This window comes from Sphaerisporangium aureirubrum (genome assembly GCF_042658925.1).
In the GTDB taxonomy this organism is placed as follows: Bacteria; Actinomycetota; Actinomycetes; order Streptosporangiales; family Streptosporangiaceae; genus Sphaerisporangium; species Sphaerisporangium aureirubrum.
The window spans coordinates 57,672-115,342 of sequence record NZ_JBHSRF010000018.1 but is presented as its reverse complement, the minus strand read 5'-3'; the positions used below and the strand labels follow the sequence as shown (position 1 = coordinate 115,342).

General features: G+C 75.1%; 46 protein-coding genes (2 of these 46 cut by a window edge). 25 read left to right on the top strand and 21 right to left on the bottom strand.

Features of this window, described 5'->3' with window-relative positions:
* Positions 1–2,111: the 3' portion of a helix-turn-helix transcriptional regulator gene (locus ACFP1K_RS15695; protein ID WP_380753017.1), read on the top strand. Its footprint begins 682 nt before the window's first position; only the last 2,111 of its 2,793 coding nucleotides appear in the window; its start codon lies off the left edge, out of view; the stop codon is at positions 2,109–2,111.
* A gap of 59 nt (positions 2,112–2,170) precedes the next feature.
* Here ACFP1K_RS15695 and ACFP1K_RS15690 read toward each other — a convergent pair whose 3' ends face one another.
* A complete protein-coding gene (locus tag ACFP1K_RS15690) occupies positions 2,171–2,845 on the bottom strand; it encodes a YoaK family protein (protein WP_380753014.1) in 675 nt (224 codons plus the stop codon).
* A gap of 562 nt (positions 2,846–3,407) precedes the next feature.
* The gene (locus tag ACFP1K_RS15685) at positions 3,408–7,004 is read right to left on the bottom strand and encodes an AAA family ATPase (RefSeq protein ID WP_380753011.1); all 3,597 of its coding nucleotides are present in this window, start codon (positions 7,002–7,004) and stop codon (positions 3,408–3,410) included.
* 117 nt (positions 7,005–7,121) lie between these two features.
* Between ACFP1K_RS15685 and ACFP1K_RS15680 the strand changes: the two genes are divergently transcribed.
* From ACFP1K_RS15680 to ACFP1K_RS15640, 9 genes are all read left to right on the top strand, one after another.
* Positions 7,122–8,171, top strand: coding sequence for a GTPase family protein (locus tag ACFP1K_RS15680; protein WP_380753008.1), 1,050 nt, complete (start codon positions 7,122–7,124; stop codon positions 8,169–8,171).
* Between the two features lie 53 nt (positions 8,172–8,224).
* Entirely contained in the window at positions 8,225–8,434 is a 210-nt protein-coding gene (locus ACFP1K_RS15675; protein WP_380753005.1) for a hypothetical protein, read from the top strand.
* Positions 8,435–8,602: 168 nt separating this feature from the next.
* Positions 8,603–9,799 carry a hypothetical protein gene (locus ACFP1K_RS15670; protein WP_380753002.1) on the top strand — a complete coding sequence of 399 codons (1,197 nt, stop codon included), beginning with the start codon at positions 8,603–8,605 and terminating at the stop codon, positions 9,797–9,799.
* Positions 9,800–9,854: 55 nt separating this feature from the next.
* Positions 9,855–12,536 (top strand): tetratricopeptide repeat protein, encoded by a 2,682-nt coding sequence (locus ACFP1K_RS15665; protein WP_380752999.1) that lies wholly within the window; start codon positions 9,855–9,857, stop codon positions 12,534–12,536.
* Complete coding sequence (locus tag ACFP1K_RS15660) at positions 12,533–13,534, top strand: PP2C family protein-serine/threonine phosphatase (protein ID WP_380752996.1); 1,002 nt, start codon at positions 12,533–12,535, stop codon at positions 13,532–13,534. The genes ACFP1K_RS15665 and ACFP1K_RS15660 overlap by 4 nt, the downstream gene beginning before the upstream one ends.
* Complete coding sequence (locus tag ACFP1K_RS15655; RefSeq protein ID WP_380752993.1) at positions 13,527–14,816, top strand: VWA domain-containing protein; 1,290 nt, start codon at positions 13,527–13,529, stop codon at positions 14,814–14,816. The genes ACFP1K_RS15660 and ACFP1K_RS15655 overlap by 8 nt, the downstream gene beginning before the upstream one ends.
* A 2-nt stretch (positions 14,817–14,818) precedes the next feature.
* Positions 14,819–15,604: an FHA domain-containing protein gene (locus ACFP1K_RS15650; RefSeq protein WP_380752990.1), complete on the top strand. Its 786-nt coding sequence runs from the start codon at positions 14,819–14,821 to the stop codon at positions 15,602–15,604.
* A gap of 105 nt (positions 15,605–15,709) precedes the next feature.
* On the top strand, positions 15,710–17,119 hold the full coding sequence (locus ACFP1K_RS15645) for a hypothetical protein (protein WP_380752987.1): 1,410 nt from the start codon (positions 15,710–15,712) through the stop codon (positions 17,117–17,119).
* Positions 17,120–17,132: 13 nt separating this feature from the next.
* Complete coding sequence (locus ACFP1K_RS15640) at positions 17,133–17,957, top strand: glutamate ABC transporter substrate-binding protein (protein ID WP_380752984.1); 825 nt, start codon at positions 17,133–17,135, stop codon at positions 17,955–17,957.
* A 71-nt stretch (positions 17,958–18,028) separates the two neighbouring features.
* Here ACFP1K_RS15640 and ACFP1K_RS15635 read toward each other — a convergent pair whose 3' ends face one another.
* A complete protein-coding gene (locus ACFP1K_RS15635; protein ID WP_380753058.1) occupies positions 18,029–18,460 on the bottom strand; it encodes an Lrp/AsnC family transcriptional regulator in 432 nt (143 codons plus the stop codon).
* Between the two features lie 157 nt (positions 18,461–18,617).
* Positions 18,618–19,265 carry a cupin domain-containing protein gene (locus tag ACFP1K_RS15630; protein ID WP_380752981.1) on the bottom strand — a complete coding sequence of 216 codons (648 nt, stop codon included), beginning with the start codon at positions 19,263–19,265 and terminating at the stop codon, positions 18,618–18,620.
* Positions 19,266–19,496: 231 nt separating this feature from the next.
* On the opposite strand from ACFP1K_RS15630, the gene ACFP1K_RS15625 reads away from it, so the two are divergent.
* From ACFP1K_RS15625 to ACFP1K_RS15610, 4 genes are read left to right on the top strand one after another with little or no spacing between them, the layout of a single operon-like run.
* On the top strand, positions 19,497–20,000 hold the full coding sequence (locus ACFP1K_RS15625; RefSeq protein WP_380753055.1) for a (2Fe-2S)-binding protein: 504 nt from the start codon (positions 19,497–19,499) through the stop codon (positions 19,998–20,000).
* Entirely contained in the window at positions 19,997–21,004 is a 1,008-nt protein-coding gene (locus ACFP1K_RS15620; RefSeq protein WP_380752978.1) for an FAD binding domain-containing protein, read from the top strand. The genes ACFP1K_RS15625 and ACFP1K_RS15620 overlap by 4 nt, the downstream gene beginning before the upstream one ends.
* Positions 21,001–23,091, top strand: a complete 2,091-nt coding sequence (locus ACFP1K_RS15615; protein ID WP_380752975.1) for a xanthine dehydrogenase family protein molybdopterin-binding subunit — start codon at positions 21,001–21,003, stop codon at positions 23,089–23,091. Before ACFP1K_RS15620 ends, ACFP1K_RS15615 begins: the two co-directional genes overlap by 4 nt.
* 9 nt (positions 23,092–23,100) lie before the next feature.
* Complete coding sequence (locus ACFP1K_RS15610) at positions 23,101–25,059, top strand: FUSC family protein (protein WP_380752972.1); 1,959 nt, start codon at positions 23,101–23,103, stop codon at positions 25,057–25,059.
* 7 nt (positions 25,060–25,066) lie between these two features.
* On the opposite strand, the gene ACFP1K_RS15605 is transcribed toward ACFP1K_RS15610, so the two are convergent.
* The gene (locus tag ACFP1K_RS15605) at positions 25,067–27,226 is read right to left on the bottom strand and encodes a hypothetical protein (RefSeq protein ID WP_380752967.1); all 2,160 of its coding nucleotides are present in this window, start codon (positions 27,224–27,226) and stop codon (positions 25,067–25,069) included.
* 347 nt (positions 27,227–27,573) lie between these two features.
* On the bottom strand, positions 27,574–28,980 hold the full coding sequence (locus ACFP1K_RS15600; protein WP_380752962.1) for a macro domain-containing protein: 1,407 nt from the start codon (positions 28,978–28,980) through the stop codon (positions 27,574–27,576).
* Positions 28,981–29,510: 530 nt separating this feature from the next.
* Here ACFP1K_RS15600 and ACFP1K_RS15595 point away from each other — a divergent pair.
* Both ACFP1K_RS15595 and ACFP1K_RS15590 read left to right on the top strand, forming a co-directional pair.
* Positions 29,511–30,221, top strand: a complete 711-nt coding sequence (locus ACFP1K_RS15595; RefSeq protein ID WP_380752954.1) for a TauD/TfdA family dioxygenase — start codon at positions 29,511–29,513, stop codon at positions 30,219–30,221.
* A complete protein-coding gene (locus ACFP1K_RS15590; protein ID WP_380752951.1) occupies positions 30,218–31,642 on the top strand; it encodes a hypothetical protein in 1,425 nt (474 codons plus the stop codon). The genes ACFP1K_RS15595 and ACFP1K_RS15590 overlap by 4 nt, the downstream gene beginning before the upstream one ends.
* Positions 31,643–31,671: 29 nt before the next feature.
* On the opposite strand, the gene ACFP1K_RS15585 is transcribed toward ACFP1K_RS15590, so the two are convergent.
* Positions 31,672–33,933 carry a hypothetical protein gene (locus ACFP1K_RS15585; RefSeq protein WP_380752948.1) on the bottom strand — a complete coding sequence of 754 codons (2,262 nt, stop codon included), beginning with the start codon at positions 33,931–33,933 and terminating at the stop codon, positions 31,672–31,674.
* 300 nt (positions 33,934–34,233) lie between these two features.
* On the opposite strand from ACFP1K_RS15585, the gene ACFP1K_RS15580 reads away from it, so the two are divergent.
* Positions 34,234–34,917 (top strand): RES family NAD+ phosphorylase, encoded by a 684-nt coding sequence (locus ACFP1K_RS15580; RefSeq protein ID WP_380752945.1) that lies wholly within the window; start codon positions 34,234–34,236, stop codon positions 34,915–34,917.
* Here ACFP1K_RS15580 and egtD read toward each other — a convergent pair.
* The 4 genes from egtD to ACFP1K_RS15560 form a co-directional block, all read right to left on the bottom strand.
* The gene (gene egtD / locus ACFP1K_RS15575) at positions 34,914–35,945 is read right to left on the bottom strand and encodes an L-histidine N(alpha)-methyltransferase (RefSeq protein WP_380753052.1); all 1,032 of its coding nucleotides are present in this window, start codon (positions 35,943–35,945) and stop codon (positions 34,914–34,916) included. The two genes, ACFP1K_RS15580 and egtD, sit on opposite strands and share 4 nt — an antisense overlap.
* 93 nt (positions 35,946–36,038) lie before the next feature.
* Positions 36,039–36,743, bottom strand: a complete 705-nt coding sequence (gene egtC, locus ACFP1K_RS15570) for an ergothioneine biosynthesis protein EgtC (protein ID WP_380752942.1) — start codon at positions 36,741–36,743, stop codon at positions 36,039–36,041.
* Positions 36,744–38,285, bottom strand: coding sequence for an ergothioneine biosynthesis protein EgtB (gene egtB, locus ACFP1K_RS15565; protein WP_380752939.1), 1,542 nt, complete (start codon positions 38,283–38,285; stop codon positions 36,744–36,746). It lies immediately after the preceding gene.
* A complete protein-coding gene (locus tag ACFP1K_RS15560; RefSeq protein WP_380752936.1) occupies positions 38,282–39,511 on the bottom strand; it encodes a glutamate-cysteine ligase family protein in 1,230 nt (409 codons plus the stop codon). Before ACFP1K_RS15560 ends, egtB begins: the two co-directional genes overlap by 4 nt.
* 582 nt (positions 39,512–40,093) lie before the next feature.
* Between ACFP1K_RS15560 and ACFP1K_RS15555 the strand changes: the two genes are divergently transcribed.
* Positions 40,094–40,459 carry a hypothetical protein gene (locus tag ACFP1K_RS15555; RefSeq protein WP_380752933.1) on the top strand — a complete coding sequence of 122 codons (366 nt, stop codon included), beginning with the start codon at positions 40,094–40,096 and terminating at the stop codon, positions 40,457–40,459.
* A gap of 134 nt (positions 40,460–40,593) precedes the next feature.
* On the opposite strand, the gene ACFP1K_RS15550 is transcribed toward ACFP1K_RS15555, so the two are convergent.
* Positions 40,594–41,703 (bottom strand): glycerophosphodiester phosphodiesterase, encoded by a 1,110-nt coding sequence (locus tag ACFP1K_RS15550; protein WP_380752930.1) that lies wholly within the window; start codon positions 41,701–41,703, stop codon positions 40,594–40,596.
* A gap of 169 nt (positions 41,704–41,872) precedes the next feature.
* On the opposite strand from ACFP1K_RS15550, the gene ACFP1K_RS15545 reads away from it, so the two are divergent.
* Positions 41,873–43,246: a GH1 family beta-glucosidase gene (locus ACFP1K_RS15545; protein WP_380752927.1), complete on the top strand. Its 1,374-nt coding sequence runs from the start codon at positions 41,873–41,875 to the stop codon at positions 43,244–43,246.
* 112 nt (positions 43,247–43,358) lie between these two features.
* Here the strand turns inward: ACFP1K_RS15545 and ACFP1K_RS15540 are convergent, their stop codons facing one another.
* Complete coding sequence (locus ACFP1K_RS15540; protein ID WP_380752923.1) at positions 43,359–43,901, bottom strand: HAD domain-containing protein; 543 nt, start codon at positions 43,899–43,901, stop codon at positions 43,359–43,361.
* A gap of 205 nt (positions 43,902–44,106) precedes the next feature.
* Between ACFP1K_RS15540 and sigK the strand changes: the two genes are divergently transcribed.
* The 3 genes from sigK to ACFP1K_RS15525 all read left to right on the top strand — a co-directional run bounded on the left by sigK (position 44,107) and on the right by ACFP1K_RS15525 (position 46,749).
* Positions 44,107–44,697: an ECF RNA polymerase sigma factor SigK gene (gene sigK, locus ACFP1K_RS15535; protein ID WP_380752917.1), complete on the top strand. Its 591-nt coding sequence runs from the start codon at positions 44,107–44,109 to the stop codon at positions 44,695–44,697.
* Positions 44,694–45,443 carry an anti-sigma factor gene (locus tag ACFP1K_RS15530; RefSeq protein ID WP_380752910.1) on the top strand — a complete coding sequence of 250 codons (750 nt, stop codon included), beginning with the start codon at positions 44,694–44,696 and terminating at the stop codon, positions 45,441–45,443. The genes sigK and ACFP1K_RS15530 overlap by 4 nt, the downstream gene beginning before the upstream one ends.
* A 154-nt stretch (positions 45,444–45,597) precedes the next feature.
* On the top strand, positions 45,598–46,749 hold the full coding sequence (locus ACFP1K_RS15525; RefSeq protein ID WP_380752907.1) for a glutathione-independent formaldehyde dehydrogenase: 1,152 nt from the start codon (positions 45,598–45,600) through the stop codon (positions 46,747–46,749).
* Between the two features lie 103 nt (positions 46,750–46,852).
* On the opposite strand, the gene ACFP1K_RS15520 is transcribed toward ACFP1K_RS15525, so the two are convergent.
* On the bottom strand, positions 46,853–48,007 hold the full coding sequence (locus tag ACFP1K_RS15520; RefSeq protein WP_380752904.1) for a baeRF10 domain-containing protein: 1,155 nt from the start codon (positions 48,005–48,007) through the stop codon (positions 46,853–46,855).
* A gap of 139 nt (positions 48,008–48,146) precedes the next feature.
* Here ACFP1K_RS15520 and ACFP1K_RS15515 point away from each other — a divergent pair, with 139 nt between their 5' ends.
* Positions 48,147–48,929: an SMODS-associated NUDIX domain-containing protein gene (locus ACFP1K_RS15515; RefSeq protein WP_380752901.1), complete on the top strand. Its 783-nt coding sequence runs from the start codon at positions 48,147–48,149 to the stop codon at positions 48,927–48,929.
* Positions 48,930–49,136: 207 nt separating this feature from the next.
* Positions 49,137–50,687: a hypothetical protein gene (locus tag ACFP1K_RS15510; RefSeq protein ID WP_380752898.1), complete on the top strand. Its 1,551-nt coding sequence runs from the start codon at positions 49,137–49,139 to the stop codon at positions 50,685–50,687.
* 64 nt (positions 50,688–50,751) lie between these two features.
* On the opposite strand, the gene ACFP1K_RS15505 is transcribed toward ACFP1K_RS15510, so the two are convergent.
* From ACFP1K_RS15505 to ACFP1K_RS15480, 6 genes are all read right to left on the bottom strand, one after another.
* On the bottom strand, positions 50,752–50,985 hold the full coding sequence (locus ACFP1K_RS15505) for a hypothetical protein (RefSeq protein ID WP_380752895.1): 234 nt from the start codon (positions 50,983–50,985) through the stop codon (positions 50,752–50,754).
* Between the two features lie 190 nt (positions 50,986–51,175).
* Positions 51,176–52,246: a hypothetical protein gene (locus ACFP1K_RS15500; protein ID WP_380752892.1), complete on the bottom strand. Its 1,071-nt coding sequence runs from the start codon at positions 52,244–52,246 to the stop codon at positions 51,176–51,178.
* Positions 52,247–52,385: 139 nt separating this feature from the next.
* The gene (locus ACFP1K_RS15495; protein ID WP_380752889.1) at positions 52,386–53,783 is read right to left on the bottom strand and encodes a sensor histidine kinase; all 1,398 of its coding nucleotides are present in this window, start codon (positions 53,781–53,783) and stop codon (positions 52,386–52,388) included.
* Positions 53,784–54,081: 298 nt separating this feature from the next.
* Positions 54,082–54,252, bottom strand: coding sequence for a hypothetical protein (locus ACFP1K_RS15490; RefSeq protein ID WP_380752886.1), 171 nt, complete (start codon positions 54,250–54,252; stop codon positions 54,082–54,084).
* Positions 54,253–54,487: 235 nt separating this feature from the next.
* Positions 54,488–55,156 (bottom strand): ABC transporter ATP-binding protein, encoded by a 669-nt coding sequence (locus ACFP1K_RS15485; protein WP_380752883.1) that lies wholly within the window; start codon positions 55,154–55,156, stop codon positions 54,488–54,490.
* Positions 55,138–55,974, bottom strand: a complete 837-nt coding sequence (locus tag ACFP1K_RS15480) for an ABC transporter permease subunit (RefSeq protein ID WP_380752880.1) — start codon at positions 55,972–55,974, stop codon at positions 55,138–55,140. Before ACFP1K_RS15480 ends, ACFP1K_RS15485 begins: the two co-directional genes overlap by 19 nt.
* A 132-nt stretch (positions 55,975–56,106) precedes the next feature.
* Here ACFP1K_RS15480 and ACFP1K_RS15475 point away from each other — a divergent pair, with 132 nt between their 5' ends.
* Positions 56,107–56,928: a DUF1206 domain-containing protein gene (locus ACFP1K_RS15475; RefSeq protein WP_380752877.1), complete on the top strand. Its 822-nt coding sequence runs from the start codon at positions 56,107–56,109 to the stop codon at positions 56,926–56,928.
* 134 nt (positions 56,929–57,062) lie between these two features.
* Here ACFP1K_RS15475 and icmF read toward each other — a convergent pair whose 3' ends face one another.
* Positions 57,063–57,671, bottom strand: partial view of a fused isobutyryl-CoA mutase/GTPase IcmF gene (gene icmF, locus ACFP1K_RS15470; RefSeq protein ID WP_380752874.1) — the 3' end only. Its footprint extends 2,604 nt past the window's final position; only the last 609 of its 3,213 coding nucleotides appear in the window; its start codon lies beyond the right edge, outside the window; its stop codon occupies positions 57,063–57,065.

Below are 57,671 nucleotides of genomic sequence, written 5' to 3'. Positions count from 1 at the left end.
ACGGCGGGGGCAACCCGCTGCTCACCGCGGGCCTGATCGAGGACCACCGCCGCGCGGTGCGCTCCGCCGGGGGAGAGGCCCCCGCCGAGCTGGTGCCCGGCGACGGGTACGGGCAGGCGGTGCTGGCCTGCCTGCGCCGCGCCGACCCGCGGATGATGCGGGTGGCCTGGGGCCTCGCAGTGCTCGGCGACCCCGGCCAGCTTGACCAGCTGCTGGAGGTCGGCCAGGAGTACGTCGGCCGCGAGCTGCACTCACTGGACCTGGCGGGCCTGCTGTCCGGCGGCCGGTTCCGGCACGAGTCCGCGCGCGTCGCCGTGCTGGCCGAGCTCGGGCCCGGTGAGCGGGGACGGCTGCACCGCCGCGCCGCCGGGCTGGCGTACGGCACCGGGGGGTCGACCACGCTGGTCGCCGACCACCTGCTGCACGCCGACGAGGTCCTGGAGCCGTGGGCCATCGAGGTGCTGGAGGACGCGGCGCGGCACGCGCTGCGCGACGGCCGGGTCGAGCCCGCCGTCGACTACCTGCGGCTGGCCTGGCGGGTCTGCACCGACGAGCGGCAGCGCGTCAAGATCACCACGGCGCTGATGCGGGCCGAGTGGCGGATCAACCCGAGCACGCCCACCGGGCACTTCCCCGAGCTCACCGACGCGCTGCGCCGCGGCCACCTGCGCGGCAGCGACGCCGTGGTGCTGGCCAAGGCGTTCCTGTGGCACGGCAGGTTCGAGGACGCCCGCGACGTGCTGGGGCGGCTCAACGAGGCGGGCAAGGAACCCGACCCCGAGACGGTCACCGAGCTGGTCATCGCCCGGCCGTGGCTGCGCTGCACCTACACCCCGTTCCTGTCGCACCTGCGCCAGACCACCGGGGAGCAGTCGCGCGGGGCGATCCTGTCGGTGGCGGCCGACCGGCGGCTGGAGTCGGCGATCGCGCTGGCCGCCGTGCTGACCCGCGGGCCGCGCCAGGAGTTCGCCGGGGCGGTCGAGCGGATCCTGCGCGGCTCGCGCCTGGACGAGGTGTCGATGGACACCGTCGAGAACGCGCTGCTCGCCCTCACCTACGGCGGCCGGCCGGACAAGGCGGCGCCGTGGTGCGACGTGTTCATCGACGAGGCCTCCACCCGGCACGCGCCGAGCCGCCGGGCCCGGCTGTCGGCGATACGCGCCGAGATCGCGTTCCGCATGGGCGACATGCTGGGCGCCGAGTTCCACGCGCGGCTCGGCCTGGACACCATCCCGCTCAGCGGCTGGGGCGTCGCCGTCGGCGGCCCGCTGGCCGGACTGGTGCTGGCCTCCACCGCGATGGGCCGGTTCGACACCGTCAGCGACCTGCTCGACCAGCCGGTCCCCGACGCCATGTTCCAGACCCGCTGGGGCCTGCACTACCTGCACGCCCGCGGCCGCTACAGCCTCGCCACCGGCTACGCCCAGCTGGCGCTGCGCGACTTCCAGCGCTGCGGCGAACTGATGGGCACCTGGAACCTCGACGTCCCCGGGCTGGTCCCGTGGCGGGTCGAGGCCGCCGAGGCGTGCCTGCGCCTGCGCCGCCCCGACCAGGCACGGCGCCTGGCGGAGGACCAGATCCGCCGCTGCGCGTCCAGCTCCCCGCGCGTCCACGGCATGGCCATGCGCCTGCTGGCCGCCACCAGCGACCTGCGCCACCGCCCGATGCTGCTGCGCCAGGCCGGCGACCTGCTGCAGTCCGGCGGCGACCGCTACGAGCTGGCGCGGGTGCTGTACGACCTGCACGAGACCTTCCACGCCCTCGGCGAGTACCGCCGCGCCGCCATGATCGCCGGACGGGCCCGCGCCGTGGCACAGGAGTGCCACGCCGACCCGCTGACCCGTGCCCTGTCCCGCGACACCGAGGCGAACGCACTGCCGCTCCCCGCGGCCTCCGCCGACAACGACGACACCTCGGTCCTGTCCGACGCCCAGCGCCGCGTCGCCGTCCTCGCCGCCGCCGGCTACACCAACCGCGAGATCGCCGACAAGCTGTACATCACAGTCAGCACCGTCGAACAGCACCTCACCCGCACCTACCGCAAACTAAACATCGCCAGCCGCGCCGAACTCCCCGCCACCCTCGAACCGGGCACCTCCGTCCCGGTCTGAGCCGACCCGTCGCTCCGCGCACACGCCAGGGAACGTCCCCGCCGCCAAGGGCGGGGACGTCATTCCTCGAGGCGGGACCCCGGGTGGGCGCCGTACACGACGGTGGTGGCGGCCAGGAGGGTCGCCGCCGCGCCGAGGGCCCATGGCACGCCGGCGGCGTGGATCAGCAGGGCGCCGGTCAGGGCTCCGGCGAACATGCAGACCACGGCCGCCGTGCGCCGGACCAGCAGTGGATTTGTCCCTCCGGCCAGGCTCGACTCGGCGGCGAGTCCCGCCAGGATCCGTGTGAGCACCGACCCGGTGACGTCGGGCAGCGCCACCAGCCGGACGGTGGCCACCTGCACCCCCATCGCCACCGCCAGCAGCGCGACCACCCCGTACCGCGCACCCGAGCCGGTCCCGAGCCACGCGGCCAGCAGCAGCCCGGCCGTCACCGCCACCACCTCGGCCACCAGCGCCACCAGCACGTGCGTCCGCCGCGCCCCCGACACCCGCCCGGCCCGCCCCGCCACGACCGCCCCCACCAGGAACGCCGCCAGCGACACCGCCGAGGTGCTCACCGAGAACCCCGGCGTCCCCGCCGCCGCGAACCCGAAAACGATGACGTTCCCGGTCATGTTCGCCGTGAACACATTCCCGAGCCGCAGATAACTGACCGCGTCCACCATCCCGCTGACCACGGTGAGCCCCACCAGCACCCCCGCCAGCGGATCCCGCCCCCGCCCACTCCCCATCCCGCTCTTCCCACCACGTCCGGCATCCCCTGCCCCGCGACGCTACGACACTCCCCACCCGCCCCCGGGGAGCCATGCCGCTGCCCACACCCGGATCGTCACCGGGGAGAAAGTCAGAGCCTGTCTGTCTCTGTCAAGTCGAGCCGTCCAGGTCAGGGGGCGGTCTGTTCCGACTCCAGGCAAGGTGTGCACATGGGGACGTCCACCAGGCTTAGCCCCAGGGACGTGTACAGCCTGGTTCCCGTGGACTCGCCCAGGCAGATACCTGTGCGTCGACCGTGCCGCGCTCCGCATGGGCAGTGGCAGGGGGAGCCTGGACGGTTTCGTGGTGGCGATTCTCCCTCGGCCATGGCCACCATTCGTCGCACCGCGGGGGAGCGTGCCCACTCCGCGACTCCTTGGATCAGTGACTGTGCGGCGGTGTGCTGTATGCCGGAGGGGGCGGGCTCTGGAGGAGGTTCGGCGGTCCAGATCATCGCGTCGGTGCTTCCGTGCCAGTCGGTGAGGACGTCGTCGATCGCGGCGAGGGTGTCGTCAGGGTTCACGGCGGTCACGGGTCCGGTCAGGTTCGGAGGAGGGAGCGGGCCTCGGCGGTCACGGTGGGCATGCCTAGGCGGTCGGCCAGGCGGAGGGAGCGGTGGAGGAGGCGGGTGGCTTCGCCGGTGGGGTCGGTGGGGTGGAGGTGGAGGAGGGCCTTGGCTCTGTCGAGCTGGATTCTGGCCATGTGGGGTGGGGCGGCGGAGACCATCTTGGTGGCCTCGGTGAAGTGGTGGAGGGCCTCGTCGGGGGCGCCGGCGGCCATCGCGAGGAGGCCGCGGAAGCGGGCCGTGGGGCCGAGCAGGACGGTGGGCCAGCCCGCCAGGACCAGTTCGTGGGGGTGGGCGGCGAGGCGGTCGCGGAGCAGGGGGATGTAGGCGTCGACGCCGCCGCCGGCGGCGCCGGGGACACCGGGGAGGGTGCCCTGGACGCCGGCGGACGCGATGGCGGCGCAGGAGGCGGCGAGGGCGGCGAGCGTGGGGACGGCCCAGCCGTGCGGGGGGAGGGCGGTCAGGTTCGACGTCTCGTGCATGATGGCGGCCAGGTGGTCGGCGGCCTCGTCGTGGCGGCCCGTCTCGCACAGGGCCAGCACGTGGGCGGCGCGCCAGATGGGGAAGTAGCCGTGCTGCTCGATCTGGCGCGCGAGGCCCAGCTCGAACAGCTCCTCCATGCGCCCGCGCTCGTACAGCAGCCAGAAGTACTGCCCCATCAGCGTCTGCTGGAGCGTCTCGGCGGGCATCGCCTGGTTGGCCGACAGCTCCTGCACCATGGGCAGGGACTCGCCGGTGATGCGCTCCTCGGCGCGGGCGAAGTCGCCGTTCCACAGGTCCATCAGCGTGTCCAGGGTGCTGCGCAGCCACGGCCCGAGGGACCGGGGGTCGCGGGTGACCAGGGAGCGGTGCCGTTCGACGGTGCCGAGGGCGTCGCCGAGACGGCCGAGACGGAGCTGGTCGACGGCCATCGCGACCAGGGCCTCGCCCTGGAAGTGCGCCGAGCCCGCGCGGATTCCCGCCTCGTGCAGGCGGGTGGCGATGCCGAGCAGCTCGGCGGGACCGGCGTGGTCGTACAGCGCCCAGCGGCACTCGGTGAGCACCTCGCAGCGCACCAGGTCGTCGCCGTCGGCGGGCAGCTCGCGCAGGGTGGCGCGGGCCAGCTCCACGGCGGCCTGCGCGCCCTCGCCGGGGACGACCGCCATGGTGCGCTTCTTGGCCAGGTGGGCCTTGAGCTGCAGCCGCAGCTCGGCGACCTCGTCGCCGGTGTCGCCGGCCAGCCGGTCCAGGCCGGTGCTGAGCAGGTGGACGAGCTGCTGGTCCACCTGCCCGGGGGCCGACCAGCGCCGGGCCAGGCGGATGGCGGCGGTCGCGGCGGGCCGCGGCAGGTCCGCCCCCGCCGTCTGGTAGGCCTCCAGGTAGCGCCGCCCGGCCTGCTCCATGTCGCCGCCGTCGCCGAGCGCGTCCCCGAGCGTGATGAGCAGCCCGACGCGGGTGGCGGGGTCGGCGCGCAGCCGCAGCCCCTCCTCGGCCCAGTCGACGGCGTCGCCGACGCCGAAGCCGCGCTGCTCGGCGCGGGCCGCGTCCAGGCAGGCGGCCGCCGTGCGCTCCTCGGGCAGGCCCGCCCCGGCGGCGCGGGCGTGCTGGGCGATCCGCACCGGCAGCGAGGGGTCCACCCACCCGGCGGCCGTCATGCGGCCGGTCAGCGCCTCGAACGCCCGCCGGTGCAGGTCCCTGGCCAGGGCGGGGTCGCGCTTGAGCTCGTCGAGCACGTCGTCGCGGGAGCGGTCGTGCGCGAAGCGCACCCGGTCGTGCCCCTTGACGGTGTTGCCGGACGCGGCGAGAGCCTGCCTGCGGTCGGCCTCCTCGGGCGTCAGGTCCAGCATCCGCGCCACCAGCGCCGGGTCCACGTCCCTCCCGACCGCGGTGATCGCCGCGGCGGCCAGCCACACGAACGCCGCGGCGGGCCCGCCGTCGGGACGCGTCGCGGGCGGCGGCCCGTCCTGCGGGCGGCGGGGGGCGGGGATGCGGTCGTCACGCTCGTCGTGGGTGCGGGACGGGGCGAGCCGCGCGGCCGCGCGGGACAGGGCGGCGGGCGGCACCTCGCCGGGCTCGGTGAGGCGGCACAGCTCCAGCGGCAGGCCGTCGGTGACGCGGACGGCTTCCTTGGACTCGCCGAGGGTGGGGGCGCGGCCCCACGCCTGGCCGAGCCACTCGGCCACCTCGTCGACGCCGAGGGGGTCGACGGACAGGGTGTCCATGACCTCGCTCCAGAAGGCGGAGTCCTGCCGGGTGGCGAGCAGGAACCCCACGGGGGCCGTCTCCAGGCCCTTGCGTACGTGCCGGAGCAGCTCCACGGCGTAGGAGCCGAGCAGGTGGGCGTTGTCCAGGGCCACGAGCAGGCCGTTGCCCGCGGCCCGGCGTAACAGGCTCACCAGCAGGAACGTCAGTTCGCGCGGGTCGCGCTCGTGGCCCGGCCTGCCGGGTGAGGCGATCACGCCCGCCGACATCAGCTTGCCCAGCGACTCGCGTTCCCGGGCGGTGATCGGTTCGGGCGGCGCGGCCAGGTCGCGGCGCAGGTGCCCCCACACCGCCCCGGCGAGCTCCCGCCAGGGCTGAAGGCCGTCCAGGTCCTGGCACATCACGTTCACCATCAGCACCCGCTCGCGGGCGGCCACCCGCTCGGCCTCGCGCAGCAGGCGGCTCTTGCCGACGCCGCCCTCGCCGGTCAGAGCCAGCGCGCCGGACCGGCCGCCGGCGAGCCGGCGCACCAGCGCGGTGAGCCTGCCGAGCTCCCGCTGCCGCCCCACCAGCAGCTCGGGGCCGTCCTGCTCCTGCCACCGGGCCGTGCCGAGCGGCGCGGTGGCGTCGAAGCCGTGCTCGTGCAGCGCCAGCAGGTCGATGGCGCGCCGCGCCGCGTCGTCGCCCGGGTAGCGCGAGTCGCGCTGCGCCGCGATCCGCCGGGCCGCCGCCCCGCCGTCCTCGCGCAGCCCGGTCAGGAACCGCAGCAGCCACAGCGCCGTGGTGTCGTCCTGTCCCTCGCCCACCGGGCCCTCGGCGACGAACGCCGCCTCCTCGTGCCGGCCGAGCCGCAGCGCGATCCTGGCCACCAGGCGCACCAGCTCGGCGCGCTGCTCCTCCAGCCTGGCGCGGTGGCTCTCGCACGCCCACGGCAGGCTCCACCCGGCCGACAGCGACGCGAACGGGGCGCCCCGCCACTCGCCCGCCGCCTCCCGCAGGGAGGTCAGCGCGCCTTCCAGCTCACCGGTGTCGTACAGCTCGCGCCCCTGCCGCAGCCGCGCCTCGAAGCGCGCCGTGTCCACCGTGGCGGCGAGGTAGCCCGGCACCCGCTCCACCAGCTCGTAGGCGTGCGACCACTTGGCCGGGGGGATGTCCAGCTCGCTGCCCGACAGCGCGGTGCGCAGGCGGGACAGCGGCGGCGCGACGTCGGGCACCGGCCAGTCGGGGCCCTGCCCGAGCGCGGCGGCCAGGGCGTTCTGCGGCACCGGATTGCGCGCCGAGACCAGCATGGCCAGGGCCTTGGCCGTCTGGGGGAGGAGCTTGCGCGGCGCTCCGTCCACCAGGATCGCGACGTCGCCGAGCAGTCGGATGTCGAACCGCGCCACTTTCACCGCCGGGAAGTGTGATGTCAGATTCTCGATCGACGGCCTTCCCCGCAAGGTCATCGCAAGGATCGGTGGCCACGATGGGACCGGTGGCAGAAAACAGCCGTAAACGTCATTAACGCTATGACGCGAGGTGAGCCCGTGGCAAGGATCGACCGAATTTCGGTTGATGCCCTCGACGACCGTCAGCTTGAAGAGGTACGCGAGAACGTGCGTCGTGAACGCGACGCGGAGGCGGGCAGGCCATTGACCGTGGCGGTGATGGGCTGCGCGGGGGTGGGTAAGTCGTCCCTGCTCAACGCCTTGTTCGGCACGCGGCTGGCGGTGGGTGACGTCAAGCCTGTACCGGAAAAGCCACAGGCGGTAACCGTGCCCGGTAATTCTGGCCATCAGCTTACCTTTTGGGATATGCCCGGAATAGGGGAATCGCCCGCCACCGATCCGGTGTACGCCGCGATGTACGTGGAAAAGCTGGCCGAGGCCGACGTCGTCATCTGGGCCGTGCACGCCGACAGCCGCTCGGCGGCCTACGACGCCGAGCGGCTGCGCGGGCTGCTCGCCGGGGTGGACGACGAGGCGCGGCGCCACGTGATGGGCAAGCTCACCGTCGTCCTCACCAAGGCCGACACCCTCACCCCGCCGCCCTGGATCTTCGACATGCGCGGCCGCGAGGGAACGTTCGTGCCGAGCGCCCAGCTGGCCGGCCGCCTGGAGGCCAAGGCCGCCTACTTCGAGCAGGCCCTGCTGGAACCCTGGGACGACCTGCTCACCGCCACCACCTACAACACCGGCGGCTTCACGCTGTCCGACGGCCGCATCGGCTTCGACGGGCACGCCGTCCGCTACCACGGTCACTTCTCCCAGCGGGTGTGCGACGCCTACTCGGCCGCGCACCCCGAGCACGCCGAGGTCTTCAACCGCCTGCGCGACAACCACCGCGTGCTGCCCTGCTCGTCCCTGTTCCGGTTCAACCTCGCGCCGCTGCTGGTCATCGTGGTCAACAAGCTGGGGCCGACCGCGATCTTCCGGTTCCAGCGCCTGCTGGACGACGTCGCCGCCCTCGGCGGCGTGCCCGTCGCGGCCATGCGGGGCTTCGGCAACTTCATGGTCTGGGACGGCGTGCGCGGCGTCACCGCTTTCGACCTCGGCCAGTACCCCCTCCACCCGCTCTGACGCGCCCCCGCCCCCCGCACGGACGGCCGCCCCGCACCAGCAAGGACCCGACCATGACCGACGACGACATCAGCCGCGTGGTGGATCGCCGGCGCCGCGAGGCCGCCGAGTACGCGATGCGCCTGGACTACGCGGTGCAGTACCGGGACGAGACCGCCATCGAGCACGTGATCAGGACCGCCGCGGGCCGCGTGCTGGGCGCCCCGGGCGGGGTCGGATTCGACCTGGTCAGGAGCATCTGGGCCTGGCTGGTCGTGCACTGAGCCCCCGGACCGGCCCTCCGGCGCGGCCTCCGTGACGCGCACGTGACCGGTATGTGATCGAATACCCGCCTCTCCGGCACGATTGTCCCGCACGCGCGTCCGGGAATTGTGGAAAGAATGGGTATGGAGAACGTTTGGTCCGTGCCAGGTCGGGGGTGACGGGTAGCGGTGGACACGCGCGGGGCCGCCGGGCCGCCCATGAGCCTGGAGGGGATCGACCACGCGCTGCGTCGCCGCACCGAGGAGCGCGACCGGGTGGGGGGCGACCTGCTCGACCTGGACGCCCACTCCACCCACCGGCTGCTGACCGGCATGACCCCCACCGGCGAGACCGGGCGGCGGTGGGACGCGGCGCGCGCCGCGTCGGTCACCCTGTGGTGGCTGTTCGACGCCTACCGCCGCGTGCTCGACCAGGCGTTCGAGCTGCGCGCCGCGGGGAAGCCCGACCTCGGCGCGCTGACCGCCCTGCTCACCGGCCCCTCGGTGGACCTCAAGCCCGGCGACGTGCCGGTGGAGAAGCGGTCGCTGCTGCGCGCCGCCGGGGAGTGGGTCACCCTGGACGCGGCGCTGGCCCGCATGGACCGCGCGTACCGCGAGGTCGCCGAGACCGTCGCCGCCGTCGACGAGGCGTGGGGCGCGCTGCTGCCCGTGCTGGACGCCGCCGACGCCGGGCGCCGCGCCGCGCTGGACCTGGCGTCGGGTCTCGGCGCCCCCGACCCCGACCTGGACCGGCTCGGCACCACCCTGGACCGGCTGCGGGCCGCCGTCTCCGCCGACCCGCTCGGCGCGGTCTCGCGGCGCCCCGAGATGGACGCGGCCGCCGCCGCCGTGGCCTCGCGCCGCGCCGCCCTGGAGCGGGCCGCCGGGATCCGCGAGGAGTACGACGGCCGGGCCCGCAGGCTGGGCGAGCGCATCGACGAGGTCGCCGCGGCCGAGCGGGAGGCGCGGCGGGTGCGCGACACCGTGGTGGTCAAGATCGCCGCACCGGCGCTGCCCGCGCTGCCCGACCAGGCCGCCGCCCTGCGCGACCGGCTCGCCGCGCTCGCCGCCGTGCGGGGCCGCTGGCTGGAGCTGGCCGAGCGTCTGGCCGACCTGGAACGCGGCGTCGAGGACGCGCTCACCAGGACAGGCGTGATCACCGAGTCCATCGCGGGCCTCATCGGCCGCCGCGACGAGCTGCGCGGCAGGCTGACCGCCTACCAGGCCAAGGCCGCCCGCCTCGGCCGCGCCGAGGACCTGGCCCTGGCCGGCCTCTACGGCAAGGCGCGCGACCTGCTGTGGACGGCCCCCTGCGACCTGCGCCGCGCCACCGTCGCCGTCGCCGAGTACCAACGCGCCATCAAGCGGATCGGAGCGGCCGGATGACGGAGCACGTCAGGCCCGGCCGTGCCGGGGCCGTCGACCGGAGGGGAGCGGCCGTATGACCAAGTGTGAACAGCCCGGCTGCGCGGGGACCGTGATGGACGGCTACTGCGACACCTGCGGCATGGCGCCCGTGCCCGCGTCGTCCGGCAGGCACGCCGCGCCGCCGGCGGGCCAGCCGGGCGCGCCGGGATCGGGGCCGTACGGCCCGCCCGGCCAGCCGGGTCCCGGGCAGTACGGCGCGCCGCCGATCGGCCCGCCCGGCGCCGCGCACCCCGGCCAGCCCACCGTGCCTCCCGGCGCTTCGTGGCCCGGCGGCTCCCAGATGGGGGCCTCGGGACGGCCCGGTACCGCGTGGCCGTCCGCCGGCCCCGTTCCGGCGGGGCCGCAGGGGCAGCCGCCCGCCGGGCCGCAACACGGCCGTCCCGGCACCGCCTGGCCCTCCGGCCAGCCACCGGTGCCCGGCATGCCGGGGAACGGCCCCGGGGCGCCGGGGAACGTCCAGGGCATGCCGGGAAGCGGTCCCGGCGTGCCGGGGAACGGCGGACCCGGCCGGGCCGGGCACGCCCCCTCGGGACCGGCGGGGCCGGCGCCGAGCGGGCCGTCCGGAGCGGCGCCGCCGATGACGAGACCGTCGATCGGGGTGCCGGGGACCTCGGTGACCGGCGCGACGGGGACGCCCAGTCAGCTCAGCGGGTCCCGGCGGACCAGCTCGCGGTCCCGGCGCGGCATGCTGGGCATGGGGCTGGTCGAGGTGCCGCCGGTGCCCTACCGGGACCCCTCCGCGGTGGTGATGCAGGATCCCGTGGTCCCAGAGGACCGGCGGTTCTGCGGCAACCCCGACTGCGGCAAACCCGTCGGGCGGCGCAGGGAAGGGCGCCCCGGGCGCCCCGAGGGGTACTGCCCGCACTGCGGCCAGCGGTTCTCGTTCACCCCCAAGCTCGTGGCGGGCGACCTGGTGGCCCACCAGTACGAGGTCAAGGGCTGCCTGGCCCACGGCGGCCTCGGCTGGATCTACCTGGCCGCCGACCGCAACCTCGACGGCCGCTGGGTGGTCATGAAGGGCCTGCTGGACACCGGCGACCTCGAGGCCATGGCCGCGGCCGAGGCCGAGCGCCGGTTCCTCACGGCGATGGACCACCCCAACATCGTCAAGATCTTCAACTTCGTCAGCCACCCCGACCCCGGCACGGGCTCGCTGGTCGGCTACATCGTCATGGAGTACGTCGGCGGCCAGTCCCTGCAGGACCTGCTGCGCCGCCGCCTGCGGGAGAGCGACAACAGCCAGGCGCTCCCGCTGTCCCAGGTCATCGCCTACGGCCTGGAGATCCTGCGCGCCTTCGGCTACCTGCACGACCGCGGCATGCTGTACTGCGACCTCAAGCCGGCCAACGTCATCCAGGTCGAGGAGCAGCTCAAGCTCATCGACCTCGGCGCGGTCCGCCGCACCGACGACGCCGACAGCGCCATCTACGGCACCATCGGCTACCAGGCCCCCGAGATCGCCACCCAGGGCCCCTCCGTCGCCTCGGACCTGTACACCGTGGGCCGCACCCTCGCCGTGCTCGCCATGCCGTTCAGCCCGGTGAGCGGCGGGGCCGCCGCCCCGCTGCCGGACTTCGGCCCGCACTACGAGTCGTTCCAGCGCCTGCTGCAGCGCGCCACCGACCCCGACCCCGGGCGGCGCTTCCTCAGTGCCGCCGAGATGGGCGACCAGCTCGTCGGCGTGCTCAGGGAGACCAGGGCGGCCGAGGACGGCGTCCCGCACCCCGCGCAGTCGGGGGTGTTCGGCCCCGAGCGCGCGGCCGTGGGCACCGAGCTGGCCCCCGCCACCACCAAGACGGTGTTCGGGCCGCTCGAACGCCTGGACGCCGCCGCCGCGCTCCCGGTGCCGCTGGTCGACCCGCTGGACCCCGGCGCCGGCCTGCTGGCCGGTCTCACGTCCGGCAACCCCGACGAGCTGATCGCGGTGCTGGAGTCCGCGCCGCCCACCCCGGAGACCACGCTGGCCCGCATCCGGGTGCTCAGCGAGCTCGGCCGTCCCGTCTCCGAGGACCTGTACGCGAGCGCGGGCAAGGAACTGCCGGGCGACTGGCGGCTGTGGTGGTACCGCGGCGTCGCCGAGCTGGCCTCCGGCGACCCGGGCACGGCCGTGCGGTTCTTCGACGGCATCTACGCCTGGTTCCCCGGCGAGTCCGCGGCCCGGCTGGCGCTGGCGTTCGCGCTGGAGGCCGCGGGGGCGGGCGCCGAGGCGGCCCGCCACTTCGCGGCCATCTGGCAGACCGACCGCTCCTACGTCAGCGCGTGCTTCGGCCTGGCGAGGATCCACCTGGCGGCGGGGGACCGGGCGCGCGCCGCCGCGGCCCTGGAGGAGGTGCCGCCGACCTCCATCCACCGCACCTCCGCGCAGGTCGCCATCGTGGCGGTCACCGTGCGGGGCCAGGCCCCCGCCGAGCCGGAGCTGGTCGCGGCGGGCGAGCGGCTGCGCTCGCTCAAGCTCGACTCCCGCGACCGCGACGGCCTCGCCTCCGAGGTGCTGGAGAGCGCACTGGCCAGGTTCGTCACCGGCCAGACCGCCTCGGGCACCGGCACGCTGCTCGGCACCCCGCTCAGCGAGCGCGGCGTGCGCACCGAGCTGGAACGGGTGTACCGGGCGCTGGCCCGCGCGGCCGGGTCCACCGGCGACCGGCACGCCCTGATCGGCCGCGCCAACGCGGTGCGGCCGAGGACGCTCTGGTGACCGCGACCTGCCCGGTCTGCGGCACCCTCGTACTGACGGGCGAGGCCTTCTGCGAGCAGTGCGGCCACGACCTCACCGCGTCCGGCGAGGGCCTGGCCGCCGGGTTCGGCGCGGGGCCGGTGCCCGGCGCCGGGCCGGTCGTGCCCGGCACCGGGGCCGCCGCGGTGCGCGGCACCGGGCCGTGCACCGCCTGCGGCTCGGCCGCCGTCGGCCCGGACGGCTACTGCGAGAACTGCGGCATGCTCCAGCCGAGCGGCCGCGACCACGTCGAGGTCGAGGTGGAGACCTCGGCCGGGGTGAGCGACCGCGGCCTGCGGCACAGCAAGAACGAGGACGCCATGGCGCTGCTCGCCGCCGGGGAGGGCACGGTGGTCGGCGTCGTCTGCGACGGCGTGTCCACCTCCTCGCGCCCGGAGGAGGCGTCCCAGGCCGCCGCCGACGCGGCCGCGCTGACCCTCGCCAAGCGGCTCGCCGAGGGCGACGACGCCGAGACCGCCACCCGCGAGGCCGTCGCGATGGCCGCCCGCGCCGTCGCCGCCGCGGCCCGTCCCGGCGAGGACGCCCCCGCCTGCACCTACGTGTCGGGGGTGGTCGCGGGCCGGCAGGTGACCGTCGGCTGGGTGGGCGACAGCCGGGCGTACTGGCTGGGCGGCCAGTCGGCGCTGCTGACCGTCGACGACGCCGCCCCGGGCACCCACATGCTGACCGCGTGGCTCGGCGCCGACGCGGGCGAGGTCGTGCCGCACGTGCGCACCTTCACCACCGACGGCCCCGGCCTGGTGCTGCTGTGCAGCGACGGCCTGTGGAACTACTACCCCGAGCCGGAGGCGCTGTCCGCCGCGGCCACGGACGACACACTCCTCGCCGCGGCCCGCCGGCTGGTCCGGATGGCGAACGAGGCGGGGGGACACGACAACATCACCGTCGTGCTCATCCCTTTCGGACAGGGGGACAGGGGCGAGGCCACGGTGGTATTCCCGAAGGAGAGAAGTGACTGACTTCACCATTCGCGTGGACCAGAACAAGTACCTGCCCGCGGGGAGCCAGGAGGTCCACGGCATCGTCACGGCCGAGGCGAGCGGCCCGGTGGGCCCCTCGATCGCGGCCGACGCCGCCGAGGTGATCATCATCGACACCTCGGGCTCCATGTCGTACGGCAAGATCAACGACGCGCGCAAGGCCGCGCAGGCCGCCATCGACACGCTGCGCGACGGGGTGCACTTCGCGGTCATCGCGGGCAATCACCAGGCCGAGGTCATCTACCCGGGCACCGGCGGCCTGGCCCCGGCGACCCCGCAGACCAGGTACGAGTCCAAGGAGGCCGTGGCCCGGCTGCGCGCCGACGGCGGCACCGCGATGGGCCGGTGGCTGCGCCGGGCCGCCGACCTGTTCAGCGCCCACCAGATGTCCCACCCGGACGTCATCAAGCACGCCATCCTGCTGACCGACGGCAAGAACGAGCACGAGTCCGCGCCGGAGTTCGACGCCAACCTCACCTACAGCTCGGGCAAGTTCGTCTGCGACTGCCGCGGCGTCGGCACCGACTGGGTGGTCGCCGAGGTCCGCAGGATCGGCTCCACCCTGCTCGGCAGCGTGATGGACGTGCGCCGCCCCGAGGAGCTCGCCGCCGACTTCCGCGCCATGACCGAGGCCGCGATGGGCAAGACCGTGGCCGACGTCGCGCTGCGGGTGTGGATCCCGCGGTCCGCCTCGCTGAACTTCGTCAAGCAGGTGTCCCCGGCGCTGGAGGACCTCACCGGCCGCCGCACCGACGTGGACGCGCTGACCGGCGACTACCCGACCGGCGCCTGGGGCGGCGAGTCGCGCGAGTACCACATCAGCGTGCGGGTGCCCCCGGGGCACGTCGGCCAGGAGATGCGCGCCGGGCTGGTCAAGCTCGTCATCCCGCAGACCGGCCAGGTGCTGGCCAGCGGCAACATCCTCGCCCTGTGGAGCGACGACCCCGCGCTGTCCACCCGGATCAACCCCAGGGTCGCCCACTACACCGGCCAGCAGGAGCTCGCCTCGCTCATCCAGGAAGGGCTCCAGGCCCGCAACGACGGAGACCTGGAGACCGCGACGGCGCGGCTCGGCAAGGCGCGCGGCATCGCCGAGAGCGCCGGGAACGACGAGACGGCCCGGCTGCTGGACAAGGTGGTCGACGTCGACCCCGAGACGGGAACCGCCCGGCTCAAGCGGGTCGTTGACAAGGCGGACGAGATCGCGCTCGACACGCGCTCGGTCCGCACCGTCCGAATGCGCAAGGACCCGGAGAGCTGACCATGGCCACCTGTCCAGCGGGCCACGACTCCTCGGACGAGGAGTACTGCGACACCTGTGGCATCCAGATGACGGGGACCGCCGCGCCGCCGGCGCCGGCCATCCCCGCGCAGGGCGGCGGCGAGCAGGCCGGCGGGTGCCCCGACTGCGGGGCCCCGCGCGGCGGCCGTTTCTGTGAGAGCTGCGGCTACGACTTCGTGCTCGGCGGGCCCGGGGCCTCCTCCCGCAGCACCCGGCCGCCGGCCGCGACGCCCTCGGGGCCGGTGAGCGGGGCCTCGCAGGGGACGGGCTCCCCCTCCTGGCAGCCCGCGCAGGTCGTCAGGCCGGGGTCCGCCCAGGTCCCCGCCTCGCGTCCCGCGCCGCCGCCCCCGCCTCCACCGCCGGCGGCGGGCGGCTGGGTGGTGGTGATCGGGGCCGACCGCGGCCACTACGACGCCATGATCTCCCAGGGCGGTCCCGACGCCGCGATGGTGGCGTTCCCGCCGTACTGCCCCGAGCGCCGGGTGGCCCTGTCGGGGCCCGAGATGCGCGTCGGGCGCCGCAGCAGGACGCGCTCCCTGCTGCCGGAGATCGACCTGTCCGGCCCGCCCGAGGACCCCGGCGTCTCCCACCTGCACGCGGTGTTCCTCGCCCAGCCCGACGGCACCTGGCAACTCGTCGACCCGGGCTCGGCCAACGGCACCCTGCTGAACGGCAAGGCGGTCGAGGTCAACCACCCTCTCCCGCTGTCCGACGGCGACCGGGTGCACGTCGGCGCCTGGACCGTCATCACCGTGCGGAGGGCCTGAGATGACCCCGCCCGGCCCGCGTCACGCGGCCGCCACCCCCCACCGGACGCCCCACGCCGGTCGTCACCGCGCGGAGACGACCCGCGCTCCCGAGGAGGGACGCGGATGACCCTCGTCGACCCCGCCACCGTCGGCGCGCCGCCCCCGGTCCGCCGGACGCGGACCCGCACCGTCCCCGGGCGCATCCGCCTCATGTCCGGGCTCGGCGTGGCCGCGGTCGTGCTGCTGTTCGGCGCGACGGCCATCGCCATCGGTCACGCCAGGGACGGCCTGAACGTCATCGGCCACACCGCGGGCCCCCAGGTGGTCGCCACCGCCGACCTGTACTTCGCGCTGAGCGACATGGACGGCCAGGTCGCCACCATCCTGCTCACCGGGAACGAGGCGAGCCTCGGCCCGGGCCGCCAGGCCATGCTCGACCGCTACGAGGAACGCAGGTCGCAGGCCGACCGCGCGGTGCTCCAGGCCGCCGACCTGGCCGGGGACGACCCCACCGAGCAGGCCACGGTGCGCGCCGTGCTGGACGGCCTCGGCCGCTACGAGCGGCTCGCCGCCCGCGCCCTGCTGCTGGACGAGCAGTCCGGCCACCCCGCCGGGCCGCCCTCGCAGGCCGTGCTGGACATCTACCGTCAGGCCACCGACCTGATGCGGCTGGACCTGCTGCCCAAGGCGTACAACCTGACCCTGGACAGCGCCACCATCGTCCGGCACGCCTACCTCGGCGAGCTGTCGGCCGTCACCACCGGCCGCATCGCCGTGGCGGCCACCGGGCTGCTGGCCCTGGTCCTGCTGATCGTGCTGCAGGTCTACCTGAGCCGGGGCTTCCGGCGCACGATCAACGTGCCGCTGCTGGCGGCGACCCTCGTGGCCGGCGGGCTCACCGTGGCGGGCGTGGTCGTGCTGCAGCGGGAGGCGGACGCGCTCACCCAGGCCAAGGACGGCGGCTTCAACTCCGTGCTCGCCCTGTCGCGGGCCCGCGCCATCGGCAACACCCTGCACGGCGACCAGAGCAGGTACCTCCTGGACCCCGAGCGCGCCGACACCTACGAGCAGGTGTACCTCGACAAGTCTCAGTCGGTGCTCTACGTTCCCGCGGGCAACCTGGACAAATACCACACCGCGGTGGGCGACCTGAAGGCGGCGGGCGCGCAGGACGGGCTCGGGTTCCTCGACGTCGAGGCCGCGGGCGGGCTCGGCATGCCGGGGCAGCGGGCCGCGTTCGACGACCTGCTGAGCCGCTACAAGGACTTCCAGCGGGCCGACGGGGACATGCGGCGCGCGGCCACCGGCGGCTCGCGGCGCGAGGCGGTGCGCCAGGCCATGGGGCCCACGTTCGCCGCCTACGACCAGGCCCTGGTCGGGCTCACCACCCTGCACCGCCTGGAGTTCGAGCGAGCGGTCCGCGCCGGGGACGGCACGCTCGCCGGGTGGGACCTGGTGCCCCCCGCGGCGGCGCTCGCCGCCGCCCTGCTGCTCCTGATCGGTGTCCGGCCCCGGCTCGCCGAGTACCGCTGAAGGGAATCCCGAGATGCTGACGTTTCCCCGGCCGCGCCGCCGCCTCCTCCGCCTGGCGGCGGGCGCGTCGGCGGTCCTGGCCGTGCTCACCGGGCTCGGCGGCTGCGCCGCCGGCGGCTCGCTGCTGGACAAGCCGTCGCTGGTCATCGGGGTCAAGCCCGACCAGCCGGGCCTCGGGATGAAGGCGGACGGGAAGTACACCGGCTTCGACGTCGACGTCGCCACCTACGTGGCGGCCAAGCTCGGCAAGCCGGTGCGCTTCGTGGACGCCCCCTCGGCCCGCCGCGAGACCATGCTCACCCAGGGCCAGGCCGACCTGATCTTCGCGACCTACTCCATCACCCCCCAGCGCAAGACCAAGGTGTCGTTCGCCGGGCCGTACTACGTCGCCCACCAGGACACCCTGGTGCGGTCGGGGGAGAGCGGCGTGGACAACGTGCGGGACCTGCGCGGGCGCAAGCTGTGCGAGGTGACCGGCTCCAACTCCTGGCGCCGGGTGAAGGAGGAGCGGAAGATCCCCGTGGAGCTGGTGCGCTCCAAGTCGTACAAGACCTGCGTGGACGACCTGCTGGCCGGGCGGCTTGACGCGGTGTCCACCGACGACCTGATCCTCGCGGGCTTCTCCACCGGCCAGACCAAGATCGTCAACGCGCCGTTCAGCGACGAGCGGTACGGCGTCGGCATCCGCAACGGCGACCCGGACGGCTGCGAGGCGGTCAACAAGGCGCTCACCGAGATGTACCAGGACGGCACCGCCCGCAAGCTGCTGCAGAGGTGGTTCGCCAAGTCGGGCCTCGCGCTGAACTACACCGTGCCTCAGTTCGAGGGCTGCGGCTGAGCCCCCGGGGCGGCGCGTCCGCCCCGGCCGGTCCGGGCCGGTGGAGCGCCGTCACCGCCGCGGGCGCGCGGTCACCCCTCCGGCGGGGTGAGGGCGCGCCAGGGGAGCGGGCTGGACAACATCATCATGCTGGAGGGCTGGCCGTAGGGGGCCAGCCGGTCGATCAGCTCCTCGAACGCGCCCATCGAGGTGGTGGCGACGCGCAGCAGGCAGCAGGTGTCGCCGGTGACCCGGTGCACCTCGACGATCTCCGGCCACGCCAGCGCCCTGTCGTCGCGCAGCACGCAGCGCACGCCGTAGCAGGACATGCGGACCAGCGCGCTGACCTTGCGCCCGGCGGCGGCGAGGTCGACCCGGGCGTGGTACCCGGCGATCACGCCGGTCTCCTCCAGGCGCCGCACCCGCTCGGCCACCGCGGGCGCCGACAGGTGGACCCGGCGGGACAGCTCGTTGTAGGACAGCCGCGCGTCCGCCTGCAGCTCGGTCAGCAACGCCCAGTCCATCGTGTCCACGGCCACGCTCCGTCCGTAACCCGGAAGCCGCCCCCGGCCTCGCGTTCCACCGGTGAATCGGCGGAACCGCCTTCAGGTCATTTCACCGGAATTCTATGCGAGTGAACATGGCCGTGAACTTGGTGCTGCGGGGAGGCGGCCGGGGTGATCAGAACAGGCGCGGTGTCACCACCGAGACGACCGTGGTGACCCGGTCGGTGTCGTTGTACATGCTGTGCGGCACGGTGGAGCGCAGGTGGACGCTGTCCCCGGCGAGCAACCGGTGCTCCACGCCGTCCACCTCGTACAACAGCTCGCCCTCCAGCACGTAGGCGAACTCCTCGCCGGCGTGGCCGTAGGCGTCCTCGCGGCGCCCCCCGGGCGCGATGCGCACCAGCAGCGGTTCGAGCAGCAGGTTCGGCCCGCGCGTGGACAGCATGCGGTAGGTCTGCTGGCCCGAGACGTACTCGGTGGACGGCGTCTGCGCCCGGGTCAGCGTGAAGTGGGACGGCAGCCGGGCCACCGTCGCCCCCGTGTCCCCACCGCCGTCCTCGTGCTCGGGCTCGAAGAAGTCGGCCACGCCGCGGTCCAGCGCCGCCGCCACGCCGCCGAGCGCGGTCAGCCCGATGGAGGAGATCCCCCGCTCCACCTGGGACAGGAAGCCGATCGACAGACCGGAACGGGTGGACAGGCCCCGCAGGGTCAGGCCGCGTTCCTTGCGGAACCGGCGCATCCGGGCGCCCACCGCGTCCTGGCGCTCCCGCTCGCCGGCCTCGTCCTCGCGGCGCGGGTGGTCCCGTCGCTCCGATGTGCCCACCGGGAAGCCTCCTGTCGGTCGAAGCGGCGCGGCCGCGCGGTCCCGCTCCGGCCAGACATATTTCACAACAGCCCGGCTCGGCGTGCCAACCGGGCGTCATCGGGCGCCCGGCGCGCGAATCGGTGAACGGGCTTGTGAAATTCATGGGGTAGCGCAGACCGGCTCGCGGGTAGGGGAGCGCGGGTGAACGGCGAACCGAACACGACCCGAGACGACGCCGCCCTGGCCCCGATCACCGTGGAACTACGGCTGTCGATCAACGACGGCACCTACCCGGTCACCGTCGACACGCGCGAGACGCTGCTGGACACGCTGCGTGAGCGCCTCGACCTGACCGGCACCAAGAAGGGCTGCGACCACGGCCAGTGCGGCGCCTGCACCGTGCTCGCCGACGGGCGCCGCGTCAAGTCCTGCCTCACCCTGACCGTCACCGTGGACGACCGCGCCATCACGACCGTCGAGGGGCTGGCGCGGGACGGCGTGCCGCATCCGCTGCAGCGGGCGTTCATCGAGCACGACGCCTTCCAGTGCGGCTACTGCACCTCCGGCCAGCTGTGCTCGGCGATCGGCATGCTGGCCGAGGCCGCCGACGGCTGGCCGAGCGCGGTGACCGAGGACCTCACCGCGGCCCCCGGGCTGGACGACGCCGAGATCCGCGAGCGCATGAGCGGCAACCTCTGCCGGTGCGGCGCCTATCCCGGCATCGTCGCCGCGATCCGCCAGGTGGCGCCGTGAGGCCGTTCACCTACCAGCGGGCCGACAGCGCCGCGGCGGCGGTGGCCGCGGCCGGGGGGCGGCCGGGCGCCGTGTACCTCGGCGGGGGCACCAACCTCGTGGACCTGATGCGCCTCGGCGTCGCCACCCCGGACGCGCTCGTCGACGTGTCACGCCTCGCCGCGGACGTCGTCGAGGAGACCCCGGCCGGGGGGCTGCTGATCGGCGGGGCCGTGCGCAACGGCGACCTGGCGGCCCACCCCCTGGTGCGACGGCGCTACCCGGTGCTCGCCGAGGCCCTGCTGTCCGGCGCCTCCGGGCAGATCCGCAACATGGCCACCGTGGCGGGCAACCTGCTGCAACGCACCCGCTGCTCCTACTTCCAGGACGTGACCAAGCCCTGCAACAAGCGGGAGCCCGGCACCGGCTGCCCCGCCCGCGCCGGCGACCACCGCAACCTGGCGATCCTCGGCCACTCCGAGGAATGCGTCGCCACCCACCCCTCCGACCTGGCGGTGGCGCTCACCGCCCTCGGCGCGACCGTGCGCGTCGAGGGACCCGGCGGCCCGCGCGAGGTGCCGATGCCCGGCCTGCACCGCCTCCCCGGCCACGACCCCGCCCACGACACCCGGCTCGCCCCCGGCGAGCTGATCACCGCCGTGGAGCTGCCGGCGCTGCCGATGGCCGCCAGGTCGCGCTACCGCAAGGTCAGGGACCGGGCGTCGTTCTCGTTCGCCGTGCTGTCGGTGGCCGCCGCGCTGGACGTCGCCGACGGGACCGTGCGCGACTGCCGTGTCGCTCTCGGCGCCGTCGCCCACGCGCCCTGGCGGGCCTGGGAGGCCGAGCGGGCCCTGCGCGGCGCCCCGGCCACCGAGGAGACGTTCGCCCGCGCCGCCCGTGCCGAGCTCGACCAGGCCGTCCCGCTGCCGCGCAACGCCTACAAGATCCCCCTGGCCCGGAACCTGCTGGTCCAGGTGCTCATGGGCCTGGCGGAAGGTCCCGCCCGGCCGGCGGAGGCGCGATGACCGTCACCACGCCCCGCAGCCTCGGCGCGCCCGTCGAGCGGGTCGACGGGCTCGCCAAGGTCACCGGCGAGGCGCGGTACGCCTACGAGAACGGCCCGGCGTCCCCCGTGTACGCGGTGCCGGTCCAGGCCACCGTGGCGCGCGGGGAGGTCACCCGGGTCGACGTGGACTCGGTGCTCACCTCGCCCGGGGTGATCGCCGCGATGTGGTGCGCCAACGCGCCGAGGCTCGCCGCCGGGGAGGGCGCCGACGCGGCCGTGCTGCAGTCCCGGCGGGTCGCCTACCGGGGCCAGTACGTCGCGGCCGTGATCGCCGCGACGTACGAGCAGGCGCGCGAGGCGGCCAGGACGCTGCACGTGGAGTACAGCGCCGAGCCGCACGACGTCGAGCTGCGCGCCGACCACCCCGGCCTGTACAGGCCCTCCCACGTCAACCCCGCGCTGCCCGCCGACACCCTGCGGGGCGACCCGGAGGCGGCGCTCGCCGCGGCCCCCGTCGTGGTCGACGAGACCTACCGCACGCCCGCCGAGCACCACAACCCCATGGAGCCGCACGCCACCGTCGCGGTGTGGGAGGGCGACGGGCTGACCGTCTACGACTCCACCCAGGGCCCCGCCGCGTCCCGCGACCGGCTCGCCGCGCTGTTCGGCATGCCGCCCGCCCAGGTGCGCGTCGTCTCGCCGTACGTCGGCGGCGGCTTCGGCTCCAAGCTGGCCCTCCACCCGCACGTGGTGCTGGCCGTGCTGGCGGCCAAACAGGTGGGCCGCCCCGTCAAGGTCGCCGTCACCCGGCACGAGATGTTCTCCGTCACCGGCTACCGCACCCCCACCATCCAGCGGGTGCGGCTCGGCGCGGAACGCGACGGGCGGCTGATCGCGATCACCCACGACGTGTACGAGCAGACCTCCACCGTCGGCGAGTTCGCCGAGCAGGCCGCCGCCGCGACGCGGATCATGTACGCCGCGCCCCACCGGAGCACCACGCACCGGCTGGTGCGTCTGGACGTGCCGACCCCCACGTGGATGCGCGCCCCGGGCGAGGCGCCCGGCATGTTCGCGCTGGAGTCGGCCATGGACGAGCTGGCCGTCGCCTGCGGCGTCGACCCCGTCGAGCTGCGCGTGCGCAACGAGCCCGCCGCCGACCCCGAGAGCGGGCTGCCGTTCAGCTCGCGCAACCTGGTGGCCTGCCTGCGGGAGGGCGCCCGCCGGTTCGGCTGGGCCGGGCGCGACCCGAAGCCCGGCGTCCGGCGCGCCGGGCGGTTCCTGGTCGGCACCGGCGTGGCCGCCTCCACCTATCCCGTCCTGCGCAGGCCCTCGCGGGCCACCGCGCGGGCCGAGCCGGGGGGCGGGTTCACCGTGCGGATCGCCGCCGCCGAGATCGGCACCGGCGCCAGGACCGTGCTCACCCAGATCGCCGCCGACACGCTCGGCGTGCCGCTGGACGCCGTCCGGGTGGTGGTCGGCGACAGCGCCCTGCCCGCCGGGGCGATCGCGGGCGGCTCCATGGGCACCGCCTCGTGGGGCACCGCCGTGGTGCGCGCCTGCGAGGCGATGAACCGCGAGCTGACCTCGTGGGGCGGCACGGTGCCCCCGCTGGGGCTGGAGGCGAGCGCCGACACCGCCGAGGAGGTCAAGACCCAGGAGGAGTACTCACGCCACGCCTTCGGCGCGCAGTTCGCCGAGGTCGGGGTGGACGCCGCCACCGGGGAGACCCGGGTGCTGCGGATGCTCGGCGTGTTCGCCGCGGGGCGGATCCTCAACCCGCGGACGGCGCGATCGCAGTTCGTCGGCGGCATGACGATGGGCCTTTCGATGGCCCTGCTGGAGGAGAGCGTGCTCGACACCGAGTTCGGCGACTACCTCAACAACGACCTCGCCCAGTACCACATCGCGGCCTGCGCCGACGTGCGGGACATCGAGGCGGTCTGGGTGGAGGAGGAGGACCCGCACCTCAACCCGATGGGCAGCAAGGGCATCGGCGAGATCGGCATCGTCGGCGCCTCCGCGGCGATCGCCAACGCCGTCCACCACGCGACCGGCGTCCGGGTGCGCGACCTGCCGATCCGCCTGGACAAGCTGATCGGCTGACCCCGCCCGATGCGCCTCCCGTTCCGCCACCAGGTGGGCCAGCTGGCCGACGTGGCGCCCGGCTGGCTGGTGGAGACGGTGCGCCCCGCGCCGGGACGCCCGCACTGGGGCGCCATGGCGCGGACCGCCGTCGCGGTGACCGGCCCGCTGGTGGCGGCGATGCTCGCCGGGTCGGTGACGCTCGGCCTGCTGCCGGCGATGGGCGCCATGGCGGCGTCCCTGGCCGACCGGGGCGGCTCCTACCGGGGCCGGGTGATCCGCATGGGCGCGGCGGGGGCCGGCGGCGCGGTGGGCTTCGTAGTGGGCGACGCTACGCGGGGGCTCGGCTGGTGGACGGTGGCGGTGGTCGTCGTCATGGCCGTGCTGTCCGCGCTGATCAGCACGACCGGGGGCGCGGGCTCGCTGGCGGGGCTCCAGCTGCTGGTGATGACGGTGCTCGGCATCGGCGTGCGGCTCAGCGGCCATCCGGTGCTCGGCGCGCTGACGTACCTCGCCGGGGCGCTGTGGGCGATGCTTCTGGTGCTGTCCGGCTGGCCGCTGCGCCCGCGGGCGGGGGAGCAGACCGCCGTTCTGGAGGTGTACCGCGTCCTCGGGCGGCTGTTCGACGACCCGGCCGGGGCGCTCGCCGAGTTCGACGCCGCGCTCAAGCACGGGTACGACACGCTGTTCGGCGCCCGCTCGGCCGCCGCGGGCACCGATCCCGAGCGCACCCGGCTGGTCGCCCTGCTCAACCAGGCCTCGCTGATCCGCAACGCGCTGGTCACCCTGGCGGAGGAGGGCGTCGCGCCCCCGCCGCGGCTGGCGGATACCGTCCGGGACATCGCCGCCGCCCTGGACGGCCGCGCCCCGCCGCCCGCGCCGCCGGAGGGCGCGTACGACACCCCGGCCATGCGGGCCCTGTGCGACGGGATCGGGCAGGCGGTCACGCTGGTGTCCGGCGGCGAGACGGGCGACGCGGAGGTGCCGCGCGAGGCGGTCGGGCGGGGGGCCTCGCTGCGGGCCGCGTGGGAGAAGATGCTGTACGGCCACCTCACCCGGGTCTACACCGTCAGGCTCGCGCTGTGCATGGGCGTGGCGGCGGCCCTCAGCCGGTTCCACCCGGTCGAGCGCTCCTACTGGCTGATGCTCACCGTGGCGCTGGTGCTCAAGCCCGACTTCGGGTCGGTGTTCACCCGGGCGGTCCAGCGGGGCCTCGGGACCGTGGTCGGCGCGCTGATCGGGACCGTGGTCCTGATCGCGGTGCCGTTCGGCCCGTGGCTGCTGGTGGCGATCGCGGTGTTCGCCGCCCTGCTGCCGTACGGCCAGCAGCGCAACTGGGGCATGATGACGACGTTCCAGGCGCCGCTGGTGGTGCTGCTGGTCGACCTGCTCACCCACGCCGGGCCCCGGCTCGCGCTGATCCGCCTGGTGGACACGCTGATCGGCTGCGCCATCGTGCTGGTGCTCGGGTACCTGTTCTGGCCGGCCAGCTGGCACGCCCCGGTGGGGCCGAGCTTCGCGGGCGCGGTGTCCGCCACCGCGCGGTACCTGCGCCACGCGTTCCGGCCCGGCGACCCCGTGCGCTCCGTGCGGCACCGCGAGGTCTACGACGCGCTGGCCGACCTGCGCACGGTGTTCCAGCGGGCGGTGGCCGAACCCGCGGTGATCAGCAGGAGGGTCACCACGTGGCTGCCCGCGCTGGCCGCGCTGGAACAGGTGAACGACGCCATCGCCGCCGCCGTCACCCGCACCGAGCACGGCGGGCGCGCCCCCGACCCCGAGGCCGTCCAGACGGTGGTGCGCTCCCTGGACGACATCGCCGAGAACCTGCGCGCGGGCGGTACGGTCCGCCCCCCGGCGCCCGAGGCGGAACTCGGCGCCGGCCCGGTCGCCGGGCTCACCGAACTGGCCCGCACGATGCGCTGCCTGCGCACCACCCTGTCCGGCGGGACCTCCGGCTCCGGCGGGTACTACCGGCCCGAGTCGTGACGCCGGGTCAGACGTCTTCCCAGAGCACCTGGCGGGGGGCCTGGGGCATGCGGACGGCGCCGCTGTGGTCGGCGAGGAGCACGGCGCGGAACATCAGCGGGTGCCCGTCGCCGAGGGGCGGCCGGTTGTGGGCCAGCGGGGTGCGGTCCAGCAGGGGGGCGAGCAGCTCGTCCAGGCCGTCGAACCGGCCCTCGTCGAAGCGGCGGCGCGCCTCGTCGTAGCGGGACTCCAGCAGCAGCGGGTGGGTGCGGTCGAGGCCGTCGTCCACCAGGGCCGCCAGCGCCGACCGGTGGCGCGCCGCGCCCAGTGCGTCGCCCCGCTCCTCCGCGCAGCGCGCCGCCAGCAGCAGGGTGCGGGCGCGCCCCGGAGGGTCGCCGGGCCGGGACTCGGCGGCGCGCACCCGCTCCAGCGGCGCGGTGGCCCCCACCGGGTCCCCGGCGCGCAGCCGGACCTCCGCCAGTGCCCGCCACGCCGACAGCACCAGCGCGTCCGGGCGGGCGCCCGACAGCAGGCCGGTCAGCTCGTCCAGCGACCGGCACGCCGCGGCGGCCTCGCCGCCGAGCGAGAGGGCCAGCGCCTGCGTCACCCGGGCCTCGGCCCACAGCCGGAACGACACGTGCCGGGCGAACCACTCGTCCAGCACCGGCGAGCGCTCCAGCACCCGAAGCGCCGAGCCGCCGTCCTCGAGCGCAAGCTCGGCCTGCGCCAGCCGCACCGTGTCGTGGCCCGGCCAGTAGGCGATCGGCTGGAGCAGGTCGGCGCGGTGCCGTCCCGCCTCCTGGAGCAGATGGCGGGCCTCCACCGGGTGGCCGGCCTCCACCAGGGCCTCGCCGAGCGACACCCGGGCCGCCACCACGTTGATGTCGCCGAGCTCGCCGAGGCGCTCTCGGCGGTCGGCCACCACGGCCTCGGCCAGCCGCACGCCCTGCACCACCCGCCCGGAGCGGGTCGCGGCGCGCGCCGCGGCCTGGGCGGTCAGGGTGTAGCGGCGCCAGGCGGCCGACACGCCCGCCGCCCGCCCGGCGGCCTCGGCGCGGGCCTTGCTGGCCTGGTCGATGTGCTCGGCGCCCTCCACCGGGCGGCCCTCCTCGACCAGCACCTCGCCCAGGTTGTTGCGCGCGCGGGCGGCGTAGGAGGAGGCCTCGCCGATGCCGCAGAACGGCTCCCGCTCGTTCTCCGCGATCTTCAGGGACGACTCGAAGCTCTCCCTGGCCGCCTCCAGGTCGCCGAACCGCAGCAGCGCCAGGCCCCGGCGGCTCAGCACGTCGCACCGTGAGCGCAGGTCGCTCTGGGACTGGGCCTCGGGCAGGGACAGCAGCTTGGTCAGCTCGGACGCCTCGCGCGCGGCCCGGTCGAGCAGGATGCCGGTGTCGAGCAGCGCCCGCACCACCCCGGCCTGGGCGTCGGACTCGGCCCGCGTGCCCGCGCCCGTGCGCCGGGCGACGTCCCTGGCGCGCTCCGCCACGTCCAGGTCGTCGATCCACGTGCCGGCCAGCGGGACCAGGTGCCGCTCGTACCAGTGCGCGCTGAGGGCCGCGGCCTGCCGGTCCACCGGGCCGTCCGGGTCGTCGGTCAGCGCGTCGAAGGCCAGGTGGGACAGCTTCTCGGCGCAGCCGCGCACCCAGTCGGGCGAGGGAAGGCACACCGCGGTGGCCGCGGCGGCCAGCACCGGCGCCAGGTGCTCGGCGTAGGCGATCACCCGGCCCGCCCAGCCGGCGGCGGCGACCCTGCCGATGCCGCCCGGCCAGACCGGCGGGCCCTGCGGGGCGGACTGGCGCTTCTCCGACGTCGCGATGTCGCCGATGCCGAGCTGGACCTGCCGGGTGAGGAACGACTCGGCGCGGTGGAACCTCGCCACCACGAGCAGCGCCTGGGTGACGAGATCGCGCGCCTCCACCAGGCTGCCCGGCGTGCCCGGCGGCTCGGCCGGGCCGTTGCGCTCGGCGAACTCGGCGAAGGCGTGCCGGATGGCGAGGGCCACCAGCACCCGGCGGCTCTTGACCTCGTTGTACAGCCACACCGCGCTGCGCCGGCCGCTCTGGCCTTCCCTGGACAGACGGACCGCCGCCGCGACGTCCTCGGCGCGCACCAGATGGTAGTCGGTGTGGCGGAGGACCCCTGCCGCGGCCTCCCCGATCGCCGAGAGCCGTCTTTCCTGCGCCGACACCCTGGAACCTCCTCGGTCAGTGCTGCGGTTCACCCGGGTAGGGGATATCAACGGCAAAAGGTCCATTGATCTACAAAGCATATATCTCGGACTGCCAAACGGCTTCTAGCCCGCGGGGCCCGCCCGAGGCTTCACCGCGCCGCCCACGTCGTGTTATTACCGCCGTGCCCGCAAACCGCCCGTAGCGCGACCCGCAATCAACCGCCCCAAAACTCAAATCTCGCAATAACTGCATGAAATTCCCACACCTTCGCCCGCTCGATCCCCGCCGCACACCACCTCACCGCCCCGTGTGCACAGTGCGGACCGCCACCCCGCACGGGGGATGGTCGGGCGGCGCGGGGAGGTCACCGTTCGCCGAGAGGCCATGGCCCGGCGCCGAAAGGCGATGGACCGGCGCCGAATGGTGGCCGGGCGGCGCCGAATGGTGGCGGAATGGCGCCGAATGGTGGCGGAGTGCCGCGGGGATGGCGCGGTCCGGCGGAGAAGGGCTGCGGTCCGGCAGGGGGAGGTCGCGGACCGGTGGATGGAGGTGGTGGGGCGCCGTATTTAAGGCGCGGGCCGGGGGGAGGGCGTGGTGGTCCGGTGGGCGGAGGCCGCGGACCGGCAGGGGGAGGTCGCGGTTCGGTGGGAGGGGGTGGTGCGGGGCCGTGGTGAGGGCGCGGGGCGGGGGTCGGGAGGGTGGTGAGGGCGGTGATGACGGTGGCGGCGGTGTGTTCCCGGCGGGTGATCAGGTGGACGTCCCAGGGGTCGGGGCCGGTGAGTTCCGGCTCCAGGGCGGCCCACAGGTAGGCGAGGCTGGTCTCCGGGGGGAGGCCCGCGCGGCCGGCGCCGAACAGGGGCAGGCAGAGTGAGCGCAGCGGAGGGTCGAACAGGCCGCGCTCGGCCCGGGCGAGGGCGAACACGCCGCGCACGGCGCGCAGCACCGCCGCGGGCTCGACGGTGTAGCCGTCGGTGCCCGGCCGGGGCACCGCCGTCGCCGCGTGGTACACCCGCCGCACCCCCTGCCTGGCCAGCTCGCCGGGCGAGGTGGCCACCACCGTCCCCGGCGCCACCGCGGTGCCCTCCCGGCCGTGGGCACGCAGCCACTCCCGCAGCTCCCGCTGGAGGACGTCGTCCACCACCTCGCCGGTCTCGCCCCTGCGCGCCGCGGCGTTGCGCAGCGTCGCCGACAGGGACGTGCGGTAGGTCTTGGCCATCTCCAGGTAGATGTTCTCCGACGACACCAGGATGTCGATGCCCCGGATCGTCTCCACCGGCGCCCGGTGCAGCGTGATCACCAGCTCGGTGTCCCCCGACCGCACCGCCAGCCGCCGCGCCCCGCCCACGCCGGGCACGTCGCGCTCCTCGGGCGCCGCCGCGGCCTCCGCGCAGAGGGCCAGGATCGTCTCCGCCACATGCCCGAGGATCAGCCGCTCCCGGTCCTTGCGGAACCGCTCCACGCTCAGCCCGTACACCGTGGCCGCCCGCTTCCGCCGCGCCTGCGCCGACCAGTCCCGGGTCCCCGGCACCAGCCCCAGCGTGTACGCCGTGGCGTCGCGCAGGGTGCCTCCGCCGAGCCTTTCCAGCACCTGTTCCAGCACCCTGGTGATGGACGACCCGAGCACTCCGTCCGCCGACGGCAGCCCGAGCGCCTCCACCGCCGCCCCCAGGGCGGGCAGCCGCACCTGGTTCAGACGCAGCAGCCCCCGCTCCCGCACCACCCGGATCTCCGCGACCAGGTCCCCGTGATTCGGTACCGCCGGATCCGGCATACCGCCATGATCCCACCCCGTCGTCGCCGCCCGACAGCCGCGTCCACCGTCCCGCGGGCGTCCCCGCCGCGCGGCCGCGCCCGCCTCGCCGAGAGGCCGCGCGGGGGGCGTGGCGCTGAATCTTTCGCGGGAAGGCGTACTACTTCGTGAGCCTATGGTGGCGTGCCGGGCGGGGGAGAACTGGCCCCGAAGGGGGCTCCGGGGCGGGGGCAGGGCTCTCCGCCGGGGGCCGGTGAGGATCATCCGCGCTGTTCCGGAGGGTGACGCCGGCAGGGGCGGCGGGGCGGCGCGAGCGGCCGGAGTGCGCGCGGGGCGGGCGGCCGGGGGGCGGGATTCGACCGGGGAACGACCGGCGGACGGCCGGGGGGTGACCAGGGGGAGCGGTTCTCTAGTAAGAGTACCTTTCCGTCATTTTGCTCATTTTGCGCAATTCGCTCGACGCTGCTGGGTCCGGTGCACGGCCACATCTTTTGGACGACGGCCGCGCCTGCCGCGGGCCTCGTCCCCATCCACCCACGCGAGGAGGAGACATGCGGGAGACCGAGATCCTACGGGCACGGGACGAGCTGGCCGCCTGCGGCTGGACCGTGCTGGAAGACGCCCCCTTCCTCCCGCACGGGCGGCCCGACCCCGAGGGGGTGCTGCGGATCGCCACCGGGTTCGGCAGGCCGTCCAGCAGGGACGGCGGCCGGGAGATCTGGACCGTCACCCCGCGCACGACCCGGCCCGGCGCGACCTTCTCGATCAGGGCGGGAGGCGCGGGGTTCCACACCGACGCGCAGTACCACAGCAGGCCCGAGGACGTCGTCTGCCTGTTCGTGGTGCGCCCGGCCGCCGACGGCGGCGACACGATGCTGCTGACCGCCAGGGACGTGGTCGCCACGCTCGGCCGCGATCCGGCGGGCGAGGTGGCGCTGGAACGGCTCGCCCAGCCTGTCTGGACCTGGACCCCGCCGGACGTCTTCACCGGCAAGGCCGCCGCGGCGGTCCCGCCGATGCCGGTGCTGCCGGGCGACGGGACGGTCCGCTGGCGCCGCGACAACCTGGGGCCGCTGCGCCCGCCGCACGCGCACGCCGCCACCGTCCTCGAGTCCGGCCTGCGCCGCGCCCCCGCCACCCGCCTGCGCCAGCACCCCGGCGACGTCATCGTCATCGACAACCACCGCACCCTGCACGGACGCACCCCCTTCGCCGACCCCGAGCGCCGCCTCCTGCGCGTCCGCCTCTGGGCCGACCGATGAGCCGCGCCTGGGCGGTCGCCGCGGCCACCGAAGCCACCCGCGTCCCCGCCATCGGCCCCGAGGCCGCCGCCTGGCGCACCAGAGGCTGGGCCGAGATAGCCCTGGGCGGCCTGGCCCTTGCCACCGCCCACACCGAGGACATCCCCCTCCCCGCCACCCCCTTCCACGGCCTGGACGGCACGCCCCTCGCCGACACGGGGCTGCTCCTCTCCCTGGAGGGCGCCACGGCCCGGGGAACGGCGGAGGCCCTCGCCACCTTGGACGGTGCCGCGGCCCGGCGGGACGGTGCCGCGGGCCGGGGTGTGGCGGAGGTCCTTTTGGAGGGTGCCGCGGGCCGGGGGGTCACGGACGTCCTTCACGGGCTGGACGGTGCCGTGGTCCGGCGGATGGCGGAGGACATTCACGGCTTGGACGGTGGCGCGGCGCAGGAGGTGGCGGAGGACCTTGACGGGCTGGGCGGCGCGGCGGCGCCGGGGGCGGTGGAGGTCTTTCGCGGGCTGGACGAGGTGGTGCGGCGGGTCGGGATCCGGTACGCGGGACGTCACGCCACGCGGCTGCGGGCGTTGCGAGCGCTCGCCGGGCCCGTCCCGGCCTACTACCTCACGCCTGGGCGGTCGGCCCACCCGGGCGGCCCGTGCGCGGAGCCCGGCCTGTCGGGCCCCGTGGGGGAGGCGTGCCGGGCGATCGGCGAGTTCTGCGACGCGGTGGCCGAGGCGTGTCCCGGCGAGCCCTCGGCCGGGGGGAACCGGGAAGGGGCGGCGGCCGACCTGCGGTGGGGGGAGCGGCACCGGCCCTCGCCGTGCGGCGGGTACACGATCGTGCGGGCGGATCGCTGCGCGGGGCTGGCCGGGCGATGCTGGATGCGGCTGCCGTCCGCGTGCGGGCCGCGGGACGTGTTCGTGGACGTGCCGCGCCGGGCGGCCCCGGTGCAGGAGCGCATCTGGCGCGGCGTGCACGAGGGCGCCCACCTGGACCACATGGCGATGACGTCCGCGGGGATCGAGTTCGGGTACGGGCTGCTGGCCGCCGAGGCGTACGCGATGGCCGTGGAGGTCCTGGCGACCGTCTCCTGCCTGCTGGCCGGGGAACTCGACGAGGCGCGCTGGCTGCGGGCCGGCCTCGTGGAACGGATCGGCCGCCTGCCCGGCTACGCCGCGTGGCTGGCCACCGCGGGCCAGGTGCCCGCCGCCCTGCGCGACGCCGCCGCCCTGTCCTCACCGGACCTCGCCCCCCTGCCCCGGCTCGCCGCCGTCTACGTCCGGGGCCCGCTCCTCCTGCTGGGCGGCCACGACCTCGGCCCCCTGGCCCCCTACCTCCCCCCCTCCCTGACCGACCCCCTCCTCGACCGCTGGTCCACCGCCCGCACCGCCTTCCCCCCAGCCGCCGCGCTGACCCCCGCCCCTCGCCGCCCGCACCGCTGACCGCGCCGCCGACGACGGGGGCGGGTCCGTCAGTAGTCGTCCCAGGCCGGGCCGGTCTCGGGCGTCGGCCGGGGGAGGGCGAACTCGTCGGCCAGCTGCCTGGCGGCCTGGTGGAGGGGGTGCCCGTCCCCCAGCGCGGGGCGGCCGTGGGCCAGGGGGCGACGGCACAACAACGGCGCCAGCAGGCTCTCCGCCGCCGCGGGGTCGTGCGCCCCCCTGCGGCGCGCCTCCTCGTAGGCGATCCGCAGCAGCACCGGATGGGACGGATCCAGCCCACGCCCGATCAGCCCCGCCGTTCCGCTCGCCGACGTCCCGTCCGCCGCCGGCGTCTCCCGCGCCGCCGTGCCGTGGGGGCAGCCGGTGTCGTGGGGGACGGTGCCGCCGGGACCGGTCAGCAGGGTGCGCAGGAGGTGGGTGTAGGCGTGGCCGGGGAGGTCGTCGGCGGCGGGGGGTTCGGCTTGGGTGACGCGGGAGAGCAGGCAGCGGGCGGCGGCCGTGTCGCCGCCCTTGAGGAGAAGCTCGCAGAGGTCGCGCCACAGGACGAGCACCAGCGCGTCGCCGGCGGGACGGGACGCGGCGAAGGTGTCGCAGAGATCGCGCAACCGGGCGACGGCCGGATCCGTGTCGCGCAGGGCCGCGTGGGCGAGGGCCAGCAGGCGGCGGGCGTTGACCGCCAGCCGGACCGACACCCGGGCGGCGAACCATTCGCCGGTCACGATGGCCTTCTCCAGGATCTCCACCGCGGTGCCGGCATCACCGAGGGCGAGGTTCACCTGGGCGAGCAGCACCCTGTCGTACTGCGGCCAGTAGCCGGTGCCGACCAGCCGCCCCCGGCGGTACTGGCAGGCGTCCTCGATGTGGTGACGCGCCTCGGCGGGATGCCCCGCCGCGAGCAGCGCCTCGGCGAGGGCCACCCGGGCGCTCGCCGTGCTGATGTTGTCCACCCCGCCGAGCCGGGTCCTGCGATCGGCCACCAGCTCCTCGGCGGCGGTCACCGCCGCCACCACCCGCCCCGACCGGGTCAGCGCCCGCACCCGCACCTCGGCCGTGAGCGTGGCCCGCCGCCACGCGGCGTCCGTCCCGGACGGGCCCGCCGCGGCCCACCGCGCGTCATGCACCTTCTCGATCAGGTCGAGCGCCGCCCCCGGCCTTCCCTCCTCGATGAGCACGTCCGCGATGTTGTGCCGCGCCCGCAGCTCCAGCGACCGCCTCTCCTCGCCCAGGACGTCCCGCCCGCCATCCAGAGCGCCGCGGGCCGCCCGCTCGTCCACCACCGCCTCGGCCAGCTCGTACGCCTCCCGCGCCCCGGGCACGTCCCCGAACCGCAGCAACGCGATCCCCTGCCGCGTCGCCGCGTCGCAGACGGCCCGCAGATCGGCCCACTCCGGCAGGGGGTGGGCGGCCAGCGGGTGGAGGACGGTCAGGGCTTCGGCGCCCTCCCTGGCGGCCCGGGCGTGGAGGGTGCCCGCCTCCAGGAGGGTGCGGAGGATCGTCACCTGGGCGGCGGCCTCGGCGCGGGGGTCGGTGCCGCGGCGGCGGACGGCGGCCAGGCCCAGCTCGGCGCCGTGCAGGTCGCAGACCCAGGGGCCGGCGAGCATGGTGAGGGAGCGTTCGAACCAGTAGGCCGTCAGGCCGGCGGCCTGGCGGCCCGGCGGGCAGTAGGGGTCGCCGAGGTAGGCGCGGAAGGCCAGGTCGGCCAGGAGGGTGGCGCTCTCGGCGGCCCACCCGGCGGGGGGTTCGGTGACCGAGCGCGCGGCCTGCAGCAGGACCGGCTCCAGCATGGGGGCGAAGACGGTCAGACGGCCGGTCCAGGCCGCCGCGGCGACCTTGCCGAGGGGGGTGGACGGCCAGGTGGGGGAGCGGGGCGGGGCCTCGGTGGTCCTGATGCGCTTCTCCGAGGTCGCGATGTCGCCGATGCCCCTCCCCACCTGCGCCATCAGGAAGCCCTCGGCTCGCTGGAACCGGCAGATCTCGGTGAGCGCGTCGGTCACCATGGCCCGCGCCCCGCCGACCGTGGGCGCCACCGTCTCGGGCGGGGACCAACCCGCCGACGCCATGTGGCGCTCGAAGGCGTGCAGCGCCGCGAGCGCCACCAGGACGCGGCGGCTCTTCACCTCGTTGTACAGCCACACGGCGCTGCGGCTGCCCCCGGCGGGACGGTCTCCGCGCGGATCGTCCAGCCGCACCTCGGCCGCCACCTGCTCGGTGCGCACCTGGTGGTAGGCGATCCGGCTGAGCACGGCCGCCCCGGCGGCCCCGATCGCGCGCAGGCGCGCCTCCTGGGCGGGCATCGGGTCCCGGCCTCCTCGATCAAGATCGAATTGTGGTACCTCCACGCTAGTAAGGGGGTGCGCCGGAGGCAAGGTGAAAACATATAGCCAGGAGTGTCATTCGGCGGCCACTCACGCAAGGCTGACTATGATCTCGGTCCGTACACCGGGCGGAGCCGGCGATGATCGGGGAGATATCAACCGGAGAAAGCCCATCCGGGCCCCCTTATCCAATCTTTAGATGAATTGCTGGACCGGTCCCCCGGAATATCCTGCGGTCGTGATCTCCACGCCACCGAGGAACGCCTCAGGGGCCGCGGCGTGATACCGGGCAGGGTCCCGCCGCCGAGGTACGCGGGCCAGCCGAACCGGTCCCTCCTGCCGGCGGGCACCCCGCTGTGGCGGGTGCACCACCGGGCGGTCCGCGCGGACCGGTTCACCCGCCCCCGCGCGCCGGAGTACCGGGGCGGCGGGCGGTTCGACGGCACGGCGCTCACCGATCCGTACCACTTCTACTACGCCGGCCTGGACGCCTCCACGGCGCTCGCCGAGGTCCTGCTGCGCGACCTGCCCTTCGGCGCGGACGGCCGGCGCGTCCTGCCGCGCGCCGGCGTCGACGAGCGCCTGGCGAGCCGTCTGCACACCACCCGGCCCCTGGCGCTGATCAGCCTGGTCACCGGCCCCGACCTGGCCGCGGTGGCGCAGGACGACTGGCTGGTGCGCGCTGAGCCGCACGACTACCCGCGCACCCGCCGCTGGGCCCGCTGGATGCGCGGCCAGGCGCCGTGGGCCCAGGGGCTGCTGTGGTCGTCCAAGCGCGACACCGGCAAGCGGGTCGTGATGCTCTTCGGGGACAGGGTGCCGGGCCACGTGCTGAGCGACCCGCCCGCCCGGGCCGTCGACCTCGGGGGCTCGGACGGGACACGGTGGGTGAACGCCGTGCTCGCCCCGTACCGCACCGCGGTGGCCGCCCGTGACTCCGGCGCCGTGGCGGCCGCCTCCTAGGGGTGCTCGGCGCGGGGTGAGCGGCGGGGCCGGGGCTGCGGGGCCGGTGGAGGCGGCGGGGGGTCGTCCGGGAGGTGGGCGAGGACGAGGGCGAAGTCCTTGCCGGGGTCGGTGTACCAGGCGCCGAGGGTGAAACCGGCCCGGGTCAGCTCCCCCTCCAGGCGGTAGCGGTGGAACTTGGTGCTGATCTCGGTGCGCATCTCCTCGCCCGCCTTGAACCCGACGGTCAGGCCGAGGTCGCCGAACACCACCCGCATCGCCCGCCCGGCCCGCAGCCGCATCTCGACGCGCTGCAGCTTGGCGTCGTACAGCGCCACGTGCTCGAACGCCTTCGGCTCGAAGTCCGCGCCGAGCTCGCGGTTCAGCACGTTCAGCACGTTGCGGTTGAACGCGGCGGTCACCCCGGCGGTGTCGTCGTACGCCGCGACCAGCCGCCCGGTGTCCTTCACCAGGTCCGCCCCGATCAGCACGCCGTCGCCCGGCGACAGCGTGGCGCGCAGCTCCCGCAGGAAGGACTCGCGCGCCTCGGCGTCGAGGTTGCCGACGGTCCCGCCGAGGAACGCGACGAGCCGCCGCCCGATCCGCGGCAGCCGGCCCAGGTGCCGCTCGAAGTCGGCGCGCACCGCCCAGACGGCCAGCCCGGGGTAGGCCTCGGCGACCCGCCGGGCGGCCGAGTCCAGGGTGACGGCGTCCACGTCGACCGGCGAGTACGTCCGCAGCGTGCCCGCCGCGCCGAGGGCGTCCAGCAGCAGCACGGTCTTCTCGCTGGTGCCCGAGCCGAGCTCGACCAGCGTATCGGCCCCCGTCCGTGCGGCGATGTCGGCGGCGTGCTCACGCAGGATCGCCGTCTCCCTGCGCGCCGGGTAGTACTCGGGGAGCCGGGTGATCCGCGTGTACAGCTCGCTCCCGGCGGCGTCGTAGAACCACTTGGAGGACAGCCACTTGGGTGTGGCGGTCAGCCCTTCGCGGACCTCGCGCGCGAGGGTGGCGCGATGGTGGTCGGGGCCGAGATGGTCGACCGTGTACAGGAACGGCAGCGGGATCTGTGTGACGGACACGCGGGCCTCCTGGTGTGACGGTGGTGACGCGGCGCGGGGATCACGGGAATCACGGGAATCAGGTCACAGAGGGCTTGTCACGACGCCGTCCGGGGTGGTGACGACCATGTGGCGGTCGGGCACGGCGTCCCACCCGGGCCGGTCGTCCAGGGGCTCGCTGGCGATCAGCGCCCCCTCGGCGAGGTGGAGGAACAGGGTGTCGCCCCAGGCCGTGGCGGCGACCAGGTCGCCGTCCGCGACGATGAGGTTGAGCCGCGCGGCGGGGTCGTGCCGACCGGCCAGGGTGACCACCTCGGCCACGGCCTCGGCGACCGGCCGCCCGGCGGAAAGGCGGGCGAACACCGCGGCGGCCAGCCACGCCGAGTCCGACCCGCTCTCGGGGTCTCGGCCACGGGCGAGGGACCGGACGGCGGACGGCGTGACGTGCCCGTTGTGGCTGAGCAGCCACCGGCCGCAGGCGAACGGCGCGGTGGCCGACTCCTCCGCGGCGACGCCCTCGGCGGCCGACCGCACCGCGGCGACCAGGCACCGCGACCGTGACACCGCGGCCAGGCCGGGCAGGTTGGCGTCGGTCCAGATGGGCACGGCCCGCCGGTAGCGGACCGGCTCGGGGCGCGGCGGCACGTACCACCCGGCGCCGAAGCCGTCGGCGTTGACGGTGCCGAACCGCTGCAGCCGCGGCGCGTAGGACTGCCGGATCAGCCCGTCGCCCTCCAGCAGGGTGGCGAGCGCGCGGGGCGCGCCGAGCCACGCTGCGTGGCGGCACACCTACGTCTCCCCGGGCGCGAGGTCCCGGGCGCACCGGAAGCCCGCGAAGATCTGCCGCCGCGCCGGGAGGTCCCAGTTGCGGAACGTCGCCCGGACCGATGACGGGTGCGTGGCCCACGACCCGCCGCGCAGCACCCGGTAGCCCCGCCCGAAGAAAATCTCGCTGTACTCCCGGTAGGGGAAGCCGCGGAACCCCGGGTAGGGCGCGAACCACGAGCCGGTCCACTCCCACACGTCCCCGATCATCTGCTCGGCGCCGCACGGGCTCGCCCCCTCGGGGAACGCCCCGGCGGGCGCGGGCCGGGCCGTCCGGTGCCCGAGGTTGGCGTGCCGTGGCCCCGGCGCGGCGTCCCCCCAGGGGTAGCGCAGGGCCCGCTGCGCCCGCGTGTCCCAGGCGCAGGCCTTCTCCCACTCGGCCTCGGTGGGCAGCCTGGCGCCCGCCCAGCGGGCGTAGGCGTCGGCCTCGTACCAGCTGACGTGCTGGACGGGCTCGCGGGGCGGCACCGGCTCCATGCGCCCGAAGCGCCTGCGCCACCACCGGCGGCCGTCCCTGGCCCAGAACAGCGGCGCGGTCACCCGCCGGCCGCAGCGCCACCGCCAGCCGTCGGGGCTCCACCAGCGCGGGTCGCCGTACCCGCCGGACTCGATGAACTCGGTGTAGGCCGCGTTGGTCACCGGGAAGCGGTCGATCCAGAAGGCGGGCAGGTCCACCCGGTGCGCCGGGCGCTCGTTGTCGTACGCCCACGGGTCGCCGGAGGTCCCCGCCTGGAACGGCCCGGCGGGCACGAGCACCTGGTCGTGCCCGCGGGCCCGGCCGGACGGCGGGACGCCGTCGGGGACCAGGCCGGGCCGCCGGGACAGCTGCAGGGTGGCCAGCATGGTCTCGGCGTGCTGGTGCTCGTGCTGGAGCACCAGGCCGAACACGTAGCCGCCGGCGCGCAGCGGGTGCGGGTCGGACAGGTCCATGCGGTCCAGCGCGTCCAGCACCCGGTCGCGCACCCCGGCGATGTACCGGCGCGCCTCGTCCGGGGCGAGCAGCGGCAGCTCGGGCCGCTCGGCGCGCGGATGGGCGAACGCGTCGTACATGGCGTCGATCTCCGGGCGCAGCGCCTCCGCGCCGTCCGCCTGGCGCAGCACCCACAGCTCCTCGTAGTTGCCGACGTGCGCCAGGTCCCACACCAGGGGCGACATCAGCGGGGAGTGCTGGCGTACCAGCGTCTCGTCGTCGACCTCGGTGTAGCGCAGCGACCGGCCACGCCCGGCGTCGAGCTCGGCGGCGATCCGCTCCTTGGCGGCATCGGGATCGGCGGCGATCCGCTCCTCGGCGCGGCCGGGGTCGGCGGCGATCCGTTCCTCGGCGGCGCCGGGGTCGGCGGCGATCCGCTCCCGCGCGGTGGCGGGGTCGGCGGCGATCCGCTCTCTGGCGCCGCCGCGAGCGGGGGTGATCCGGCCGCGATCCGGGATGATCCGTTCCTCGGCGCCGCCGGTACCGGCGGGGGTCCGCGCTTCGCCGCCGGGGCTCCGCTCCTGGGCGCCGCTCATGCCGCGGCCGCCGCGAAGATCCGGCCGGACAGGGGGCCGCCGAGGTCCCGTGCCCGCAGCAGGACCTCGGCGGCGGGACCGAGCCCCGGGGTCACGTGCCGGTCGGCGTACTCCTCGACGTCCGCGACCAGCTCGCGCGGCGCGCCGAGGCCGGGCAGCGCGGTGAGCGCGGCATGGAAGCAGCCCTCGGCCGCGGCGCGCATCCCCTTGTCCGACAGCCCGGCGTGCGCGGCCTGCCACCAGCGGCCCGCCAGCGGCTCGGCACAGGCGGCCGCGGCGCCGGCGGCGGCGTCGTCCAGCAGCAGGGCCGAGGTGACGGCCACGCAGACCGGCCACCAGCGCGGGTGCAGCGCGTCGAGATAGCGGATCTCCAGCCACCCCCGCGGCCGGACCGGCGGGAACACGGTGGTCGCATGGTAGGCGAGGTCCCCGGCGGTGGGGGCGTTGCGGGGCAGGCGCGGGCCGCGCATCCAGTCGCCGAACGTGCGACCCGGCGACCCGGCGCGCCGCCGCGGCTCGCGGCCCGGCATCAGGCGGGCGCCCGCCAGGTACGCCGCCCAGGTGGCGACCGGCTCCTGGTCCCACGGGATGGGACGGGTCCTGGTGGGGTCCAGGTGCAGCCACACGGCTTGCCTGCCGGACACCCACCCGCACGGCCGGCCGCGCAGCAGCGGCGAGTTGGCGAACGCCGCGTTCAGCACGGGACCGAACAGGTTGGCGTGCCGCCAGCGGGCCTCGGGATGGCGGCCGAGGTCCACGTTGACCTGGATGGACGCGGTCAGGCACATCATCATCGGGCCGTAGGGCTCGCCGAGCAGCCGCGCCATCGACTCGTACCGCTCCTGCCGCAGCTGGCGGTGCGGCCCGCGCAGCGGGTCCAGGCCGAACCCCACCGCCATCAGCCCCGCCCCGTCCAGGGCGTGGCGCGCGGCGGCGACGTCGGCGGACAGGCGGGACAGCACACCGGGCAGGTCGCCCGGCGGGCCGGACAGCTCCAGCTGCCCGCCGGGTTCGAAGGTCACCGCGCTGCCGCCCGGCAGCGGCGGCAGGATCTCGGAGATCTCCCGCACCAGGACGGGCCGGGTGGGATCGGCGCGGTCGTACACCAGGAACTCGAGCTCGACCCCGATCCGGTCGCCGGGGGTCCCCTGGAAGCACCGCCGGGCGAACTCCTCCACGTCCGCCATCCGGCGGATCGGCGCGTCGACGTTCTCCGTACCGATCATGGATCCTCCTGCCCGGCTGCCCGGGACGTGCCGTACGGCGGTGAAGGGCATGCTGATGACGGGTGCTGACGGATGAATGGCCTGCGAGGGAGCCGCCTGCCGCGGTGGCGGGCGACGGCGATGACACGGTTCGTCGTTTCCGCGGGACCTGCCGCGAGCGGAACCCGCCCGTGCGCGCCGGCCGGTCTGCCGAGCCCTGTGCGTCGGCTAACCACGTCTTACCCGGCGATACCTCGCATAAAGCGCCAAAAGCGACGTTCGGTGCATGTGTCACGTGGTGTCACCGGCGGTCCCGTCCGCTTGCGGTCATGACGGGCGGGCCCCGCGCGGGGCTCCCGGCCCCGCCTGCCAGGGGCTCGGCGGAAAACCGCAGGTGAAGGGAGCGATCGCGGGAGGGTGGCCGTCGCCGCGGACCCCTGGCCGGATCCGGCGGTCAAGATTCGGTCATGGACACGGACGGTAGTCGTATGGATACTTCACGTGACGATTCCGAAGACCCCCGTCCGGGTCCCGGCCGCCCCCTCAACCTCCCTCGACGGGAGCGGCCCGGGCCTGGTGGGAACGATCCAAGGAGGAAGCACCATGAAGCGCAAGAAGCTCTGCGCCCTCGGGCTGGTCACCGCCGCCTGCTGCGCCGGCCTCACCGCGGTCGCCGCCGCCCCCGCGTCGTCCGCCGCGCCCGCGCCCGTGCCACAGGCCGCCGACTTCACCGGCTACCAGCTGGTCAAGCTGCCCAACGCCAACGTCCCCAACTTCACCCGCCGCACCGTCCGGTGCCCCACCGGCAAGCGCGCCGTCGGGGGCGGCGCCGAGGCCCAGGGCAACGACGCCATCCTCGTCGGCAGCTTCCCCACCGACGACGGCACCGGCTGGATCGGCCTCGGCCGGCAGAACAACTACCGCGACGTCGGCATCAGCGTCTACGTCATCTGCGCCACCGTGAGCTGACCCCCGTAAGATCACTCGCGGCGCGCGACGGGCCCCGGCCCCGCGCCGCCGCCCACAGCACGGCCGCCGGCGGGACCGGGCCCGCCGGCGGCCGTACCATTTCCCCGGGCGCCCGCCCGGGACCCGATCGCGGCTCAGCCGTCCGACAGCCGCTCGCGGACGGCGCGGGCGATGCCCGGGTCGTCGGAGAAGACGCCGTCGATGCCGAGCCCGTACAGACGCTCCAGCCAGCCCGCCACGTCACCGGTGGCCCGCGGGTAGACCGGGCTCGCCGGGTTGCCCAGGCGGTAGTCCACCGGGAGCTGGGAGTTCTCCGGGCGCACGGTCCAGGTGTGCACCAGCAGGCCGCGGCGGTGGGCGTCGCGGACCAGCGGGGTCGGCTCCAGGAGCCTCCCGTCGGGGCCCGTGGGGATGAGCCGCGTGGTGGCCACGCCGACACCGTCGGCGTACCGCGCGATGTCGCGCAGGCCGGCCGGGGTCACCAGGTCGTCGTAGGTGCGGGTGTCGCCCGCCGCCACCAGGTCGTACGGCGCGCCGGTCCCGTTGATCAGCTGGATCAGCCGGGTCTTGGTGGCCGAGCGCAGCTCCCTGAGGTTCCCCGTCTCGAAGGACTGGATGAACACCGGCGCGCGCGACCCGTCCCAGCCGTTGCGGCGCAGCGTCTGCAGCAGCGGCTCCTCCAGCGCCAGCCCGATCGAGTCGAAGTACGTCGGGTGCTTGGTCTCGGGGTAGACGCCCACGCCGTGCCGCCGGGCCAGCTTGATCACCTCGTCGAACGTCGGGATCTGGGCCAGCCCGTCGAACGCGGCGTTGTCCGGCCGCAGGTCGGGGATGCGCTCCTTGGCCCGCAGCGTGCGCAGCTCGGCCAGCGTGAAGTCCTCGGTGAACCAGCCGGTGATCGCCACGCCGTCGATGGTCTTGGTGGTCCGGCGGCCGGCGAACTCGGGGTGGTTCGCGACGTCGGTGGTCCCGCCGATCTCGTTCTCGTGCCGGGCGACCAGCACGTGGTCCTTGGTGGAGACCAGGTCCGGCTCGATGTAGTCGGCGCCCAGCTTGATCGCGGCCTCGTAGGACAGCAGCGTGTGCTCGGGACGCACCGCGCTGGCGCCGCGGTGGCCGATCACCAGCGGCTCGCCGCCGCCGTCGTGCCCGCCTCGTTCCGCCGTCGCGCCCACCGCTCCCACGGTACCCACCGCCGCCAGCACCACCGCTCCCGCGATCACCGCGAGCGTTCTCTTCATCATCAGGGCACACCCCACTCTCTTGACTCGCGGGGCACGCTAATCCCGTGATCTGTACCCGGGGTGGCCTCACCGTTAACGATCAATGCCGCACAGAGGGACCAATGTCCCGATCGGCGGTGATAAGCGGATAATCAGGGGCAAACAATTCCGCGACGATCAAGGGACGACAGTGACCGAGGACTCCTCTGCCCCCACGCCGGCCTTCCCGCCCGGCTTCGTCTGGGGCACGGCCACATCCGCCTACCAGATCGAGGGGGCCGTGGGCGAGGACGGCCGGGGTCCGTCCATCTGGGACACCTTCTGCCGGGTGCCCGGCGCGGTGGCGGGCGGCGACACCGGCGACGTCGCCTGTGACCACTACCACCGCCCGGAGGAGGACGTCCGGCTGCTGACCGGCCTCGGCGCCGGGGCCTACCGGTTCTCCGTCGCCTGGCCGCGCGTGCAGCCCGACGGCCGCGGCAAGCCCGGCGAGCGGGGCCTGAGCTTCTACAAGCGGCTGCTGGACCTGCTGCGCGACAACGGGATCACGCCGTTCGTCACGCTGTACCACTGGGACCTGCCGCAGGCGCTGGAGGACCGCGGCGGCTGGCGGGAGCGTGACACCGCCGAGCGCTTCGCCGACTACGCCGCGATCGTGCACGACGCCCTCGCCGGCTGGGACCCGTACTGGATCACGTTCAACGAGCCGTACTGCTCCTCCATCACCGGCTACGCCGAGGGACGGCACGCGCCCGGCGCCCGGGAGGGCCACGGCGCCCTGGCCGCCGCCCACCACCTGCTGCTCGCGCACGGCCTCGCGGTGCCCCGGCTGCGCACCGGGGGCGGCGAGCGGGTCGGGCTCACCCTGAACATGTCGCCCGCCGTGCCCGCGAGCGGCTCCCCGGCGGACGCCGCCGCGGCCCGGCGGATGGACCTGCTGGTCAACCGGCAGTTCACCGAGCCGGTGTTCGGCGGCGCCTACCCCGAGGACATGGCCGAGACCTTCGGCGCGATCAGCGACCTCTCGTTCCGCGAGGACGGCGACCTGGAGATCATCGGGGCGCCGCTCGACTTCTTCGGGCTGAACTACTACTACCGGATCCACGCCGCCGACGCCCCGCACACCGAGCCCGACCCCGCCCGGCGCACCGCGTTCGACATCGGGGTGCGCAACGTGACCCCCGAGGGCGGCGTGACCAGCGGGCTCGGCTGGCCCGTCGAGCCCGAGGGCCTGCGGAACACCCTCACCGGCCTGGCCGCACGGTTTCCCGGCCTGCCGCCGGTGTACGTCACGGAGAACGGCTACGGCGAGCACGGCGACGACCTCGGCGACCAGGGCCGGATCGACTTCCTGCGCGCGCACGTGGCCGCCACCGCCGAGGCGATCGCCGCGGGCGTGGACGTGCGCGGGTACTTCTGCTGGTCGCTGCTCGACAACTTCGAGTGGGCCAGGGGCTACGCCGCGAGGTTCGGCCTGGTGCACGTCGACTACGCGACCCAGGCCCGCACCCCGAAGGCCAGCTACCACTGGTACCGCGACCAGATCGCGTCCTCCGGCGCCTGACCGGCGGATCCGGCCGGCCGGGGACGTGAGCCCCGGCCGCACCGGAGGCCCGGCGACCGGCCGGGCCGCCTGGTCGGAGCGCCAAGTCAGGGTGCCGGGTCAGAGCGCCAAGTCAGGGTGCCGGTTCGGGGGACGCCGCTCCCGCGTCGTCCAGGCCGAGCGCGCGGCCGGTCAGCCACTCGCGGGCGCGGGCCAGGTGGCCGTCGGTCAGGCCGGTCTGCGGGTCCACCTCGACCAGCAGGAACTCCCCGACGCCGGGGTGGTCCATCAGGTACTGCCAGTCGGGCGGGCGGAGGCTGTCGTCGAACCACACGAACGGCCGCCCGGCGACGTACTCGGCCACGTGCCGGGTCTTGAAGTGCTCGCCCGTGCGGGTGCCGAGGTCGCCGGTCACGTGGATCACCGGCAGCGGCGGCAGCCCGAGACGCGGCGCGATCTCGGCGTTGGCGTGCTCCTCCCACGTGGTCGCCCACACCAGGTCCGCCTCGGCGCCGGCGGCCAGCGCGAGGAGCTTCGGCCCGTGCCTGGCGTTCAGCAGCACCCGGTAGGTCCGTCCGTCCAGCGTGACGTCGTGGCGCCGGTGCCGCATCGTCGGCCGCCGGGCGGGGTTGAGCACCCCGTCCACGTCCAGCAGGACAAGGGGACGCTTGGTCACGTGCCGCTCCTCGGTCGTCGGTGCTGGGTGACATGATGCCGTGGGCGGGGCCCGCCTTCCATCCAGGGGCGCCCACCCGCCTCACCGGGCATGATTCGGCCGGCCCGCATCGCGGTTCCCGGAAATCCCTCGGCCGCCGCGCCATCCACGGCGCGGCGGGCTCCGAACCAGCTGTGTCCGCATCTACGACGGTTGGGGTGACTGGATGAGGTCCGACCGGGCCCTCCCCCTGGACGGCGGCCGCCATGAGCGCCCCGGGCTGGAACAACTGCTGGAACGGGTCGCCCGCGGCGACCGTCCGGCCTTCGAGCAGGTGTACGACATGGTGTCCGGGCCGGTGTACGGCCTGGCCCTGCGGGTGCTGCGGGACCCCGCGCAGGCCGAGGAGATCGCCCAGGAGGTGCTGGTGGAGATCTGGCGCTCCGCCGCGCGCTTCGAGACGGCGCGCGGCTCGGCCATGTCGTGGGTGATGACCATCGCCCACCACCGCGCGGTCGACCGGGTGCGCACCGCGCAGGCGGCGGCCGACCGGGAGACCCGCGCGGCCCGCCTGGAGGTCCGCCGCCCCTACGACGACGTCGCGGAGTCGGTGGAGACGACCATGGAGTGGGAGCGGCTGCGCCGCTGCCTGGGCACCCTCACCGAGCTGCAACGGGAGTCGGTCACGTACGCCTACTACGGGGGATACAGCTACCGGGAGGTCTCCGAGCTGCTGCGGGTCCCGCTGGCCACGGTGAAGACCCGGATGCGCGACGGACTGATCCGCATGCGCGACTGCCTGGGGGTGGAACGATGAGTCACGACGCGCACACTCTGGCCGGCGCCTACGCGCTGTACGCCATAGACGACCCCGCCGACGAGACCCGCTTCGAGGAGCACCTGGCCCAGTGCGCCGAGTGCGCGGCCGAGGCCCGCGGGCTGCGCGAGACCACGGCCCGCATCGGCGCCGCGGTCGCCCGGCAGCCCTCGCCCGAGCTGCGCTCCCGGGTCATGGCCGAGATCGGTCAGGTCCGCCAGCTTCCCCCGGCCGTCGCGCCCGTTCCGCTGCGCAGGCCGGACCGCGCGCCCGCCCGCGCCGCGTGGTGGCCCCGGCTGGCCACCGGGCTGGCCGCCGCCTGCCTGGTCGTCGCCGTGGGCTCCGGTGTGGTGGCCGTGCGGATCCAGGACCTGCTGGACAAGGAGCGGGCAAGCGGCCGGGCCGTCGCCGCGGTGCTCGCCGCGCCGGACGCCCGCCTGGTCAGCAGGGACACCCCCGGCGGCGCCGCCACCGTGGTGATCTCCCGCACCGAGGGCCGGATGGTCTTCTACTCCGCCGGGCTGGCGCCGCTGCCCGCCGGGAAGACCTACCAGCTGTGGCGCATCGGCCCGGGGGGCGCGCTGCCGAGCGGCCTGACCAGGCCGGACGCCGCCGGTCGCACGCCGCCGATGGTGCTCGGCGAGGTCGGGGACGCCACCACGGTCGGGGTGACCGTGGAACCCGACGGCGGCTCCGCGAAGCCGTCCGGCGACCCGGTGGTGGCGGTGCCGCTGCCTGGCGCCTGAGCCCCGCGCCCGCGCGCCGATCCCCCCCGTCAGGTCGGGGGATGTGGCGCGCGGGCCGTCGCGTGACGGTCGGAGACGTGGCCGGGAGCGCGCCGGACGCGCATGGCGCCGCGCCGCCACCCGGCTCCTCAGGCTGGAGGTCAGGAGGACGGCAATGAAGGCAGTCGTTTATCACGGGCCGCGCGACGTCAGCGTCGACGAGGTGCCCGATCCGCGGATCACCGACTCGCGCGACGTCATCGTCAAGATCATCGCAACGAACATCTGCGGGTCCGACCTGCACATGTACGAGGGCCGCACCGACATGGAACCGGGGCGGATCCTCGGGCACGAGAACTTCGGCGAGGTCGTCGAGACGGGCGCCGCGGTGGAACGGATCAAGGTCGGGGACATCGTCTCGGTGCCGTGCAACGTCGCCTGCGGGACCTGCAAGAACTGCGACGCGGGGCTGACCAGCTACTGCGTCCGCGCCCATCCGGACTATCCGCGGCTGTGCGGCGCGGCCTACGGCTTCGCGGGCATGGGGCCCTACCAGGGCGGGCAGGCCGAGTACCTGCGGGTGCCCTGGGGGGACTTCAACCTCTGCAGGATGCCCGCGGACGGGCGCGAGCGGCAGAACGACTACGTGATGCTGTCCGACATCTTCCCGACCGGCTACCATGCCACCGAAATGGCCGGGCTGCGCCCCGGCGAGTCGGTCGTGATCATGGGGGCCGGGCCGGTGGGGCTGATGGCCGCGCTGTCGGCCACGCTGAAGGGCGCCGGCAAGATCATGGTGGTGGACCGTCACCCCGACCGCCTCGCGCTGGCCGAGCGCATCGGCGCGATCCCGATCGACGACAGCCGGGGCTCGCCGGTCGAGCAGGTGCTGGAACTGACCGGCGGCGAGGGCGCCGACCGCGGCTGCGAGTGCGTGGGATACCAGGCGCACGACCCGCAGGGGCACGAGCACCCCGACGACACCCTGAACACCCTGGTGCGCTCGGTGCGCGTCACCGGCGGCATCGGCGTGGTCGGCGTCTTCGTCACCGAGGACCCCGGCGGGCCCGACGAGCTCGGCAGGCACGGCAGGGTGCCTCTGAACTACGGCCTGCACTGGTTCAAGGGCCAGAGCATGGGCGGCGGCGTGTGCCCGGTCAAGCGCTACGACCGTCACCTGCGCAACCTGATCCACACCGGTAAGGCGCGCCCGTCGGTCATCCTGTCCCACGAGCTGCCGCTGCACGACGCCCCCGACGCGTACGCGCACTTCGACAAGCGCGAACCCGGCTGGACCAAGGTCACCCTGAAGCCGAGCCTCGGCTGACGAGGAGTGAACGCCTCCCGCCGAGGGGCCCGCGCGTCGGCCGACCGGTGCCCGCCGCGGCCCCGTCGCCGCGCCCGGCGGCGGGGGCGCGGCACGGCCGCGGTCAGGCGGCGGAGCGCTCCGGGCGCGGGGGGAGCGGGAAGCGCAGGGAGGCGGCGACCATGTACGCCTTCAGCTCGGTGTCGGCGAGGACGTGCTCCACGCGGCCGCCCTCGTCGATCACCGCCTCGGCCAGGGCGTTCAGCACGTCGGAGGTCGGCCGGGCCGGGCCGCCGCACAGCGGGCACACGTCCCCGGCGGTGGCCAGCCACCCGGACTCCTCGCACACCACGCCGGGCACCGCCATGCCGTCCTGCACCAGCAGGGACTGCACCGCCGCGACCGAGCCCGCCCACAGGCAGTCGTCCAGGCCGATCGCCGCGGGCCGCCCCTCGGCCGCGCGGTCCAGCACGTCCGACACCCACCGGCGCTCCTCGTCGCGCTCGTACCGCTCGGCGATGCGCTCGGCGCCGTGCCGGATGTCGGCGGGCGTGGCGGTGCGCGGGTCCACCGCGAAGGTGCCCGCCAGCCGCTCCCGCAGCGGGCGGGGCAGGAACTCGACCAGGTTCGGCACCTCCTCGGGGTGCCCCCCGATGATCAGCAGCTCGTGGCCGCCGGTGCGGAACAGCTCGGCGAGCATGCGGGCGGTGTTGCGGTAGTGCCGCCGGGCCAGGTCGTCGGCCCGGTTGCGCACGCCGTGCTCGGCCAGGCCGTACCACCCGGCGAAGTTGGGCTTGCGCAGCGCCGGGTCCTCGACCTTGCCGATCTGGCGCATCTCGTCCTGGTACAGCTCCCACGCCTCCGCCGACCGCCGGTCGGCCACCACCACGCAGCTGCGGTGGTACTCCTCCAGCACCCCCAGCATGGGGCGCGTCCACGGCGCGGTGTCCACCACGATCCGGTCGTGCAGCGCCCGGGGGAGCACGACCCGCTCGAACAGCTCCTGCCCGGTGCACGAGAACACCGCCAGCGTGCCGGACTCCAGCCGCGCCGTGTCCTCCAGGCTCTCCAGCCGCTCGATGTCCCCCCGCAGCGACATCCGGGCCCGGCGCCCGATCGACCCGTCGTGCGCGAGGGGCCGTATCTCGTGCAGCATGCTGTTGATCCGCGTGGACAGGGAACCGGCGTCGCCCGCGCACATCCCCGCGTACAGGGAGACCACGGGCAACTCGTCCCCGTCGAAGCCGATGATCCGGTCCACCGTCTCTTTGGTGATCATGTGTCCCCCGATCCGGGCCCGCGGTGTGCCCCCCGGCCCGCACACCCGATTCTTTCCCCGCACCCCCGTGGTCACCCGCCACCCGCCTCCGCCCGGCCCCGGCTCGCGGAGGCGGTGGCCCGGCTGGGGACCGCGTGCGATGATGGTCGAGCCGTTCACCGACTTCGGCCTCGCGGGGGTCCCCATGGCCGGCAGGGCACCACCGGACGGGCCCCTGGTGCGGGCCGCACGGCCTCCGGGCGCGGCCTACGGCGTCCTCAATCCCCGCACCGTGCGCGTCTCCTTCAGCGCGCTGCTGCGCATCAAGGACGATCACCGGTACGTCCTGTTCCACATGCGCAACAGGCCGGGCTCGTACGGCCCGCCGGGCGGCGTGTACAAATTCTTCCCCCCGGCCGCCCGGCTGCTGGACTCCCTCGGCTTCCGCCAGGAGCGGTTCACCTCCGAGGCCGGGCGCGCCCGCGCGGACCTGCGGGGCTTCCTGCCGTCCCGGTCGGTGCGGCGCTTCGTCACGTGGTTCGACGGCGGCGCCTACCGCGAGGACACCGACGAGTGCCTGCGCCGCGAGCTGGAGGAGGAGCTGGAGGAGGTCGGCCTGCCCGCCCTGGCCGGCGAGGTCCCCGGCCTCGCCTTCGCCCACCACCGCACCCTGCTGGAGGGCCCCTACAACGTTCCCGGCCGGCCGTACCGCCAGCTGCGCCGCTTCGACGTGTACGACCTGGTCACCACCCACGGTGCCGCCGCGTGGCTGTGGCAGCGCCTGATCGAGGTCGGCGGCGACCCGTCCGCCTCCGAGGTCGTGTGCGCCACCGAAAGCGAGATCCTCCACGGCCGCTGCGGCGCCGCCCTGATCGCCCCCCACTCCGCGTACCTGATCGGCGTCCGCCGCAAACGCCAGTCCGACCTGCCGCCGATGCTCTGACCCGGCGGCCCGGGGGGATACGGCCCCGGGTCACCGGTCACGCCGCGCCCGCGCGGGACCGCCCGGGGGGGCGACCGGTCACGCCGCGCCCGCGCGGGACCGCCGGGGGCGACGAGGGCGGCCGGGTCACCGGCCGTGCCGCGTCGCGGAGGGGACCGCTCGGCGTGTCCCGATGGCTGGGCGTACCGCGCGAGTGAGGAGGATGTCGTGTCAGCAGGGCAGGCGGGAGGGTCCGGTGGCGGGGCGGCCTGGGGCGAGCTGGTCGCCCGGCGGGCGCGGCGCTGGTCCAGGGGTGTGCGCGATCACCGGCTGACCCGTGTCGCCTACGACGTCCCGGCGGTGTCGGCCGTCGCCCTGGCCGACGTCCCCGGCCGGGCGGCGGAGGACTGGCCGGACGGGGACTACGCCTGCGTCGGGGTCCGTTTCGCGGCCCGGCTGGGCCCGCTGCCGCGCGGGCGCCGCTACGTGGCCGTCTACCTGCGGGTCCGCCTGGACGATCACCGGGCGGCCGTGGTGGACCTGCGCGCGTCCGGCGGACCGGCCGGGCCGGGCGGGCGCCCGTCCGGCGCAGCCGATCCCGGGTATCCGGGCCAAGGGGACCGGACCTCCGGGGGATGGGGCGCCGAGGCTTGGGGTCCCGAGGCTTGGGGTCCCGAGGGCCGAGGTCCCGAAGGATGGGGTCCCGAAGGATGGGGTTCCGAGGCGGGGGGGTTCGGGAGGCGTGGTTCCCGGGAGCGGGGGAGCGGGGTGGGAAACGTGGCCCGGGTGTCGGCTACCGGGCTCGGGGACCCGGTGTTCGACTGGCTGTTCGGCGACGTGACCGGGCGGCAGGAGGTCCCGGGGGCCTGCGCGGGGTACGCCCTGCTGCGGGTGCCGTCCGGCATGGCCGAGCTGGCGGGGGAGCTGCGGGTGGACTCCTCGGTCCGCCATCCGGCCTTCTGGCGCGCGCCGGGGACCGGTGCGGTGGAGCACGTCCGCGCCCGCGCCCCCTGGCGCTTCACCGTCCCCGTCCCGCTCCTCACCCCGCTGGCCCCGCCCCGCACCCCCGCGGCCCGGGACGTGCCGGTGTCCCGCCGCGTCCCGCCGGAGGTCACGGCCGCGTCCGGGCCGTCCGGGGAGGGCACCTTCGCCGAGGGCCCGTTCGCGCCGGTCGGCCGTCCCCGGGAGGCACGGGTGCCGGACGGGGTGACGCGGGTGCGGTTGTGCCTGGCGGCGGACATGGAGCGGTTCAGCAGGTTCCGCAACCCCGAGGCGGTGCGGGCGCAGCGGCGGCTGGCGGACGTCCTGGCGCAGGCGCGCGAGCACGCGGGGCTGGCCGACGCGGACGTGGATCTCCAGCTGTCGGGGGACGGGCAGTTCGCCGTGCTGCCCGAGCACCTGGACGAGACGGTGGTGATCCCCCTGTTGGTCGAGGGGCTGCGGCAGTCGCTCGCGGAGGTCAACGCCGATCTGAGCGAGCACGCCAGGGTGCGCCTGCGGGTGGCCGTGCACCGCGGCCTCACCACCAGGGCGCGGAACGGCTGGGTCGGCGACGCCACCATCGCGGTGCGCCGCATCCTGGACTCGGCCGCCGCCCGGGAGGCGCTCAGCGGGCACCCCGGCGCCGACTTCGTGCTCATCGTCCCCGACGGTCTCTACCGCGACGTCATCGGGCACGGCTACGGACGGCTGCGCCCGGAGACGTTCCACCAGGTGGAGGCCACCCTCCCCGAAAAGGGCTTCACCGAACGCGCCTGGATCCACATCCCGGCGACCTGACCCGGCGCCGGGCGTTCGCGACCCGTTCCGCGGCGGGCGTACCGCCGCCGGCGTGCCGGTCGCGTCAGGAGGCCTGGGCGGCGATCCGGTCGAACAGCTCGATCGCGGCGTTGCGCACCTCGTCGGGCGTCACGCCGGAGAGCACGGCGCGGGCCTCGGGGAGGTCGCGGGTCGTGGCGAGCGTGATGGCCACCGACGTGGCGGCGGCGTGCCCGAGCGACCCGGCCGGCGCGGAGTCGGCCATCTCCTGGGCGTTCGTGGCGAGGTCGAGGTTGTCGGTCTTCGGTGCGGTGGTCAACGGATACTCCTCGCGAATGGTGGATCGGGCGGGTGTAGGTCACGGAGGCCGTCGTAGCTGCCCGGGGTGGCAAATGTTACGCAAGGCCGGCAACCACGCGACACTCTCATCCTCCCCCTGTCTTCCCGGACTTACGACACCGGCCCCGGGATGTCCGGACGATACTTTGTAAAGGGCGCCGGAGGGCGCGTCACGACCGGCTCGCCCCGGACGGCAGGGCGGTTTCCGGCCCGGCGGGCAGCGAGTGGGCGGCGGCGAGGTCGGCGGGAGCGTAGGCGCCCTGTTCGGTGACGATCCTGGTGACCAGGTGCGGCGGGGTGGCGTCGAAGGCGGGGTAGTAGCCGACCGTGCCCTCGGCGGCGGTGCGCGCGCCGAGGGCGTGCAGGACCTCCGTGCCGTCGCGGTGCTCGATCTCGACGTCCGCGATGCCGGGGGAGTGGGGGTCGGGGCCGTGGGCGAGCACGTAGAACGGCACGTCGAACGCCCGCGCGGCCAGCGCGACCGCAAGGGTCCCGACCTTGTTGACCACATGGCCGTCCATGGTGACCCGGTCGGAGGCGACCATCGCCACGTCGGCCAGCCCGCCGGCCAGGGCGGCGGGCACCATGCCGTCGGTGATCACCGTGGGCCGGTACCCCATCTCCACCAGGGTCGCGGCGGTCAGCCGGGCCCCCTGGAGGTACGGCCGGGTCTCGGTGCAGACGAACTCCAGCCGCTTGCCGAGGTCCTCGGCCGCCTGGACGGCCGCGATCAGGTAGGCGTCCCCCCAGCAGTGGGTGAGCACCCGCGCGCCGTCCGGCAGCAGCCCGGCGGCGTTGCGGCCGAGCGCCGCGCACCCCGCGCGGTACGCCGCGTCGTGCGCCGCCGCGGCCTCCGCCACCGCCGGGACCAGCTCCTCGCCGCTCGCTCCGGCCAGCGGGCCGTCCACCGTGGCCTGGAGGATCGCCCGGACCGCGTCCCTGATGTGGTTGTTGGTCGGACGGGTGGACACCAGCCTGCGTCCGGCCGCGCGCAGCCGCTCCGCGGCGTCCCCCGGCCCGGCGCCGCGCGCCTCGCGGGCGGCCAGCGCCATCCCGGCGGTGGTGGCGAACAGCGGCCCGTGGCTCTGGGTGACCATCTGCTCGATCGCCACCGCCACGTCCTCCACCGTGGCGCAGCGCACCCAGCGCCGCTCGAAGGGGTACACCCTGCGGTCGAGGATCTCCACCGCGTCCCCGGTGGCCCGCACCGAGTCGGCGAGCGAAGGCGTCTTCCTGGTCACGTTGCCGTCCTTCCCGTGGCCGCGCCGGGACGACCGTCCCACCGGCCATGCTCACGCCCGCGGAGCCGTACGGGAAGCCCCCGCGACCACACACATTAGGCGGCACGCCTGGCGGCGGCCTCGCGCGGGGCCTGCCGCCTCAGGGGCAGGTCGGCATCGGGGGAGGCCGGTGCGGCGGGGGAGCCGAGCCCGACAGCGGGAGGCGCAGCACGAAGCGGGCGCCCTGCTCGCTGGGCTCGATGGTGAGGGTTCCGCCGCTCATCTCGGCGATCTGGCGGGCGATGGCGAGGCCGAGGCCGGTGCCGCCGGAGTCCTTGCTCCGGGCGTCGGGCAGCCGGGTGAACCGCTGGAACACGATGTCCCACTTGTCCCGGTCGATGCCCGGCCCGTCGTCCGCGACCTCCAGGACCGCGAGCCCGTGGGGGTACCGCCGGTCGCCCGGGTCGGCGGTCTGCTTGCGGATCGACACGCAGACCGTGGTGTCGGCGTGGCGTTCGGCGTTGTCCAGCAGGTTGATGAGCAGCCGGGCCAGCCGCAGCGGGTCGCCCTCCACGACGACGTTCGGCTCCAGGTCCGGCTTGAGCTTCACACCCGAGTGCCGCCCGCTCATCTCCCCGGCGACCAGCGCGGACAGGTCGATCACCTCGTGCCCCCCCGGCGTCCCGGCGTCCAGGCGCGCGGCCATCAGCAGGTCGCAGACGATCGCCTGCAGGCGGTCCAGGCTGACCAGCAGGTTGTCGCCCACCACGTCCAGGCTGGTCTGCTCCGGCGCCAGCATGGCGTCCTCCACCTGGGCGCGCATGGCGGTGATGGGGCTGCGCAGGTCGTGGGAGGCGTCCGAGGCGAACTGGCGCTGCTGCTGCATGGCCACCTGCAGCCGTTCGAGGGTGCGGTTGACGCCCCGGGCCAGGTGGCTGATCTCGTCCTCACCCGGCGGCACGGGGACCCGCCGCTCGGGGCAGGCGGCGTTGATCACGTCCAGCTCGGCCCGGATGGCGTCCACCGGCCGCAGCGACGAGTTCAGCACGCGCCGGGAGCCGATGGCCGTGGCCGCGGTGAGGACGACCACGCCGAGGCCCAGCAGGGCGGCCAGCCGGGGGTGGACCAGCGTCGGCACCTCGGGCGCCGCGCTGTACACCATCCAGTCCTGCCCGCCGAGCAGCACGCGGTACCCGACCACCAGGTGGCATCCGGGCAGGACGCCGGAGCACACCGTGCGGTGCGCGACGGACGTGCCGTCGGGAGGGGTGAAGATGGCGATCGGCGGGGGATCGCGGCCGACGCCGGGCGTGGACGCGACTACCCGCCCGGCGGGGTTCACCACCTGGATGTGGTCCACCTGGCCGGACGTCCGGAGGACCGGGTCGCCCCCCGTCTGCAGCTCGGTGGCGGTCCGTGCCGCCGCGGCGGTCACCTCGCCGCGCAGGTACTCGCCGGCGAGGCGGTTGACCGTCAGCATGATGACGGCCGCCAGCAACGTCGACAGCAGTGCCGCCACCGTTCCCGCGAACAGGGTGATGCGAGTTCCGACCGACAACCGGCGCCACACGACCAATATCGGGTGCCTCCCGCTCCTCCGGCTATTCCCAGTCGACCACATCGACCGCGGACGCTTTCAGCGGGGTCAGGCATAAGCGCAGGTCAGGGCCGGGTAAGGCCGGAGCTATATGAATCGGCGGGGATCGCGGGCCGGAACCGGAACCGGCCGGCCCCGCGCAGGCCTGTGCGGCGAGCCGGCCGGTACGACCGGCGGACCGGCACGGCGGTTCGCCGGCATGGCGGGGCGGCCGGGGGACGGGGGAGAGGTTGTGGTGGTGGAGGCCGGCGGGGGGGGCTCAGTCGGTGTGGGACGAGCCGGCGGCTTCGCCGCGTGCCGATCCGCCGTCGCTCGTCGTCAGTGACCGCACCGTCTCGGTGAGGTGGGCCACCTGTAGCTCCAGATTGTGAACCCGCGCCTCCAACTCCATTGAGCTGGGCGGCTGATATGCGGCGATCTGCCTCGGCATCGGCGACCGCTCCCTTCCCTCTGGTGTGCGCGGCGTGAAGGGACGCGAGCGATGCCCGCGCGATCCCAGCTCTTTACCTCTGCCCACCCTGCGCGCAGACAAGCGCGCACGCCATCATTTACCCGGCGCGGGTTTGCCGGGAGCGGTCCCATGACCTGCTCTGGAACGCTCCGGAGAAGGCTCCGCACACCCCGTCACGGGTGTCCCCGCGACCCCTCGCACCGGGCGCCGTCCCTCAGGGCGGGCCGCCGCCGGCGGGGATCTCCTCGCGGAGGGCGGCGCCGTCGTGGAGGATCAGGACGCGCGCGGCCAGGGGGGACGCGTCCGCGGGCTCGCGGACGGCCAGGACGCACACGCCGGTGAAGGCGGCGAGGTGGTGACGCAGCAGGTCGCGGGCGCGGGGGCGGGACGAAGGGCCGGACAGGGGCTCGTCGAGGAGCAGCAGTCTCGGGCGGACGGCGAGCGCGCGGGCCAGGGCCACCCGGTGCGCCTGGCCGCCGGTCAGGTCGCGGGGGCGGGCGTGACGATGGTCGGTGAGGCCGACCTGTTCCAGCCAGACGGTCGCGGTGTGCCGGGCCGCCGGACGGGAGGCGCCGTGGCAGCGCGGGCCGAACGCCACGTTGTCCAGGACGCTCAGGTGCGGGAACAGGAGGGGGTCCGGCGGCACCATCGCCACCGGCCGCCGTCCGGCGGGCCAGGCCTCCATCGGGACGCCGTCCAGCGTGAGGTGCCCGCCCGCGGGCGGGTCCAGACCGGCCATCACCCGCAGCGCGGTCGTCTTCCCGGCGCCTTCCGGCCCGGCGAGAGCGACGACCTCGCCGGCCCGCACCGTGATCCGCAGGTCCAGCCGGAAGCCCGGATGCTCGGCCACCAGGTGGGCGTCCATCACGACGGACTCACCCACCGTCCCCGCAGGCACCACAGCACCCCGGCCGTCAACGCCAGCAGTACCGGCCCGGCCGCGAACGCCGCCTCCGGCATCGCCGCCACCTCCGCGACGGGCGGCGGGCCTCCACCGGGGAGGAGCGCGCCGGTGCCACCCGGGGTGAGGGCCGAGGTGACGGTCGTGACGGCCGTGGCCTCGCCGAGGGCCCTGGCCCAGCACAGGGCGGCGCCCGCGGCGAGACCCGGGGCGGTCAGGGGGAGGGTGATCCGGCGCAGGGCGGCGCCGCGGGTGGCGCCGAGGGCCAGGGCCGTCTCGGTGAGGCGGGGGTCGGCCGCGCGGAACGTGCCCTCGGCGCACAGCACGAGGAACGGCAGGGCGACGAACGCCTGGGCGAGCACCACGGCGGCGGCGGGCGGGACCGTGATCCCGAGCAGGGTGTACGGCCACCGGCCGAGCACGCCCCCCGGGCCGAGCACCGCCAGCAGCGCGACGCCGCCCGCCACCGGCGGCAGCACCAGCGGCGCCAGCACCAGCCCCCGCACGACCGGCCGTCCCCGGAAGTCCACCCGGGCGAGCATCCAGGCCAGCGGCACGCCGACGGCCAGGCACCAGAGGGTCGCGATCGACGAGGTCACCAGGGACAGCCGCAGCGCCGCCCCGGGCGCGGCGGTGAGGGACGGCCACGCCGGCCGCGCGAGCAGCCCGGCCAGCGGCAGCGCGACGAACAACAGTCCCGCCGCCGCCGGGACGATCACGCTCAACGGCACCGGGTGCGGCCCGGACGGCATCCGGCGGCGCACCCGCCGCCGCCCCCACACCGGCACCGGGATCCCCATGCCGCACTGCCTCCCCCCGATCCCCCCGCGCCACGCCGGAGCCCCCGGGTGGGCCACCGGAGAGGGTGGGAAAGGTTTACCAGGGGCGTTCCGGTGTAGAGGGGGGGCGGCTCGGACGAAAGGAGCTCTTCCATGAATTCCGTGGCATCAGCCGGTGGGCAGATGAGCGGTGCCGCGCGGCGGGCGGCGAACCATCCGACTTTCGAGAAGCTCGCACGGTTCGGGATGGCCTGCCGCGGAGTCATGTACGCGCTGATCGGCGTACTCGCCCTGCGCATCGCGTTCGGCGGGGGCGGCGAGGAGGCGGACAAGACCGGGGCGGTGCGCACGGTCGCCGACCAGCCGTTCGGGACGGTGCTGCTGTGGCTGCTCGCCGTGGGCTTCGCGGCCCTGGCGCTCTGGCAGCTCTCCGAGGCGTTGTTCGGCGGGTTGAAGACCTCGGAACGGGTCGAGGCCGCTTTCCGCACGGTCGTGTACGCACTGGCGGTGGCCACCATCCTGAGCTTCCTGCTGAGCGGCAGCACGGGCTCCTCCACCGACGACCAGTCCAAGGACCTGACCGCGACGATCATGGACTGGCCCGGCGGGCGGTTCATCGTCGGGCTGATCGGCCTGGCGGTCATCGGCCTCGGCGCCTACTGGATCCACCAGGGCGTCAAGAAGAAGTTCCTCAAGCACCTGCGCGTCGCGGAGATCTCCCCGCGCACCCGCGGCGTGGTGGAGAAGCTGGGCATGGCGGGTTACGTCGCGCGCGGCGTGATCGCGGCCGCCGCGGGAGTGTTCGCCGTGCACGCGGCGATCGTCTTCGACCCCGACGAGGCCAAGGGCATCGACTCCACGCTCCGCTCCTTCGCCGAACTCCCCTACGGCCCGTGGCTGCTCGGCCTCGTGGCCCTCGGCCTGCTGCTGTTCGCCGTCTACTGCTTCGCCGAGGCCCGCTGGCGCCGCACCTGACCGGCTCGTTCCCCTGACGGGGGGACTTGATCGGCGTCCCTGTGGGGTCCGGGCCCGGAGAACGGGCCGGACCCCACAGGCATGTCCGGACCATCCGCGGGCCGGACGCGGCCGGACCCGCCGGGGGCCGGACGTCAGACGTTGCGCCGGTACTGGCCGCCCGCCTCGAAGAGGGCCTCGGTGATCTGGCCGAGGGAGCAGACCCGGGCGGCGTCCATCAGGGCGGCGAAGGCGTTGCCGTCCGTCATCGCCACCTCCTTGAGGCGCCGCAGGGCCGCAGGAGCCTCGTCGGCGTGGGCACGCTGGAAGTCCCGGAGCCGGGTGAGCTGGTTCCGCTTCTCCTCCTCGGTGCCCCGGGCCAGCTCCAGGGCGCCGTGCTCCTGGTCCCCGGCGGGGTTGCGGAAGGTGTTGACCCCGATGATCGGCAGCGACCCGTCGTGCTTGCGGGTCTCGTACAGCATCGACTCGTCCTGGATCCTGCCGCGCTGGTAGCCGGTCTCCATCGCGCCGAGCACGCCACCCCGCTCCGACAGCCGCTCGAACTCGGCGAGCACGGCCTCCTCCACCAGGTCGGTGAGGTCCTCCACCACGAAGGAGCCCTGCAGGGGGTTCTCGTTGGCTGCCAGGCCCCACTCCCGGTTGATGATCATCTGGATGGCCATGGCGCGGCGCACCGAGTCGGGGCTCGGCGTGGTGACCGCCTCGTCGAAGGCGTTGGTGTGCAGGCTGTTGCAGTTGTCGTA

Bases quoted from the DNA above. Each gene is read 5' to 3' on its own strand.
- ACFP1K_RS15690 (WP_380753014.1), bottom strand. From the start codon at position 2,845: ATGGGGAGTGGGCGGGGGCGGGATCCGCTGGCGGGGGTGCTGGTGGGG.
- ACFP1K_RS15680 (WP_380753008.1), top strand. From the start codon at position 7,122: ATGACGCGAGGTGAGCCCGTGGCAAGGATCGACCGAATTTCGGTTGAT.
- ACFP1K_RS15675 (WP_380753005.1), top strand. From the start codon at position 8,225: ATGACCGACGACGACATCAGCCGCGTGGTGGATCGCCGGCGCCGCGAG.
- ACFP1K_RS15665 (WP_380752999.1), top strand. From the start codon at position 9,855: ATGACCAAGTGTGAACAGCCCGGCTGCGCGGGGACCGTGATGGACGGC.
- ACFP1K_RS15650 (WP_380752990.1), top strand. From the start codon at position 14,819: ATGGCCACCTGTCCAGCGGGCCACGACTCCTCGGACGAGGAGTACTGC.
- ACFP1K_RS15645 (WP_380752987.1), top strand. From the start codon at position 15,710: ATGACCCTCGTCGACCCCGCCACCGTCGGCGCGCCGCCCCCGGTCCGC.
- ACFP1K_RS15640 (WP_380752984.1), top strand. From the start codon at position 17,133: ATGCTGACGTTTCCCCGGCCGCGCCGCCGCCTCCTCCGCCTGGCGGCG.
- ACFP1K_RS15635 (WP_380753058.1), bottom strand. From the start codon at position 18,460: ATGGACTGGGCGTTGCTGACCGAGCTGCAGGCGGACGCGCGGCTGTCC.
- ACFP1K_RS15615 (WP_380752975.1), top strand. From the start codon at position 21,001: ATGACCGTCACCACGCCCCGCAGCCTCGGCGCGCCCGTCGAGCGGGTC.
- ACFP1K_RS15610 (WP_380752972.1), top strand. From the start codon at position 23,101: ATGCGCCTCCCGTTCCGCCACCAGGTGGGCCAGCTGGCCGACGTGGCG.
- ACFP1K_RS15600 (WP_380752962.1), bottom strand. From the start codon at position 28,980: ATGCCGGATCCGGCGGTACCGAATCACGGGGACCTGGTCGCGGAGATC.
- ACFP1K_RS15595 (WP_380752954.1), top strand. From the start codon at position 29,511: ATGCGGGAGACCGAGATCCTACGGGCACGGGACGAGCTGGCCGCCTGC.
- ACFP1K_RS15590 (WP_380752951.1), top strand. From the start codon at position 30,218: ATGAGCCGCGCCTGGGCGGTCGCCGCGGCCACCGAAGCCACCCGCGTC.
- ACFP1K_RS15585 (WP_380752948.1), bottom strand. From the start codon at position 33,933: ATGCCCGCCCAGGAGGCGCGCCTGCGCGCGATCGGGGCCGCCGGGGCG.
- egtB (WP_380752939.1), bottom strand. From the start codon at position 38,285: ATGAGCGGCGCCCAGGAGCGGAGCCCCGGCGGCGAAGCGCGGACCCCC.
- ACFP1K_RS15560 (WP_380752936.1), bottom strand. From the start codon at position 39,511: ATGATCGGTACGGAGAACGTCGACGCGCCGATCCGCCGGATGGCGGAC.
- ACFP1K_RS15555 (WP_380752933.1), top strand. From the start codon at position 40,094: ATGAAGCGCAAGAAGCTCTGCGCCCTCGGGCTGGTCACCGCCGCCTGC.
- ACFP1K_RS15550 (WP_380752930.1), bottom strand. From the start codon at position 41,703: ATGATGAAGAGAACGCTCGCGGTGATCGCGGGAGCGGTGGTGCTGGCG.
- sigK (WP_380752917.1), top strand. From the start codon at position 44,107: ATGAGGTCCGACCGGGCCCTCCCCCTGGACGGCGGCCGCCATGAGCGC.
- ACFP1K_RS15530 (WP_380752910.1), top strand. From the start codon at position 44,694: ATGAGTCACGACGCGCACACTCTGGCCGGCGCCTACGCGCTGTACGCC.
- ACFP1K_RS15525 (WP_380752907.1), top strand. From the start codon at position 45,598: ATGAAGGCAGTCGTTTATCACGGGCCGCGCGACGTCAGCGTCGACGAG.
- ACFP1K_RS15520 (WP_380752904.1), bottom strand. From the start codon at position 48,007: ATGATCACCAAAGAGACGGTGGACCGGATCATCGGCTTCGACGGGGAC.
- ACFP1K_RS15515 (WP_380752901.1), top strand. From the start codon at position 48,147: ATGATGGTCGAGCCGTTCACCGACTTCGGCCTCGCGGGGGTCCCCATG.
- ACFP1K_RS15490 (WP_380752886.1), bottom strand. From the start codon at position 54,252: ATGCCGAGGCAGATCGCCGCATATCAGCCGCCCAGCTCAATGGAGTTG.
- ACFP1K_RS15480 (WP_380752880.1), bottom strand. From the start codon at position 55,974: ATGGGGATCCCGGTGCCGGTGTGGGGGCGGCGGCGGGTGCGCCGCCGG.
- ACFP1K_RS15475 (WP_380752877.1), top strand. From the start codon at position 56,107: ATGAATTCCGTGGCATCAGCCGGTGGGCAGATGAGCGGTGCCGCGCGG.